Raw genomic sequence first — 57,671 nt, forward strand, 5'->3', positions numbered from 1 at the left:
AGGGGGATCGGTCGTCCCTCTAACGCTGCGGACGCTGCGTCATGGGCCTGTCCGACGGAAACGCGTTTCTCGATCAGCTTGTGACTATTTTCCGATTGGGCAGCACCGCGCCCATCTCGGTCGAGCACGAGGAGCTGGTCGGGCGAGTCCAGGCCCTTTACGCGTGCATCATTCGGGGAGACTTCGCGGCGTTGGGGGAGTTGATGACCGAGGACGTCTGCCTCGACATCGACGCGCCGTCGATGCCCGCCTTCCACGGGACGACCCACGGCCGGGCCGAGGTCCTTGCCGTCATCGAGCGGAACTTCGCTCAGGTCGGCGAGCAAGTTCCGAAGGTCCACGAGGTGGTTGTCCAGGGAGAGACCGTGGTCGTCCTCTGCCGGGAATCGGGCCAGGTGATGCCCGACGGCCAGCCCTATGTGCTGAGCTGGCTCCAATTCTTCACCTTCCGCGAGGGCCGGCTGAGTTTGATCCGCGAGAGGATCTCCTGACCGGCCTCGTCCGGGGTCGACTCGTTCGTGTCAGGGGGTCGGCAGCGGAGGGCGGATGGACGGGGTCGGCTCGACCGGAGTCTCGGGCTCGGGGGCCTGCCGAGGCTCGGAACGTCGCAGCGGTTCCAGACCTGGCTCGGCTCCGGGATTCGGCTGCGGCTCGGTGCGGGGCAGCGGTTCCAAGATCGGTTCGGAGCGCAGTTCCCCAAGGGGACGGTCGGTTGTGGAGCCGGGCAGAACGGTCGTGGTGGTCCCCTCCGGCGCAACCAGTTCGTTAAAGACCCGCGAGACACCGACGGTCGAAATGGCCAGCGCCGCGGCCCGATCCGCCGCCTCGGGGGTGGGCACGCTCCCCCGGAGAATCACCACTCCGCCGGGCCGGGCGTCGATGACGAACCGGCTGCCGGTCAACTCCTTCTCCCAGAGCAACCGGCTGTAGACGCGGGAGGTCACCTCCATCGACTCGACCGCGCCTCGGGTCCGGGAGAAGGCAGTTCGCAAGCTCCGCTCGACCGCCCGGCCCGCCGTGTCGAGCGCGCCACCGACGACCTGCCCGACCTGTTCCGCCGGCCCTTCGGGTCGAAGGATTTGAGCCTCGGCGGTCGACGCCGTCCCGATCAAGGCCAGAGCCGCCAGCCAGGCTCCCTGATGGTTGAGCATTTTCATGGGTGCATTCCTCCGTGATTGGCGATTCCTGATCGCTGCCTGCTCCTCCGATCGGTTGCGGACGAGCCTGTCGATCAAGTATGGCATCCCTTCGCCTGGCGTCGAGCCGAATTCTGGGAAGAGGGGGAGCCTGCATCCCCCCTTGGCGTCTCGGCGACAGGCGGATTGCTCTCTCAATGCGGCGAGCGGCCAGAACCGCGAGCCGGGAGGCCGCCCCCGGAAGGCATCCGTTCGTGGGACGACATCGGGAGGAACACGGTGCGCCGCGCCGCAAGGCTCCGGTGCGCTCTGAGCCGTCGTCGCTTCTGTCAGGGCAGAAACGGGTTGCGTGGATCGAGGCGGTTCGTTTCGTCACAGTGCGCCGCGATGCTGGCGGGGTTCGAGGCCAGGTGCCGGGCCGTTGCCGAGCGATCGGGGCCGCTCGGTCTGGATTGGGCGGAGGTGGGGGACGGTGCGCCTCGGGTGCGCGGCTCGGTGCGCCTGAGATGGTTGTTGATCGTCGTTGTGGCACTTGGGCTTACGGCGATCGAGGCCGTTCGTTTCGTCAGAGTGCACCCGTTGAATTGGCTTCGTTTCGCGCTGATCGGCCCGGAGTCGAGGTCGAGGGAGTATCGAGGGATTCGGGGATCGTATCGAATTGCCAAAGAGGGGGCCTGGCGTCGAACCGGATGGTCGTCGGCCCGGGAGGGGACGGCGGAGGGATCGACACGATGCCATGCCTTTTATCATCGGGAATTGGCGGGGCCTCAGTCACACAAATGATCGGTTACGACCGCGTCGCCGATCGGCAGGAGAGGGGCAACGGGGGAGGGATGTCGCGTAGAGGCGCAACGGCGCGGAGGAGAGGGAAACGAGCGCGAAGAAAAAACGGAACGAGAGGTCGCGATCGCACGCGCTGAGTTCGCGTCTCGGCGGCTCTGCGGCTTTGTGCGAGATCCCTGCCACATCTCGGTTGTCGAAATCCGTTGGTGCATCCTGAGGATTTCGATTGAAATTGCGATTGCGCGTATGTATGGTCGCGGGACAGATGCGACGGACGGATCGAGTCACCACGGAGGATCCAACCGATGAGAACCGTCTGCAAGACAGGGGATCGGCGCAAAGGCCTTTCGATGATCGAATTGCTGGTGGTCGTCGGGGTGATGGCCATTTTGGCCGCCCTGCTGCTGTCGGCGGTGATGTCGGCCCGGGAAGCGGCCCGGCGGGCGCAGTGCCAGAGTCAACTGAGGCAACTAGCCCTGGCCTTGCAGACCTATCACGGGACATTCGAGGCGTTCCCGCTGGGGATGACCCTTGGCCACGATCCGAGGTGGATGAACCCCGATGCGCCTCCGTTCCCGGACGAGAGCTTCCTCGTCGCCGTGCTCCCCTTCATCGAGCAGCAACCGGCCTACGACGCGATCAACCACGGGCTCTGGATCGTCTCGGCGGAGAACACGACGATCCACGCCTTCCGCCTGAGGACCTTTGCCTGCCCGAGCGATCCCGGCGCGGGCGAGGCGTTCCCAATCGGCACCTTCGGCGCGTCTCCCCCGTACACGACCCCGGAGTCGCGATCGTCGCGCTTCAGCTACGTCGGGAACCTCGGCGCTGTGGCCGTGGAGCTGCTGAATGCGCCGGATCCCGACCGTCCGGTCGATCGCCGGCTTCGGGAGCAGGTCAACGGGCTGATCACGTTCGATCCCGTGCGGATCGCCTCGATTACGGATGGCCTGAGCCAGACGATGCTTCTTTCCGAGCGCGCTGTCGGGCCGATCATGGAAGGCGACGACCCGTATTTCCACGGCTTCGCCCGCTGGTATCTGGGCTCGCGGTACCAGACCCTCTTCACCACAACCGCCCCGCCCAACGGGTCACTCGATGAGAATCCGCACATCGCCCTCGACTCGGCTTCAAGCCTTCACCGTGGGGGCGTGCTGGTGGCGATGACCGACGGATCGGTCCGCTTCGTCTCGGAAACGATCAACTCCTGGGCAATTGACCCGGCCTCGGGCCCCTCCGGCGCCGTCCTGGAACCGGGCGGCTGGTGGCGCGACCTCCCCACGCCCGGCGTCTGGCAGGCGCTTGCGACCCGAAGCGGTGGCGAGGTGATTACCGACAACTCGTATTGAACGCCTGGCTCGCAAGCGGATCACCTGACTCGCAAAAGCCCGAGCGGTGCCGATCGAGTATTGAAGCGAATTGCCTCGGTGAGCGGAAACGCCAGCGGATCATCCCGATCCAGACTTCTGTCGCCCAGCCACCGATTTCCGATCGTCTGGATGGGTTGCCAAGACAGAGGATGGCTCCGAAGGAATCCTCACGAGGATAGGGGATCAGCGTGCAGAGTCGTATAGTTCGAAATCGCGCCCGAACAGCTCCTTGATCTGCTGCATCGCCTTCGGCGAAACAATCGAGACGTCTTGACTTCGGTTCCGATTCGAGGCCCGTAGGTGTTCAAGCTGGATTTCGACGCTGGATTCGGCGATTGGCTGAAAAAAGCGTTCGACTCCCTCTTTCAGATGTTCCATCTTGATGAAATCGGTGACGAGCACGCGGCCATTGGGGTCGGTCACGTCATCCCAGACCGACGCCGAATGAGTGGCCACGTGGATGGACTTCCAGGGGTCGGTGCGCAGCTCGCGGATCGTTTCGAGGAAGCGTTCCAATCCTTGGACATGGTCAAAGGTCTTCGTTTTGCGAAGGAGTTTTCGGATGACCTTCGCGGGGAGCGACTCGGGAGTGGACCGCAGCGAATTGCCAAGCGCTTCGCGGTAGAGATACCAGTACATACTCAAACAACGATCGACCGGCTCTCTGACAACCACGAACGACTTGATGTCGTCAAAATTTTTGTACAGATACTGTTTTGCGTAATACATTTTTTTGAACATGAGATCCCCAAGCGGCGTTCGAAACCGATTGAGGACCGAGTTCCAGTAGATCGTCTCTACCTGCAAGAAGGAAGGAACATAAACGCCCTTCCACCCTTGAGGCTCGGGTGGGCTCCAGTAATGGTGCCCCAGCGCCCGGTGAAGCGACGTGCCCGCGGTCTTCTTGATATGCAACCAGAGGTAGGGTTGCCGGAATCCGGGTTGCACCAAAATCTCTCGTCGATCCGGCACCATGAAGCGGTTCCTACAATCTTATCCGAGACATGCTCATAGTTGTGACCGGTTTCATTCTACTTCGAAGGAACACATGCAAACGATTGTTCCGCATGAGAACCATTCGCGAGAAGAACCGGTTTTCCAGAACGTCCAACCGACTCCCCGGCGTGTCGACCTGGCTGGACATCGCCTGGAACCGACCAATCGCTTGGCCCTGGGTTGCGGCCACGACAGGTTGGAACCATGGAGGCGATCCGTCGGATCATGAATTCGACTCAACCGCCAGACAGGCCGGCACCAGGGCTCGACACGGGGACGGACGACTCCAGCCATGCCACCTCAGGCCACGATAAATCCAGGCTCACAAAAAATCAAAATTATCATGTGGCATTTCAGAACACTTCGCTGCCAGGAACCGCTTCCAGGGAGGGACATGATTGTTTGGATCAGGAGGGATTTTCTCGATTCGAGCGAGCGTTCTCACCTGGCCGCATCGTGCCGAATGGGGAGCTACAATAAGGTCGGTCCAGGTTGCCGCGCGATCGGCGAAGCGGACCTAACAAATCATTTATTTTTCTATATTTATCAGAGCATTTCGATTATATTCTGTTTGCCCTGCGTTTGATTTCTGAGGCAACCGGGGTGTGCCGACGAAGGAATGGAGAAGATTGGATGAGGGAGAAACGGGAGCCTTGTTCGGGCCGAGGGGGCAGGCTAAGGTGGGCTGCGATTCGACGGAGAGAGGCGCGAACCGAGGGAGCATCACGATCGATGAACGAACGATTTCGAATGAACATGATTTCCGAACGCCTCGCGTGTTTGGCGTTCGTGGCGGCGGCAACCGTGGTGCCGCTGGCGGGGGCGGTTGGCCAGGAGAAGATCGAGCCCGGCCAGGAGGCGGTGAAGGCGATCTGGCCGGGGATCAACCCGGACGGGGGCGTGCTGCTGCCAAACGGCTGGACCCTGAAGCCCGCGGGCGCTCAGGTGGCGCTGAACGGGGACTTCCCGGTTTTGATGGCGAGGCATCCGAGCGATCCGGTGCTGGCGGTGCTGTTTGCCGGCTACCGCGAGCACGAGGTGGTGACGATCGACACGGAGACGAACCGGGTGATCGGCCGGGTGGCGCTGCCGGCGTCGTTCTCGGGGTTGGTCTGGTCGCCGGACGGGAAAAGGCTGTTTGTCGGCGGTGGGTTCGACGACCTGATCTATCGCTTCGACCACGAAGATGGACTGCTCTCCGGTCGGGTTGCGTTCCGCTACCCTGGTCCGCTGGTGGCGGCCGACCCGCCTCCTGAGGATGAGCAGGACATCCGCCGGACCGGCCAGCGCGTGCCGGGAGGAATGGTTCTGTCGGGAGACGGCCGAACGCTCTGGGTGGCCAACGTCTGGGGAGACACGGTCGCACGGTTCGACGCCGAGACGGGGGAGTTCCTGGGCGAGACCTTCACCGGCGTGAAGACTTATCCGTATGGCCTGGCGATAGACGAGGCTCGGGGGCGCGTCTACGCGAGCCTCTGGGGGGCGTCGGCCGTGGTGGCGATCGCAACCGAGACGGGGGACCGGATCGCGCGCTGGCCGACCGAGGAGCACCCGAACGAGTTGGTGCTGGCGAGGGAAGGGAAGATCCTCTACGTCGCCAACGCGAACCGGAACACGGTGAGCGTGATCGACACCGACGAGGGACGATCGCTGGAGACAATCGGCACGGCGATCGCGCCGGACGCCCCCTCTGGTTCGACCCCAAACGCCCTGGCACTGTCGCCGGACGAGTCGGTGTTGTTCGTTTCGAACGCGAACACGAATCACGTGGCGGTCGTCAACGTAGAGCAGCCGGGCCTGAGCCGGCCGATGGGGTTCCTGCCCGTTGGCTGGTACCCGACCTGCGTGCGGCTCTCGGCAGACGGCAAGACGATTTACGTGAGCAACGGCAAGGGGGCGATGTCGCGGTCGAACCGCCAGGGACCGCAGCCGACCCCGGGCCCGAGGCCGGCGACGGCCGAGTACATCGGCGGATTGTTCGAGGGGACCCTGTCGGTCATCCCGATGCCCTCGCCCGATCGGATGGCCGAGCTGACCCGCACCGTCTACGAGTGCAGCCCACTCGATCGTGAGAACCCAGCGGCCGTCACCGCTGAACGGCCAGAGGGGAACCCGATTCCGGCGAAGGTGGGAGAGCCGTCGCCGATCAAGTACTGTATCTATATCGTGAAAGAAAATCGGACCTATGATCAAGTCTTCGGCGATATGCCCGAAGGCAACGGCGAGCCGGCGCTCTGCCTCTTTCCGGAGGAGGTGACGCCGAACCACCACGCGCTGGCGCGTGAGTTCGTCTTGCTGGACAACTTCTATGTTGAGAGCGAGGTCTCGGCCGACGGGCACGAGTGGTCGATGGCGGCCTACGCCACCGACTTCGTCGAGCGAACCTGGCCGCTCGGCTACCGGGGAGACCGACGCGTGCCGTACCCGTCGGAGGGGAACTTCGAGATCTCCCGGCCGGCCGGCGGCTACCTTTGGGATCGGGCCCGAGAGGCCGGGATCAGCTATCGCTCGTATGGCGAGTTCATCCGCAACGGCCCGACCCCCGACGCCCCGGGAGTCGCCACCGTCGAGGCGCTGGAGGGGCACTTCGACCCCTTCTTCCGCAGCTACGACCTGAACTACCCCGACGTGAAGCGGGCCGAGCGGTTCCTGGAGGAGCTGGCGCGGTTCGAGGCGGAGGGGGAGATGCCGCAACTGATCATCATCCGCTTGCCCAACGATCATACGTCCGGCACTCGGGTGGGCGCTCCCACGCCGAGGGCGATGGTTGCCGACAACGACCTGGCGCTAGGGATGCTCGTTGAGGGGGTGAGCAAGAGCCGGTTCTGGCCGGAGACGGCGATCTTTGTCGTTGAGGACGACGCGCAGAACGGCCCCGACCACGTCGATGCGCACCGGACCGTCGCCCTCTGCATCAGCCCGTATACGAAGGGGACGGGGAAGGACTCGACGATGTATTCCACCTCGTCGATGCTTCGGACGATGGAGCTGATCCTCGGCCTGGAGCCGATGAGCCAGTTCGACGCCGCCGCCCGCCCGATGTATGCCAGCTTCCGGCCCGAGCCGGACCTGCGACCTTATGATCATCGGCCCGCGCGCATTGATCTGAATGAGGTCAACCTTGCCACCGCCTGGGGTACCGAGCTGTCCGACCGGCTTGATCTGACTCAGGAAGACGCCGCCGACGACCTCTTGTTCAACGAGATCATCTGGCGGTCGGTCAAAGGTGCCGATTCCCCCATGCCCGCCCCCGTCCGCTCGGCGTTCGTCCTCCAGGTTGAGGGCGAAGACGACGACGACGACGAGGATGAAGACGGCGAATAATGCTCGCCCGGAGAATGGCCCCGGTGGGGTGGCGGGTTGAGCAGGGTCTCAGCCACCCCGCCCGAGGGGCTGATAAGTGATCAGGTCCCGATGAACTCGATGAAGAGTTGATTGTTCGAGCGATCGACCCAGATGCGGCGGAGCCCCTGGGAGTCGTCGAAGTAGACCTCGGGAAGGGCCTCGATGCGGTCGTGATCCCACCAGGAGGGGAAAGCGTAGCGAACGCTCGCGGGGCGATCGCCGGCCGGGGGCGTTTGGAGCCCCTTGGCGGCAATCAGGCGCTTGAGATAGGCGTTGTCGATCGGTTGCAGGACCCAGGCGAAGGACGGGTCCATGCCCCACGTCTCGCCGTGGTAATGCACGATCCTGACGGTTGCGGGCGTTGCCTCGCCGAACAGTCCCTCCAGCGGCTCGATCGCCTCGTCACGCGACGGGCCGCATCCCACAGAGGCCAGCACGGCGACCATTGCCCACCGCCCTGCTCTGCTGATGAGTCGTCCGGACTCGCCCGCGGTGCGCCGCATGGGCATGACGATTCCTCCTGACGCGGTTGTCGCAACTTCGGACCGTCGTCGGGTGATGGCATCACCCCGATGCTTACGTCTCGAAGTTGGGCAGGGTTCGGCGACAGGGTGGCCACACGATGGTGTTTCGTACGGGGCCTCCGGATCGCTCAGGCGGGGGGCGTGATCTTACCACGGGCCTCTGTCGAGGGGGTATCGTCGGCTCGGAGGGTTTCGATCTCGGAGACCTTGACGATGACCACGGCGATCGACTCGCCCAGGGTGTTGAAGACTTCGAGGATGGCACCCTCCTCCCCTCCGGAGGGATGAGGGATAACGTCCACGAGGGTGGCGACGTCGCCACGCTTCAGGCCGAGGTCGTCGCGGTCGCGGCAGAGGGCTACGCGATCGTAGAGGGAGGGTTTCATGGCGGGAGGCTCACGAGCATCGTGGGGGCATGGAATCTCGGGTGGCACGGGTGACCTCACCCGTGTGACCCCCATCGCAGGCGGAACCAAGGGGAACACCTCGATTCACCTGGCGTTCGGTTCCGGGACGGGCGGAGCCTGGAGACGTCGAAGAGGAACGAGGGCGGTCGCATTGGAAAGGTGGAGTGAACACTGGCGAGAACATCTATTCTACTCAGGCCATCACATATCGAAACCTATGGGACCATCAGTACCACCCGCTTGGAGTGGCGGCGAGGTGATCTCTGCCGGCTCATAGTGAAGGGCCAAGGGCCGCCGGGCTCAGGCGGTCGAGGGAGGGAGGAGCCGACGCCGGAGCAGGAACAACGCGACCATCGCCGGGAGGACGAGCGTCATGGTCGACGGCTCCGGGATTGCGGTGAGGCGGAACCGGCCGTCGGTGAGCGTGACCTGGGCCGTGCCGCTGCCGGTGGTGAATTCGAGGATGTTCCGCGCGGAGAGCGCGACCGACAGTTGGTACTGGCCCGGTCCCAGGAGGCCGGACAGGGAGACCCGCTGATCGAAGGTGTCGGTGAGGATCTGCAATTCGGCGAAATCGTCAATCGCGTAATCATAAATGCCGAAGGCGTATTCATTCTCGCCCATGCCTTCGGTGAAACCGGAGACGAGGGCCGACCAGGACCAGGACATGGTCTCGGTGAGGGTGAACGTGATGAAGGACCGCGTGGCGGCGAGCGTCTGGCTGAACAGGGCGTCGTCGGACTGGGTGATGACCTCGCTGTAGACGAGCGCATCCGCGACGTCGTAACCCCGGAAGGGGCCACCGAGTCCGGGATCACCCGGATCGAAGCCGCTCTCCAACCTGGAAGCGACGACGCCGTAATACCCGAGGCCGTTCGGCTGATTGGTCCCGGCCCCGCTCTCGGCCAGATAATCCTCCGTCCCGGGGGCCGTGTCGGTGTCGAGGAGGTTCAGGCGCGGGGTGAACGGCGGGCTGAACGACGCCTGATCCTGGATGAAGATCTGCGCGCTGGCCCGCCGGATGCTGTCGTTCAGGGTCCCGGCGTCGCACATCCCAGCCGCCGAGGTGACGACGATCGCCAGGGCCACGCCGCTCGTTCGGAACAGGGTCTTCATGCGGTATTCCTCCCAGTGTGCCTCCGACAAGCCGATTGAGAAAGTCACCCCAATCGGAGAAGATCGGGATTGTACACAAATGATCGGTTAGATTCTACCACGTTTCGTCCAATTGAATTGTACACGTCTGTCCGGAATGGTAGACAGTGATCCTCAGGACGACTGGGTGGTCGGGACAGGACGCAGCGTGCCCGGTCGGGTGGCACGGGTGACCTCACCCGTGTGACCCCAATCGCAGGCGGAACCAAGGGGGGCACTTCGGTTTGCCTGGCGTTCGGTCCCGGGACGGGCGAGGCCTGGAGACGTCGAACGAGAGGTGGAGGCGTTTGTGTCGGCAGATCGGGCTGAACACTGGTGAGGACACCAGTGCCACCCAGGTCATTATGTATTGAAACTTATGAGGCCACCAGTGCCACCCGCCGGCCAGTCGGGCACGGTTTCCTTCGGCACCGATCGGAAGGGTTTGTTGCCGGCCCACCAGAAGTGGACCCTCAGATTGAGTTCGTCGTCGGAGTTGGACGCGAGCCCGAGGGAGATCGCCTCGGCGAGGTCGTCCACGGTCGGGTGCTCGACCTGCTCGGCGGTGTCATCCGCGTCGGTGAGCTCCACCAGCACGCCACAGGTCGGATCGGGGAGGGCCGGCTCGGGCCCTCCCGTGTGTCGCTCGTCGATCCAGAAGAGGGTGCCGCAGCCCTTGCATCGCGTGAATCGGGGCACGTCGGGCATGTGCATCGCGATCATGGACCCGTCGGTGAAGGAGACGGCCCCGAAGGTATTGCCCGACAGCCAGGTGGGGACGCTCACCCGGGTTTCGCAGCTCGGGCATGCCAGGATTCGATTCGGTCCGAACATCATGAGTCGACCCTCCCGATCGATGATTCCCTTCCCTCAACGATCTCCGCCGCGCCGGACTCGGATCGGATCCCGCACGTCCGGTGTGCCTGGCCGACGACGTCGCGTCGTGACTCGCCCCGGGCCTCCGGTCACACGATCCGCAACGATCCATTCGGGTTGAGATCAGGGTTGTGACAGGGAGAATCCACACAAACGCATCCTTTTCTTCCCGAGACGACAGCATGGATGCTCTCGCCCGTGAAAACGAGGTTGCAGGAAGAACCAGGAGAAGAACGCCCCGGTTTGCCCGGCGATTGGTCCGGGGACGGGCGGGGCCTGGTGACGTCGATCGGGGGACGAGGGCGTTCGTGTCAGCAAGACGGGCTGAACACTAGCGAGGACACCAGTGCCACCCATGTCGTCACATATTGAAACTTATGAGGCCACCAGTGCCACCCGTCGACGAAGACGAGGACGAGGATGAGGACGGCGAGTGATTCTCACCTGGAGAATGGCCTTGGTGGGACGGAATTTCGGGTGGCACTGGTGGCCTCACCAGTGTGACCCCAATCGCAGGCGGAACCAAGGAGGAACACGCCGGTTTGCCCTGCGTCCGGCTCGGGGACGGGCGAGGCCTCGAGACGTCGAATGGGGGACCAGGGCGGTCGCGTCGGCGGGCTGAACACTGGTGAGGACACCAGTGCCACCCAGGTCATTATGTGTTTGCATTTTTGTGGCTACCAGTGCCACCCGCCCGAATCGCAGGCGGAACCAAGGGGGGCACCTCGGTTCGCCCGGCGATTAGCCGGGGACGGTCGGGGCCTGGAGACGCCGGACGGGGAACGAAGGCGATCGCGTCGCCAAGGCGGCTGAACACTGGTGAGGACACCAGTGCCACCCAGCCGGGGCCGAGCCCTCCTGCTGGCCCGTGCGCTCGACGAGCCGACACGCGTGCAGTACGAGCTGGAGCAACTGAGGGACACCCTGGCGACGACAGCGAAGCAGAATAAACGCAGGAAGCCCAGTACGTTCGAGCTCCTCAACGATCCGGAGCAGTTGGACTACTCCTTAACTTGATGGCTATGGGGCACGCTGCGCTTTGCCCCGGCCACCCGCCCGCACGCTATCCTATTCAGTCATCCGGCCAAGCATTATACTATTGCACTAGGGAGAGGGATTCATCCCGAACAAAAGGCCCTCAAAACATTAACTAGAGCAATTATTGCAATGACAGAACCCAAGAGGGAAAGCACCGAGATAATAGATTGCAACACCAATGACATCGGAGATGACTGGAGGGATTTTCTAGCAAATCGCCCCCCGTTAACTTGCGCCAAAATAGACAGAGTGGCAACCCAAAAAAGTCCACCTTCAATAATTATCAAAACTCCTGAACTTTTATTATATTGTGACGGAGAATGCCAATCATTTACTTATTGCAGTGGAAAAACAACAGCATCGGGCAGGCTATTCGGAGGAATCAATAGTGATCAAGGTCCAACTGCCACAAGAAATCCTGCTGACAATCCTCCTTATGACGTAATTCTAATTTACGAATGCGAAACATGCAAAAGAGTGGTCAAAAGTTACGCTATTCGATTCTGGAGCATTGCTCGCACAGACAGTGAAATCTCGCTTGTTAATGTAGAAAAAATAGCAGAGTTTCCTTCATTTTCGCCACGAACTCCAAGCAAATTGACCAAACTCGTTGGCCCCGATCGCGACTATTTCCTCAAAGGCAGAAGGGCAGAAGTCGAAGGATTAGGAATAGGTGCGTTTTCATATTATAGAAGAATTATAGAAAGTCAAAAAGATCGCTTATTAGATGAAGTAATTCGAGTATGCAGGCACACAAAAGCAAGCGACGACGTAATTGAAAGATTGGAAAATGCAAAACAGGAAATCCAGTTTAAAAAAGCAGTTGAGAATACAAAGGATGTCATTCCAGCGACGCTATACATCAAAGGACACAATCCGTTTACACTTCTTCACAACGCATTGAGCAGAGGTCTGCATGGCAGGTCTGATGAAGATTGCCTGGCCGACGCGAGTGCCATTAGAATCGTCTTATGTGAATTTTCAGAAAAACTATCTGAAGTAATGAAGGATGAGAAGCAGTTAAATGAAGCATTAAGTCGCCTATTAGAAAGCTGACAAGTCGACCCGCGGGGCTCGCGTGTGCGGATTCAGAGGGGGAGGGCGTGCGGGGCACGCTTGGGCGGGCCCCACGGGTCGTAGTGCGGGGGGGGTGAGGGAAGGGGAGGAGGACCCCCTCACCCGGCCTGCGGCCACCCTCTCCCCCGGGGACGGGGGAGAGGGAAGGGGAAGGAAGGGTCAGGAGCAGCCCATGGAGTTGCCGCAGTTGAAGCAGCGGTAGCAGGTGCCGCAGCGGACGGTGAGGGCACCGCAGTTGTCGCAGGAGGGGGCGTCGGACTGGAAGCGGGCGAATTCTTGTTGCTGGGCGCCGAGGCCGATCTCGTGGGAGGGGACGAGGGAGTCGGTGCGGGAGGAGGAGGAAGAAGAGTGGGAGGAGGCGGCCTCGGCGTCGTCGAGGTCGGCCATGGTGGCGGTGCGGTGGCCGTTGGTCTTGATGACGGGGGTGCTCGGCGCGGTGGGGGCGTCGAGGTCGGCGGAGGGGCCGGTTAACGCGGCGGCGGGAGCGGGGGAGACGGTGATGGGGCTCGTGGGCTCGACACCGTCGCGGCGAGGGGTGTTGGCCTCGCGGTAGCCGGGGATGAACTGGATGCCGAGCCAACGGAAGATGTAGTCGGTGACGCTCTTGGCGATCGGGATGTCGGGGTTCTTGGTGAACCCGGCCGGCTCGAACCGGCTGTGGGCGAACTTGTTGACGAAGACTTCGAGCGGGACCCCGTATTGCAGGCCCATCGAGACGAGCGTGCCGACGACGTCCATCAGGCCGCCGACGGTCGACCCTTCCTTGGCCATCGTGATGAACAGCTCGCCGGGGCGGCCGTCGTCGTAGAAGCCGACGTTGATGTACCCTTCATGACCCTGGATGTCGAACTTGTGGGTCATGCTGCGGCGGGTGTCGGGCAGGCGCTCGCGACGCGGGGGGCCGATCTCGGCGGGGCGACCGCCAACGGGGGCGGGAGCCTGCGCGGCGGCGGGCTTGAAGCCGGCGCGTTCGCGCTGAAGGCGTTCGTGCTCGGCATCGAGGGCGGCCTTGGCGGCGTTGACCTCGTTCCAGGCCTTTTCCAGATCGGTCTTGGCCTTGGCCAGCTCGGCAGCGATCTTCTGCTCCTCGCTGGAGGTGCTGACCGGCTGCGATTCCTTCGAACCGTCGCGGTAGATGGCCAACGCCTTCAAGCCGAGCCGCCAGCCTTCGAGGTAGGCGTCTCGGATGTCGGCGACGGTGGCGTCGCGAGGCATGTTGACGGTCTTCGAGATCGCTCCCGAGAGGAATGGCTGCGCGGCGGCCATCATGCGGACGTGCCCTTCCCAGGCAATCGTCCGGACCCCGTTGCGCGGCGGGAAGGCACAGTCGAAGACGGAGAGGTGATCGTCGTCGAGGCCGGGGGCCCCTTCGATCGTGTCGTGCTCGTCGATGTAGTCGAGGATGCCCCGGATCACCGGCTCGTCGTAGCCGAGGGTCTTGAGCGCCATCGGCACGGTGCGGTTGACGATCTTGAGCATGCCGCCGCCGGCGAGGCTCTTGTACTTGACCAGGGCGATGTCGGGCTCGATGCCGGTGGTGTCGCAGTCCATCATGAAGGCGATGGTGCCGGTCGGGGCGAGCACGGTGACCTGGCTGTTGCGGTAGCCGTTGGCCCGGCCCAGTTCGAGGCACTCGTCCCAGACCTTGCGGGCCTCGGCCAAGAGGGCCTCGGGGCAGGACGGGTCGATCGACTCGACGGCGTCGCGGTGCATTTCCATGACGCGGAGCATCGGCTCGCGGTTGATCCGGAAGCCCTCGAAGGGTCCGAGGCGGCCGGCGTGCTGGGCGCTGGTCCGGTAGGCCTCGCCGTGCATGATGGCGGTGATCGCCCCGGCCAGGGCTCGGCCTTCGGGAGAGTCATACGGCCGGCCGGTCGACATGATGAGCGCGCCGAGGTTCGCGTAGCCGAGCCCGAGCGGGCGGAAGGCGTGGCTGTTGGCGGCGATCGTGTCGGTCGGGTAGCTGACGTGATCGACGAGGATTTCCTGGGCCGTGATGAAGATGCGGCAGGCGGCGCGGAAGCCTTCGGCGTCGAAGCTGCCGTCCTCGCGGCGGAACTTCATCAGGTTGATCGACGAGAGATTGCAGGCGCTATCGTCGAGGAACATGTACTCGGAGCACGGGTTCGACGAGTTGATCGGCGCTGTGTTGGGGCAGGTGTGCCACTTCTGGATCGTGTCCTCGTACTGCATGCCGGGGTCGCCGCAGGTCCAGGTGCCTTCGGCGACCTTGTCGAGGAGATCCTTGGCGCGGTAGGTGTCCATCGGCCGGCCGGTGGTGACGGCCCGGGTGGTCCATTCCTCGTCGTTGATCGCGGCACGGAGGAAGGCGTCGGTGGCTCGGACCGAGAGATTGGCGTTTTGGAAGAGGACGGAGGAATAGGCCTCGCCGTTGAAGTTGGCGTCGTAGCCTTCTCGGATCAGGGCGTGGGCCTTTTGTTCCTCGTTCGTCTTGGCGGTGATGAATTCGAGGATGTCGGGGTGCCAGCACTTGAGGGTCTGCATCTTGGCGGCGCGTCGGGTCTTGCCGCCCGATTTGACGACGCTGGCGACCGCATCGTAGACCCTCATGAAGCTGACCGGGCCGGAGGGCCGACCGCCGCCGGAGAGCTTTTCGCGGCTGGAGCGGAGGGTCGAGAGGTCGGTGCCGGTCCCCGAGCCGTACTTGAAGAGCATGGCCTCGGCGTGGGCCAGCTTCATGATCCCTTCCATGTCGTCGGAGACGGACTGGATGAAGCAGGCCGAGCCTTGCGGGTACTTGTAGGCGTCGTCGACGGCGACGACCGCGCGGGTTTCCTCGTCCCAGCGGTAGTTGTTGGCGTCTCCGGAAACGCCTCGCTGGTGGTAGAGGCCGACGTTGAACCAAACGGGCGAGTTGAAGGCGCCGTACTGGTTGACGCAGAGGGCGGACAGCTCGTCGTAGAAGATTTCGGCGTCGGCATCGGAGGCGAAATAGCCGTCAGCCTTGCCCCAGTCGGTGATGGTCCGGGTGACGCGGTGGACAAGCTCGCGGACGCTGGTCTCACGTTCGGGGGTGTTGATCTCGCCGTAGAAGTACTTGCTGACGACGACGTTGGTGGCGAGCTGGCTCCAGGGGCGCGGCACCTCACACCCGGTCTGCTCGAAAATGACGCGGCCACGCTCATCCTTGATCGCCGCGGTGCGTTCATCCCACTCGACCTGATCGAACGGGCTCACCCCCTCGGTGCTGAAGACCCGAGGGACCACCATCCCCCGACCCGCCGTCCCGGCCCCCTGGCCCCGATCCTGTCCGAGCTCTTCCCGATGATCAACGGTCGCCATCGCCGGCCTCCGCCTCATGATCTGTAAGGATCTGATAGGTGTCGTTTTCCCAAAAGCCCATCGGCTGGTCAAGAACAAAAGTTCATCGTGATCGCACGACAACTACCATGATCCAGCCGTGATCTCGTCAAAGATGTGTCCAACCGGAATGAAGGGTTGGGAGGCCATTCGTCTGGAGCCGAGGAGTACGTCCCTGACCGACGAGCCTCGGACAACGCATCAGGGCGCCGCCGAAAGTGTATTATGCGCGATTTGTGAACGTCCAGGGCAGATTGGGGGGATGGGTATGCTGGTCAAGACCATTCTCGCGTTTACGTACTCTGCCCGTTCCGGAGATCGAGGAAATTTAGGTAAGACAGATATCGGCCGGTCCCCCTCCCAGCTTGACGCGCGCGAAAAAGCCGTTTCCGGCGGAAAAGCCCGCGAGAAACGGCTTGATCTGACACAAATGCCGCAAATCACTCAGGCGGTCTTGATGCTGACGATCTGGACCGTGGTGAAGGGCTGACGGTGACCGCGCTTGCGGCGGTACCCTTTGCGGCGGCGGAACTTGCGGATGACAATTTTCTTGTCGCGGAACTGGCGGACCACCTTGGCGACCACCTGGGCTCCTTCGACGACCGGGGTGCCGATCGTCGGCTCGCCGTCGGTGCCGGCGATGAGCAGGACCTTGTCGAAGGTCAATTCGTCGCCGTCGGCTCCGTCGCGGCGATCGACGGTCACGAGGTCGCCCTCGCTGACGCGGAACTGGTGGCTACCGTCCTCGAAGATGGCGTACATGGCGCTCGATTCGACTCTCTTGGGCCGGACGATCAGCGATCGCGACGTCCTCCGGCACGGGGTGACGTGCGGAGACTCTTGCCCGCGATGGCGGTCCTGACCGCTTGGGGGACGAACTCGCCGGTGGCCGGGACCGGGCCACTTGCCCGATGCTTTTGGAAGGTTCCGGTGTTCCTGGCGAAGCGAACGATCTTACCGCGCGAATCGTCCGGCGCGAAGTAGGGTCTCCGGCTGCGGGTCGAAGGGGGTCGAACGAGCAATCCTGGGCTCCGTGGCAATGCTCATGGGGCGAATTTCGCTCGTTCCGCGGCCAAGGACCGCGAGGGTTGCCCCGTGGAGGTTGATTTTTGGAAAAGTCTCTGGCGAGAGGACTGTGCCGATCGGGACTCGATTCTCTATACTAAGGCACATCGGGAGGGTGCGATCTCCCTCGGCCGAGCGGGAATGCGCGAAGAATCGGGATATGGCTGGTCCGGCCGTTGCGTTAGGATGGGAAACCAACGCGAGACATCGGGCCTCCCAACGACCCCCGCGCCGGCTCGCGAGGGATCGATCCGATGTCGTATTTTCGCCGCCTTCTGGGCAAGCAATCGGGGCCGGGCCGCGTCGTGCGCTGCCGCGCCAGTCGCGCCCGAAGATGAGACACGCTGCGATGAATCGCTCGACGGTCGCCAGTCGGTGGAACCAGGACCTGATCGAAGCGCATTACCTGCGGTGGCAGCAGGAGCCTGAGACGCTTGATGCGTCGTGGCGGCACTTCTTCGAGGGGTTTGAACTCGGTCGAGTGGATGGCGCCCCACCAGGAACCGAGCCGCCGGGAGAGGGCAGGCCCCCGGCCTCGACGGCGGTTGAGGTCGAGCCCGAGGCGCTGGAACAGGCCCGTGCCCAGGCCGCCGTCACCCGCCTGGTCGACACCTACCGCGAGGTCGGCCACTATCTTGCCGATCTCGACCCCTTGAAGCTCGCCGGCCGTCGCGAGACCTACGACCCGCTCGACCTGAGCGAGTTCGGCCTGGGTGAGCAGCATCTCGACCAGCCCTTTTTCACCCGGCTGTTCGACCCGCCGCAAGCCACGCTCCGCGAGCTGCTGGAGGTGCTGCGCCGCACCTACTGCGGCACGATCGGAGTCGAGTACATGCACATCCGCGACCGGAAGATCCGCACCTGGTTGCAGGATCGGATGGAGCCGGTGCGCAACCACCCGCGGTTCGACATCAAGAAGAAGCGGCGGATTCTCTGGAAGCTCAACGCCGCGAGCCTGTTTGAAACCTTCCTGCATTCCCGCTACGTGGGGCAAAAGCGCTTCTCGCTCGAAGGGGGCGAGATGCTCATTCCCTTGCTCGACGCGATCGTCGAGCGGTCGGCCAACTTCGGGGTCAAGGAGATCGTGCTGGGCATGCCCCACCGCGGGCGGCTGAACGTGCTGGCAAATATCCTGCACAAACCCTACAGCCTGATCTTCCACGAGTTCGAAGGGAACATGCCCAAGACCGTCGGCGGCGACGGCGACGTGAAGTACCACCTCGGCTTCTCGGCCGACCACGTCGGGGCCAACGGCCACTCGGTCCACCTCTCCTTGACGGCCAACCCGAGCCACCTGGAAGCCGTCAACCCAGTCGTTGAAGGGCGCATTCGGGCCAAGCAGCGTCTGTACAAGGATCGCGATCGGAAGCTCGGCCTGCCAATCCTGATCCACGGCGACGCCGCCTTCGCCGGCCAGGGCTTGGTGGCCGAAACCCTGAACCTGTCGCAACTGCCCGGCTACCGGACCGGCGGCACGATTCACATCGTCGTCAACAACCAGATTGGCTTCACCACCGCGCCGTTCGACGGCCGGTCGAGCCGATACGCGACCGACGTGGCCAAGATGATCGAGGTGCCGATCTTCCACGTCAACGGCGACGACCCCGAGGCGGTCGTCTACGTCGGCGAACTGGCGACCGAGTTCCGCGAGACGTTCGGCCTGGACGTCGTCATCGACATGGTCTGCTACCGCAAGCACGGCCATAACGAGAGCGACGAGCCGGCCTTCACTCAGCCGGTCATGTACGAGGCGATCCGTCAGCACCCCCCCGTGCTGGAGGTCTACACGAAGCAATTGATCGACTCGGGCGACCTGACTCAGGAAGAAGCCGAGACCCTCGAAGAAACCTTCCGCGAAAAGCTCGAATCCATTTACAAGGAAGTCCACGACGCCACCGAGGCCCCCGAGATCGCCCAGCCCGGCTTCAAAGGCCCCTGGGACGGCCTTCGTCCTGAGTACGACTGGAACCCGGTCGAGACCGGCGTGCCCGCCGATCGGCTCGCCCTGATTACCGAGCGCATGGCCGCCGTTCCCGAAGGCTTCACCCGCAACCGCAAGCTCGACCGCATCTTCGGCGCCCGGGTGCAGGCCATGACCGACGGCGGGCCGATTGACTGGGCCTTCGCCGAGCTTTTGGCCTTCGGCTCGTTGATGCTCGAAAAGACCCCGGTCCGCCTGAGCGGGCAAGACAGCCGCCGCGGTACCTTCAGCCAGCGGCACGCCTCGGTCGTCGACGTGCAGACGGGGGAACGCTATTACCCCCTGAACCACATCGACCCCGGCAACCAGGCCGAGTTCTGCGTCTTCGACAGCATGCTTTCCGAGGCCGCCGTCCTGGGCTTCGACTACGGCTACTCGCTCGACGCCCCTCATATGCTCATCTGCTGGGAAGCCCAGTTCGGCGACTTCGTCAACGGCGCCCAGGTCATCATCGACCAGTTCATCGTCTCGGGCGAGTCGAAGTGGGGCCGCTCCTCGGGCATCGTCCTGCTCTTGCCGCACGGCTACGAGGGCCAGGGGCCGGAACACTCCAGCGCCCGGCTCGAACGCTTCTTGCAACTCTGCGCCGAGGACAATATCCAGGTCGTCAACTGCACGACCCCCGCGCAGCACTTCCACCTGCTCCGCCGCCAGGTCCGCCGCAACTTCCGCAAGCCTTTGGTGGTGATGACCCCCAAGAGCCTCTTGCGGCACAAGCGGTGTGTGTCCGGGGTCGATCAGTTCACCTCGGGCCACTTCCGCGAGGTGCTCGACGACGCGACAACCACGCCCGAATCGGTCCGGCGGGTGGTGGTCTGCTCGGGCAAGGTCTATTACGACCTGCTCGCCCGCCGCGAGGCGATGGGCAAAGCCGCCGAGGTGGCCCTGATCCGCCTCGAACAATTCTATCCCTTCCCAGCCGCACTGCTGACCTCAGCCCTCGATCGCTACGCAAACGCGACCGAGTGGGTCTGGGCGCAGGAAGAGTCGCAAAACATGGGAGGCTGGTTCTTCGTGGCCCCTCGCCTTGAGGAACTGACCGGCCGGAAGTTCCAGTACGTCGGCCGAGACGCCAGCGCCAGCCCGGCCACCGGCTCGAACTCGGTTCACAACCGCGAGCAAGACGAGCTGGTCGAGGCCGCCATCGGCGCCCCCGTCCTGCCGCACCTCGTCACCGCCATGGCCGGCCGCAAGACTTCCGCCCCGGCGAGCGTCAACGGCCAGCGCTGACGCCTGGCCCGGCACCGGGGTCGACTCGGCCCCGGCCTACCCAGAACAATCATGGGAATTGCGAATGTCTTCAGGTGGCTGGGGGAGTCTCGAACCCAGCCATCCCGCCGATCGAAAGGCGCATCGCGTGGTCATGGCAGAGCTCGTAGGGGACAGCGTGACCTGGGTGCTGGAGCCGGGCGTCTTCCCCAGATCCTACGAGGCGATGCGCGACGCGGTTCTCGGGATCGGGGCCGGGGTCGTGATCTGGGAGGATGATTGGCTCCGGCAAGGGGGATGGCCCTCGCTCAGGGGCCGGGCCGTGATCTTCCACGGAAGCCTGGGCAATGCGGACGCGATCGCCCGCGGCTTGCCCTGGCAGCCGGGGGCGTTCTGCGACGCCGAGGCGTTCCGCTGCTCACGCTGGTATCCGAAGGCGAGCCGCTGGCTCTTGCATCGCCGGTGGGTCGTTGTCGCGTTGAATCAACTCGTCGACGATCCCGGTTCGGTCCTCGCCCCTCTCGGACATCCTGACGCGGTCTTCGTCCGCCCCGACAGCCCGCTGAAGCCGTTCAGCGGCCGGGTTGTGAGGCAAGACGGGCTCTCCCTGCGGGCGTTTGATCACGGCTTTTACTTCGATGACGAAACGCTGCCCGTCGTCGTCGCGCCGGTCCGGCAGGTCGAGCGGGAGTGGCGGTATGTGGTGGTCGGTCGCGACGTCGTGGCCGGGAACTCCTACGAGGCCGACGGCCGGATCGCAACCGCCGACGACCCGAACGGCGCCCCTCGACGCTTTGCGGGACAGATTGCCCGGGATCTGGAACTCCCGCAGGAGGTATCGGTGCTGGACGTTTGCGAGGCGGACGGCGATCTCCATCTCCTGGAACTCAATCCCTTCAGCGGCGCCGACCTTTACGCTTGCGATCGCCCGGCGGTCGTCGACGCGGTCTCCCGGGTCGCCCTCTCGATCGTCGGGACGACGGCCGATCCGGGCTCATCCTGATCGGGCTGTCTGAAATTTGCTCCGGAATTCCTTCCAAGATTCCCGGCCTTCGGATCGTTGAATGACAGGTGCCACCTCCGACCGCCCCGGGACGGGGACGGACGAATGCGGAGGCCGCGGATCGTCCGAGACGATGGTTGAGGAGCACGCTCATGCGGGATCGACGCCGGTTGATGGGCTGGGGAGGAGTGGTCGTGGGGGTGATCCTCGTCGGCATCGGGCACGAGGGCCGGGCGACGGGGACGGCGCTTCGGCTCGTTCAGTTCGACATTGCCCTCCACGGCAAGGTCGTGCTGAAGGCCAGTACCGGAGACAAGGGCACCCAGGGGCCGGATGTCGTCTGGCGATACCTCGATCACCTGGAACTGCGTCCCGAGAAGGGGTTTCGCGTCCAGCCCGACGCCGATGACCCGCTCCGGGCGACCCTGAGCGGGGCCATTCGCATCGAGGCGCGATACGGGGGGACGGTGACGGTCGAGTCCCTCGAACTCGTCCGGGAGCGGGCCGATCTGCCCTGGCGGGTCGCTCCGGCGGAGGTCGAGCGGACCTTCGACCTGAGGACGCGTCCCGGTTGATCGCTCGGCGGTTTCTCGAAACGGCCGGGGGGTGTCTCCCGCACGGGATCATTTCTGGTATGCTGGGTGTGGTACGCTCGACGAGGGCGGTCGATCGCCGCACGCGCCGGGTGTCTCGGCCGAGCCCTGCCAAAGCCGGCCGAAGCGATCGGATCGAGCCTCGCCCGATCGGATCGAACTGCTTGAACCAAAACACCTTGCAATCGAACCGCACCGGCCTCCCCCTCCGTGCGCCCCGGCCCGGCGATGGGATTCGGGAGGCCCTCGAACCGAGTCTTCCCGCGATGGCAGCAGTCGAGATCAAAGTGCCGAGCGCCGGCGAGTCCGTCACCGAGGGGATCCTGTCGCGCTGGCTGAAGCCGGACGGCGCGCAGATCAAGTCGGGCGAGCCCCTGTTCGAGGTCGAGACCGACAAGGCCAGCACCGAAGTGCCCGCCCCGGCCGACGGCGTCTTGAAGATCAGTGTTCCCGAAGGCGAGACCGTCGAGGTCGGCTCGACCGTCGGCACGATCGACCCCTCCGGCACCCCCACCGAGGCCCCGAAGGCCGCCAAGGCCCCCGAGGCCGTGAAGACCGCCGAGCCTGCGAAGGCCGAGGCGGCCCCCTCCCCCTCCCCTGCCCCGTCTTCGAGCGGCAACGGCCCGATGGCGGGCACGCCGTCCCCCTCGGCGCGCCGCCTGGCCGAGGAGGAGAAGGTGGACCTGGCCAGCGTCGAAGGGAGCGGCCGAGGGGGTCGGATCACCAAGGGAGACGTGATCGGCGCGGTTGAGTCGCGCGGATCGGCCCCTGCTCCGGCCGCCGCACCGTCCGCCCCTGCCCCGTCGGCCGCGCCGAGGACCGGCCGGCAAACGCGCCAGCGGCTGCCGCTCATCCGTCAGAAGATCGCCCAACGCCTGGTGCACGCCCAGCAGACAGCCGCGATCCTGACGACCTTCAACGAGGCCGACATGTCGGCCGTCATGGCCCTGAGAGGCAAATATAAAGACGCCTACAAGGAGAAGCACGGGGTCAACCTCGGCTTCATGTCCTTCTTCGTCAAGGCGACGGTCGAGGCGCTCAAGGCCTTTCCGGCGGTGAACGCTCAGATCGATGGAAACGAAATTGTTTACAACAATTACTATGACATCGGCGTGGCCGTCAGCACCGAGCGGGGCCTGATGGTGCCGGTGATCCGTGATTGCGACACCCTGTCGTTCGCCGGAATCGAACAGACGATCGCCGGGTTCGGCAAGAAGGCCCGCGAGAACAAGATCGCGGTGGACGACCTGCAAGGGGGCACCTTCACGATTACCAACGGCGGCGTTTTCGGCTCGTTGCTCTCGACGCCGATCCTCAACCCGCCGCAGAGCGGCATCCTCGGCATGCACTCGATCCAGAAGCGCCCGATTGCCGTCGGCGATCAGGTCGTCATCCGACCGATGATGTACCTCGCCCTCTCCTACGACCACCGAATCATCGACGGCCGAGAAGCCGTCAGCTTCCTCGTTCGCATCAAGGAATGCATCGAAAACCCGGAACGCATGATGCTTGAGATCTGAGGGCAGGAGGCAGGAGGCGGTAGGCAGTGGGAAGGGGACACGGAGCGCGGGAGACTCGGCGATCCAGATTGCCACGAACCCGCCACGTTCGATCGGCCAACCGTGTTCTCCCCTCCGTCTCCTGCCTTCCGCCTTTTCTGCCGACTGCCTACTGCCTACTGCCTACTGCCTACTGCCTACTGCCTACTGCCTACTGCCTACCGCCTACTTCGAGAAAGGACCAGCAGTGTCGGACCGTTACGACTTGGTTGTCATCGGCGCGGGACCGGGCGGCTATGTGGCCGCGATCCGGGCGGCGCAGCTCGGCATGAAGGTCGCCTGCATCGAGAAACGGCCGACGCTCGGCGGGACCTGCCTGAACGTCGGATGCATTCCGAGCAAGGCACTTCTCGATTCGAGCGAGCTATACGAGCTGGCCACTCACCGCTTTTCCCGGCACGGGATCAAGGTCGATGGCGTCGGCCTCGACCTCGGCGCAATGATGGGCCGCAAGGATCAGGTGGTGAAGGAGCTGACCCAGGGGGTCGGCGGTCTCTTTCGCAAAAACAAGATTGAACCTGTCTATGGGTTCGGCAAGGTCGCCGGCCCGAACGCAGTTCACGTCACATTGAATGACGGCGGCGAGCGGACCCTGGAAACCAACGCGATTCTGCTGGCGACCGGGAGCGAGCCGATCGAGTTGCCCTTCCTCAAGTTCGACGGCCAGACGATCGTCGGCTCGACCGAGGCGTTGGCCTTCGAGCAGGTGCCGGAGCATCTGGTCGTGGTTGGCGGCGGATACATCGGCCTGGAGCTGGGATCGGTCTGGAAGCGGCTCGGGGCGAAGGTCACGGTCATCGAGTTCTTGCCCCGAATCGTCCCGATCGTCGATCACGAGCTGGGCAATCAATTGTACAAGATCTTGCAAAAGCAAGGACTTGAGTTCCAGCTCGAAACGAAGGTGACCGGCGCCGAGGTCAAGAACGGCAAGGCCACTCTCTCGGCCGAGACCAAGGACGGCAAGACGCTGACGTTCGACTGCGACAAGGTACTTGTCTCGGTCGGCCGACGCGGCTATCTCGACGGGCTCGGCCTGGACGCGGTCGGGGTCGAGCACGACCCGAAGGCGGGCAAGGTGACGATCGACGCGCACTTCCGCACCACCGTCCCCTCGATCTACGCCCTGGGCGACATCGTCAGCGGGCCGATGCTCGCGCACAAGGCCGAGGAGGAAGGGGTCGCCTTTGCGGAACTCCTCGCCGGCAAGCCGGGGCACATCAATTACGAGACGATCCCGAGCGTCATCTACACCTGGCCCGAGATCGCCAGCGTCGGCCTGACCGAGGAACAGGTCAAGGAAAAGGGGATCGACTACCGCGTGGGCAAGGCCCCCTTCGTCGCCAACGGCAGGGCCAAGGCGATGGACGAGAAGGACGGCATCGTCAAGGTGCTGGCCGATGCCAAGACCGACCGCGTGCTCGGCGTGCATATCATCGGGCCGAGGGCCTCGGATATGATCGCCGAGGCGGTCGCCGTCATGGAGTTCGCCGGCAGCGCCGAGGACATCGCCCGCATCTGCCACGGCCACCCGACCCTCTCCGAGACGCTCAAGGAAGCCGCCCTGGCCGTGGACAAACGCACGATCAATTGCTGATTGATCGACACAGTTGACCCGCGCCCCGGACTCAATCACGGTGTCCGGGGTGCCCTTCCGTTGAAGACGACGCGAGACGGATCAAGGCGTGCCTTTTTGTTCCCCATCGATCAGAACCACCTGCCGCGCCTCGCGATTGGCCACGGGACGGCCTACGGTGATCACGATCGAGCCGTCCTTCGCCACCGCGTCGGCGACGTCGGGAACTCCGTTCGGATAGACAGCCGTCGCCCTCCGGAGCGGAGCCGGCCGGCCGTTGATCACGGGAGGCCCGAAGGTGACCGTCAACTCCGGGATCTCGGAGACGGGACGGAGAGGCCCGTAAATCTCGACGAAGTTGGCGATCGAAGGCTTCAGGACGAGGTTCTCTCCCGGCACACGCAAAGCACCGATGAAAATGTTCTCGTGACGCTCATGCGAGTAAACGAACGCCCCGACCCAGGTGAAGGGAGCGCCGTCGATCTCCTCGCGATCCATGCGGACGAGGCGATAGGTATACGTCCCTTTTGACCAGGCATGGGGGCGTCGGACGCTGATAAAATCACCCTCGTGCCCGGAACTCTGAAGCAGGCCCCCGGCAGAGGGTCGAATCGCGTCGAGCCTGCGCTCGCCCCACATCGAGAACAGGAAGCCGGGGCCAATGCGTCGGAGTCGCTGATCGTCTCGGGTGTAGCCGTCGGCCTGGGTCTGGATGCCGCCGTAAAAGGGGGTGTCTCCCAGGTGACCAAGTCCGATCGGAGCGATGTAAAGGTTGACCGAGGCGGGAACGTCGTCGCTGATCGCCACGTCCACCGCCAGGCTCTCAAAGGGCATGGGCGCATGAAGATCCCACCACATATCGACCAGATGCCAGGGCATCGGCGCGTACGATCCCTCGTCCCTCGCCTCCTGTCCAGGGACGATACCTGAGCCGACCGAGCCACTGACGGCAAGCATGGCAAACAGCGCCATGACAACGAATCGAGCATCTCGCATCGGTGCCGTTCCTCGAAGCGAAGCAGAACGTGAGGGAGGGCGATCACTCAGCGCAGCGCACGATCAATCCTCATCACCGCTGAGCAGGTGACGGCTCGACTGGAAGTAGCGGCGCTGGCGGGTCTGAGACGTCGGGGCATCGGCCGCGAACTGGCCGCGAAGGTCGTCGAGGTTCGCCCGGCAGAAGGGGCACTCGATGACATCGAGATGAAACGTGATGTAGTCGTGATAATCGGGATCAAGCGCCTCGATCAGGTAGCTGCCCAGGTCCTCTCGCGACGGGCAGGAAAGCCGAGCCCGCCGCCAGATGGCGCCCAGGGTGTGGATGGCGCTTTCGGGGCGGTCCTGGCGGACGTCTTCGAGGCGTTGCCGGAGCGAGGCCGAGCCGCGCAACGCCCGCTCGACGCGGGCCATCTCGGCACCCGAGAGGGATTCGGCCAGGTAGGCCCGGAGCGTCTCATCGTCGATGGCGGGGGGGGCGGGGTCGGCCATGAGGCTAGGGTTCCGTTCCGGTCCGTTCAATCAATCAGTCCAGACCGCCAAGGCTCATGCCGGCGCGGCGGGCCATTTCTTTCAGGCGGCTGATGGTCTGGAACTTGTAGCTGGCGACGGCCTGTTCGGTCAGGTCAAGATGGGTGGCGACGTCCTTGTTGGCCCACCCCTTGACGATCAAGAGTTCCAGGCAGCGCAAGCGGTTGAAATCCCCCTTGGCTTGCCAGTCCGCGATGATCTGCCCTAGGGCTTCGGTCAACAGGCGTTCCTCGGCGTCTCGGCGTTCAGAGCTTCGGGCGATGCTGCTGGCCGCTCGGGCGGGGCCGGCGACTTCTTCGAGGGGTCGGCCGTGGTCGTCGGAGCCGAACTGGTCGATCGGCCGACGCCCCTGGCGACGGAGCTGGTCGGTCAGCTTGTGGGCGGCGATCGAGAAGAGGTAGGCCTCCAGATCGCGGCGGTCGTCGAAGTTTGGCAGGCTGGTCAGGAAGCCGATGAAGGTCTCCTGCACCACGTCCTCGCTGGTCGCCCGGTCGTGCAATCGGCTATCGACAAAGGCGAGCAACCGCCCCTCGTAGCGCTCGATGAGCACCTGCCAGGCGCGCATATCGCCCTCACGAATCTGGGCGATCAACAGCATGTCGGCTTCGGAAGCGGCCATCAGACCTCGGTCGGCGTCAAGCCCTGGTGTATCGCCACCCTACGGATCAGGTCGTGACGTGTTCCCGATCATGATACGACGTGGCGGGGGGATCGAGCCAACGAATTCTCTCGGACGATGCCCGATTCTCTCCATTTTTTCCAGTCGACGGGTCGGGGTCGATCGGCCGCGAGCCGAGCCGGTTGGGATCAATCGCGAGAGAATCGTTGCGCGGCGAAGGTCATGACGTTGATGTACCGGTATCCCCCTCCGGTCGCATTGGCCAGGGTGCGCAACGGGACCGACAGCCCGGAGTCGGGGCCGATGCCGAACTCAATGGCCTGCACGCGGATCGGGCCGGCGGCTCGGATGAGCAGCTCGGCCTCGCGGTCGGTCATGTCGTCGGCGTCGGTCAGAAAAAAGATGACCTCGGGCTGCATGGCGTAGGCGGCCATCAGGGCGTCGACGTGATTCGTGCCGCCGTCGGCGGGAATGTCGGAAAGTCTCGACTCGAACCGGGCCTTGTTCGCCGAATCGGCCGGCATCATCCGGGGGCGTCCGGTCGCGTCGAGAAACGGCGTGGCCCGTTCGTTGTAGAAGACAACGCCGAATCGGGCGTCGTCGGGCAATCGGCGAAGGCTGGCGAGCAGTTCGCGCTTGGCCATGTCGATCGAGCTGCGGTTAGTCATGCTGGCCGATCGGTCGATGACGTAGACGAACGATGTGGCCCGTTCCTTCGCACCGAAGAACTCGGTCCCGGCACCAATGCCCTGCCCCTGGCCTCCTCCGGAGCCGCCGCCGTCTCCGCCGCCGCCGCCGGTGCCCGGGCCGGGCAAGACCCCGACGCCGGGCATCGTGGGCAAGGGCAAGGGCTCGGCACCGTCATTCGGAGACGCCGCGGTCGGCACGGCCAGAATCTCGTCGATCAGGGAATCGGCCACGGCGTCGGGATCGGTCATGGTCGTCGCCTGCACGTCGACCATCGCGCCGAGCCGTTCCATCTGCTCGGGGGTCAGGGTGCCTCCCAGGTCCCCCGGCCCTCCTCCGGGAGCGACCCCCGAGGCTCGGTTGTCGACCGGCCCGATTTCGCCGACCAGGCCGGGCGGTTCCTCGTCCGAGGCGCCTCGGGGCAAAACGGCCTGCAAGACGAACAGCGAGCAGACAATCAGGATGGCCCCGTGAAAGGCCGCCGAGCCGAGCAAGGCCCGCAAATCGGTCAGGGGGGATCGGCCGAGTTCAAGAGGCATGGCGCGGTCCTCCTCGGTCGGGGTCCGATCGTCGGCCGTCCGATCCCGTTGGGGACTCCAGGTGAGGACCCGAATCGGCTTCAGCCGGGCCGTCGAGGAACTCCGGAGGCGGGCCGTCGATCGCGTCTCGGAGCCGTCGCCGCGGTCGAGGACGCGTGAGGAACTGACGGACGATCACCGAAATCACGGCCGCAGCCACGATCAGGCCGACCAGCCAGTCGATCTCTCGGAACGGGCCGATCGGCTGCCAGCGGCCCCGGGCGGGGCCTCGGATCACTTCCGGAGGCTCCGGACCGACGAGCAACGGGGCCAGCCTCGGTTCGTCGGCCGCCTCGTAGCGTACTCGCTTGTGATAGGTCCCGGTAAAGCGAACGGTTCCGCCGAGAGGGGTCGGGTCGCCCCCCTCGGGCTCGGCGTAGACGAGACAGGTCGGGTTGCCGGTCTTCGAGGCGATCCAGAGCTCGACCAGCGGCGGATACTCGCCAATCGCCCCCTGTCGGAAACGTCGGGCGGCGCGACCTTCAATGATGACCCGGCGGCCGAGCCAGTCGTCGGGACGCTCCCAAAGGTCGGCGAAGGTCACGGGCATCGGGTCGGCCGCGCCCGGCTCGACGGGTTGCAGGGCCTTGCGGTAGGCGTCGAGGTCGGCCAGCGTGAGCGGATCGTCCCCAACCTGATTCGGAGCGGCCGCGAGGGGCGATCCGGCCAGGCCGATTACCAGCAACAGCAGCAGCAACCGCACCCCCCCGCAGGCGAAGCCGAGCGATCGCCGAAGCGCGGAGCGGCGCGCGATCATGGCAAGCCCCCCCCTGCCGGATCGGCGGCCGGACCGGCCAGGCGGACCGAGTCGACCCCTGCGGCCGAGCAGGAGCCGATGATCCGCGCCGCCTCCTCGTAGCGGAGGCGGTCGTCGGCTTCGAGCCGGACCTTCACCGGCTCGCCGGCCAGTTGCTCGCGATAGCGGCGGAGCCGGTCGCGGAGGGCCGCCGGATCGGGAACGGGAGCCCCCTGGAGGGTCAACGAGACGAGGTCGCCCAGCTCGTCGGCCTCGGCCCGGACGAGCAGGTCGGTCTCCAGGTCGGGCATCGAGGCGGCCGATCCGGGACGCGGGCTTCCTTCTGATGCGTCGGGAGCGGCCACCAACGCCGCCGGGGTCGCGGGCAGGTACAGGTCAATCCGCGTCTCACCGCTCGGGGCCTGGAAGGTGAGGATGAAGAAGGCGAGGAGCTGGAAGGACATGTCGAGCATCGGCGCGACCGGAAACTCGACGATGTGCTCGGGAGACTTCTTCCATCTCGTGTGGGGGGCGGTGTCGGGTCCGAGCATGGTCATGGCCGCGCCTCCTCCATCATGACGACCAGGCTGAACCGGGCGAACCCGGAGCGCTGGGCCGTGGCCAGGCTCGACCGAACCGCGCCGAACGGGGCGTCGCGATCGGCCCGAATAATGACCTGGGTGGTCAGCTCATCGAGCGATTCCCCGAGCAGCGAGGCCCCCCGGAAGCGTCGGGCGGCCTGCTCGGTCCACCACTCCTGGGCCTCGGCACCGCTGCGCTCGCGGTTGCCGGCGATCAGGCGTCCGGCAGCGTCGATGACGACCACCAGGCGATCATCGCTGGCCAATGCTCCCGGCAAGGCGGCCGGGGCGACGGGCAAGCGGACCTCGCGATCAGCCGTTTCAATCTGTGTGCCGAAGTGGACGAGCATCATGAAGAACGTGATGAGCTGCAAGACGACGTCGAGCAGCGGCGTCAGGTTCATTTCCAGGCGGTACGGGTCGCCTTCGGGGTCGCGTCTCGGCATGGGGCTTGACCGGCCTGATCACGAAAAAAAAAGAGCGCCGCGCGTGAACAATAGAACCGCGTGAATCAGTCGTCTCGCGAGGGCGAAGGCCCGCCGAGCGGGGTCCGAGGCGGGTTCGTCGGGCTACTCGGCGGAGGCATCGGCATGGCTCCGGTGCTGGGCGCGACGGCCAGAGGATGGGGCGATCGAACCCCCGATGCAAACTGCTCCAGAAGGGACTCGGCCGCCAGCTCGACCTCAAGCGAGAGCCGGGCAATCCGATTGCGAAAGATGGCGTAGAAGGTGATCGCCGGAATGGCCACGCCGATGCCGAGCAGGGTGGCGAAGAGGGCCGTCGAGATGCCGCCGGCCAGCAGGCTGGCCTCGGGCTGCCCCTCGGCTGACATGGCCCGGAAGGCGATGATCATGCCGTAGACCGTGCCAAACAGGCCGATCAGCGGGCCAAGCGTGCCGACGGTGGCCAGATAGGCCGTGCGGTGCTCCATCTCCATCGTCACGTCGTCGTTGACCATCTGCATCGACCGCAAGGCCGCCGGCTGGCCGTTGGGCAGCTTGCGGACGCCGGCCGAAAGCACCCGACCCAGGAACGACCGATCGCTGTTGACGATCTCGAAGGCCGTCGAGTACTGCCGTTGCATCAGTTGTGTGTTCAGGTCGCGGGTCAGACGCTCGGGAATCGCCACCCCCCGGCGGTACTCGAAGTACATCCAGACGACCAGCGCCACCAGATAGAACGACATCAAGAGCAAGACCACGCCGATCGGCCCGGTCGAGGTGATCATCAGCTTCAGAAACGACGTGTCGAAGCCTCCGGTCGATTCCTCGGCAGCGGCAGCAGGCATTTCCTCGGCCTGGCCGAACACGACCAGGGGAGCCAACAGCACGGCCAAAAGGATAACCGGGGCCGCGATCACACGCCGTCGGCCGATTCGGGGGCACAGCATCCTGGGCACGGATCGGGTCCACCTGGGGTCGGGCGCGGCGTCTCGACCGGCAGCCGATGACCCGAACGGGCCGATCGAGCTGCACGAAGACATTCATCTTAGTCCAATTCTTAACTTGCGACAACGCCTGCCGATTGGGCCAAACCCGAGTGCCGACTTCTGGAGCAATGCCGGTTCCGAAAGGGTTCGCCGGACCCGTCGAGTCACCCTATTGAAGAGCGCTCCATGCGATCCGGAAGGGAAACGGGTGCGACTTCGCGTTTCGTGCGGGGTCGTCGCGCCCCAGCCGGATGGCACAGGTTTTCGGGTGGCACGGGTTCCGTCCCCGTGTTCGGTGCAGGGACATGGGTGACACCTGCAAAGGACGGGGGGGTCGAGTCTTCAAAAGAGAGACTCGCTCCAACCAACAACGCCAGGACGCCCCAGCCACTCCCGGCCGCCTTTTCCGCAACGATCCCGCAACCCCGAAACTTTAGCGATCGTTCCGGCCGCTCGTTGGAAAAAAAGCGGCCGCGGCTGTGGCGAGCCGGGCGGGTCGATCGGACTGTTCGGGTTTGTCGGTAGGTCAAGTGGGCGATGACCTTGCACAAAGGCCCCTCGACGGGGGATGATGGTGGCGTGACTGATCCAGACCCGTCAAGGTCGTCTCTTTTTGAGGCGATCGAACCGAAGTCCGGCCTCGGTCGTAGAAGCCGCAAACTCCTCCCGCTCCGATCGCTCTGCGCTCCGATCTCGGGGCGAGCGCAATCGCTTCGGTCATTCGGCCGGAAGGGTCAACGCGGGAACGTCTGATCGGATTCTTCCGTGATCGCAATCGCATCGATCCGTCGTCTGCTTTTGAAGTCGCAACGCCCTTGACCCCGTTTCACTCGGGTCGGGCTGAGCCCTTCGCTCGCATTTTCTTTTCGTTTTTTCGAACTCATCCAGCATGCAGGGCGCCTGGCGATGAACTCCGACGTCATCATCGAGACCCGGAACCTGACCAAGGTCTACCGCGATTTCTGGGGGCGCCCGAAGGTGCTGGCCCTCAAGGCCCTGGACCTGAAGGTTCACCGAGGGGAAATCTTTGGCCTGCTCGGCCCCAACGGCTCGGGCAAAACCACGACAATCAAGCTCTTGCTTGGCCTCCTCTTCCCGACCGAAGGAGAGGCCTTCCTCTTCGGCGAGTCGGCCACCAATGTCGCCAAGAACGAGCGGCTTGGCTACCTGCCCGAAGAGTCGTACCTCTACAAGTTCCTCAACGCCGAAGAAACGCTCCACTTCTACGGCCGCTTGTTCAAAATCAGCCCGAGCGAGCGAAAAAAGCGGGTCGATCAACTGATCGACATGGTCGGCCTGACCGCCGCCAAGCACCGGCAGATTCGCGAATACTCCAAGGGCATGCAGCGCCGGATCGGTCTGGCCCAGGCACTCATCAACGACCCGGAGATGATCCTGCTCGACGAGCCGACCTCGGGCCTCGACCCGATCGGCACCTCCGAGATCAAGGACCGCATCCGAGAGCTTCGCGAGCGCGGCAAGACGATCATCCTCTCCGGCCACTTGCTGGCCGACATGCAGGACATCTGCGACCGGATCGCCATTTTGCACCGCGGCGAGCTGAAGGAGCTGGGCGAGGTCCGCGACCTCTTGACCGTGCAGGACGTCACCCAGATCAAGACCAAGGACCTGCCCCCGGCCGCACTGCCCGAAATCGAGGCGATCATCAAGCGACACGGCGGCGAGGTTCTGGCCGTCGATCACCCGACGACCACGCTCGAAGAGCTCTTCCTGCGGATCGTCCGCGAGAGTGACCTGCACCCTGGCCGCCGACGGGTGGGCGACCGCCCCGGCATGCCCGCCTCGGCCGCGGGAGACGGCGCCCCCGCCGCTCCGGAGACTGCGGCCAAGGGGTCCTGAGTCGATCGTCGTGGTCGTCCACCGAGGTGGACGACCACGACACGCTCCCTCAAGGGCTCATCACGGGCCTCGCGGCGATTGTTTCCCTTCATTCCCGTCCTTTATCCGCTTCTGGAGTCTCCCCGAGCGATGTCTGCGCTGAGTTTTCTCCTGATGCTTTGCTGGGCACAGGCCGGCGGCGATCAGGCCGCCCCCGACGCCCCGCCGGGTTCGTCCACCCTGCCGGCCCAGGCGATTGTCACCGACGAGGCCTCTGGTGCCCCCGCCCCAGCCCCCGCCGCTCCCGGAGCCGGTGGCGACGGTGCCCCGATGGTGGCTCCCGCGGTCGCCGTAGCCGACCAGATGGCCCCCTGGCAATACTGGATTCTCTTGATCGGCGACCCTCGGGCCACGGTGCCGGTCTGGTGGGGTCCGCTGCTGAGCTGGGCCAAGGTAATCTCGCTGGCTGGTTTGCTCGGCTGGATCGGGGCCTGGGTCCTCTCATCGTTACGCGGTCGGCGGCGGCCGAAGGTGACGATCGGCGGCGCCCGGCCCATCGACCTGGCCTTGCTGCTTGCCATCCTCGTTGGCATCGGCAGTATCTTTGTCCGGGTGGCTCAGGGCTCGGGACAGTTGCCCGACATCCAGTTGGCTGGCGTCTCGGTCTCGTCGCTGGTGGGCCTGATCTGCCTCGGCGTCGGGTTGCTTTGGCTTGAGGTGGTGCTCTGGTCCGGCATTCTCCGGCAGCGAAGCGTGGGAGACATGCTGGTGCTGGCCGGGATTCACCTGGCCCTGTTCTTCGCCGTGGCCGTGGCCCTGAGCTTGCCGAAAAGCTCGGTGCAGCTCTTCGGGCCAGGGCTGGGCATGGCTCCCAACACGGCGATGGTCGATGCCCAGGGAGCCCTGACCCCCTCCGGCGTGGTGGCCCTGACCTTGCTGGCCGTGCAGATGGCCCTGACCTACATGGGTTTCGTCGTCCTGCTGCGGATCACCCTGCTGGTCATCGGCGAGGTCGCCCGGGTGCGCCCCCGACGACTCTTTGCAATGGGCAAATTCAGCTGGGTCGAGTCGTTCCGCAAGACGCGCATCCCCTGGGCCGTGCTGGTGATCTTCCTCTTGATCCTCGCCTTCACCCACTGGTTCCTCCAGCCTCCCGATGCACTCCGGCAGGCCGAGCTGAGCCGCCTCTACGTCGGCACCTTGATGCTTTTGTCGTCAATCTTGCTGACGATCATGGTGGCGATTCTTACCCCCATCTCGCTGCCCAACGACATCCGCTTTCAGACGATTTACACGATCGTCACCAAGCCGGTCCGCCGTCTGGAAGTCGTCTGGGGCCGGATGTTCGGCTTCATGGCGGTCGTCACGGTGTTGATCCTCGCCCTCGGTGGCATCAGCCTGATCTACCTCGACCGTAACGTCGGAGGCCGGATCGAGGAGCTTCGGGCCGAGATCGCCGAGGCTCGCGAAGTGGGTCTGACGAACCGGGCCACGCAGCTGTCCTCGCAGCTCGATCAGTTGGAGACCCGCATGTCGGCCCGGCTGCCGATCGACGGGTCGTTGACCTTCATCGACTCGGTCGGCGAGCCGAGGATCAAGGGGATTGACGTCGGCCAGGAGCTGGAAATCCGCAGCTTCGTCGAAGGAGCCACCCAGGCCGAGGCCTCCTGGCTCTTTGGCGAGAACCTCCCGCACCCGGTCGACCGCCTCTTCCCGAACCGGCCCGGCTTGCCCTTCCCGACCCAGTCGAAACCCGTTCCCCTGAACCTCCTGCTCGTCTCCGGAACGGTGGAAGACCTCGCCAACCGCATCTACGACCTGGCCTACGAGCGCATGGAGCTGGAGGGGCAAAAGCAAGGGGCCGAGCCGAGCGAACTCTCACGCATCAACGCTCGTATTACTCGCAACGAGGAACAGCGCGGGAGCCTCAATCAGCAGTACCAGGAACTCGTCGGCCGCTACGTCGAGCTGATGGACCAGGCTCAGGCCGCCACAGACGATGCCGAGGCCGATCGGCTCCTCGAAGAGGCCGCGGCCCTGCGATCGCCCGATGTTCCCGTGCAGATGACCTTCACCGTTTATCGGACCACCAAGGGACGCCCCGGCGAGCCGGTCTATGCGTCGATTCAGGTCGTCCACCCGTTCTCCAGCGAGGCCCCGATGTTCCCGGGCGATCCTCAGCCAACCCCGTTGATCTTCGACCCCCTGGCTCAGGAATTCGCCGGACGGGCCAACCCCTTGATTCCGGAACTGGTTTACAGCGACACCTTCGACGTCCGGGAGTACTACACCAACAAGTGGTCCTTCCCGGCCTCGATGCTCGTCGGCAGCCGGGGTTACCTGACGATCCAGGTCCAGTGCCTGAGCCCGACCCAGTACCTCGGCATGGCCGAAAACGACCTGTTCATCGTCGCCAGCCAGGGCTCGTTCCTGGTCAACTACCTGAAGGGACTGGCCGGGATCTGGCTGCAAGCCATGGTCCTGACCGCCATCGGCGTCTGGGCCGGCACCTTCCTCAGCTGGCCGGTCGCCCTCTTGATTACCGTCTTCTTCTTCGTCGCCGGCGAAGTTTTCTTCCCGATCCTCAGTCAACTGGCCAGCGGCCAGATGACCGGCGGTGGGCCGTTCGAGTCCTTGATCCGCATGATCTCGCACCAAAACCAGATGGCGGATCTTGATGCAACCCTCGGCGTGATCCTGGCCAAGTCGCTCGACGCGATCGTCGTGCCGATCATGTCGTTGTTGATCTTCATCGTGCCGAACTTCTCGGCCATGGACCTCTCGAACCTCGTGGCCGACGGCTTCGCCATCCAGTGGCAAACCCTGGGGGCGAACATCCTGCTGGCCCTGGCCTACGCCCTTCCCTTCTCGATCGCCGGCTATTTCATCCTGAAAAATCGCGAGGTGGCCGCATGAGTACGCTCTCCATCCGGGCCAAACAAATTCTCTATGGCTCGTTGATCATCGGACTCTTCGCCGTCATGGTCCCCTACGGCCAGTGGCTGCAAGGCGAGAAAAGTCGGCGGGACCTGGGCGAGGCCACCCTCGGCGAGGTCAACGCCGGAAGCTTCATGCTCAAGCTGGCCATGATCGGCGGCTTCCGAGGCGTCGTCGCCAACGCCCTCTGGATGCAGGCCCAGGAACTCCAGCGCCTGCAGGAGTGGGACCAGCTCAAAACCCGAGTCGACCTGATCACCAAGCTCCAGCCCCACTTCCTCTCCATCTGGACCTTCCAGGGCTGGAACCTCGCCTACAACGTCTCGGTCGAGTGGGACGACCCAGCGGATAAATACATCTGGATCAAAAACGGCATCAACTTCCTCCGCGAAGGCGTGACCAACAACCCCAAGAGCCCCGACCTCGTCTGGGACACCGCCTGGACCTACTACCACAAGGTCGGCTTCGCTGACGAGTCGATCATCCTCCGCCAGCTCTTCCATGAAGATGTGGACGAGGACTTCCGCACCGACCCCGTCGACAACCGCATCTACGACGATAACTTCAAGGTCTCCCGCGGCTGGTTCGAGCTGGCCGTCGACCGCGCCGACGACTTCCAGCGCCTCGCCACCGAGCTGGAAACCCCCGTCGAGTTCGTCGACCCCGTCGAAAACCGCAAAGGACGTCCCGGCGACCTGGCCTTCCGCACCATGGCCGCCCACGCCCAGACCCGCTACGCCGCGGCCCTGGAGAAGCGCAGCAAGGTCAACGTCCCCGCCCAGTTCGGCGAACGGGCCCGAGGCGAGTGGGACCTGGCCGAAACGGAATGGCTGAAGTTCGGAGACTACGAGTTCCGCTCTCCCAACGCCCTCCGCATTCAGGGCGAACTCGTCGCCCAGCCGATCCGCATCGGCGACGTGCTCGAACCCGCCTTGATCGAACAGTACCGGACCGACACCGATTACTGGGCCGATCTGCTCAGCCGATACGAGGACAAGGACATCCGCGAGGTCACGCTCGACGAGGCCGAGCGCCTGACCGACAACAAGATGGCCTGGACCGACCGCTGGGCCAACCAGAACAACTTCCGCTACTGGATCGAGCGCTGCCGAGCCGAGCGAGAGCCCGAAGGCGTCCGCGCCCGACAGCTTTTCTACGAAGGCTACCTCGCCTACCTCAACGCCGACTTCCCGACGGCGGCCGACACCTACCGCGAGGGGCTCGACCTCTGGAAGTCGGTCCTCGACAACTTCCCGACCTACCGCGATGACGACCTGAACCGCAAGGACACCGGCCAGGCGGTCCTCCGCTACGTCGAGGCCCTCCGCCAGGCCGGCCGCGAGGTCCCCGAGGACATGCCCTTCGCCGAACTGCTCGAAGGCGCCGAGCTCGACCCGATGCTCGACCCGTTCGACGCCCTCGACATGCTCGGCCCGATCGGCGACGCGGGCGAGGAAGGCTGATCGCCTCCTTCGCCCGGCCTCCCGATGCTTCGGCCCCCCGTTGATCCGCTCGGCCGCCGCTCCGATCCCCTGGTGCCCAGGTGGACCGGAGCGGCGGCCTTGCCTATTCTAAACGTGAGATCGGATTCCGACACACCCTGCGAACGGGGCCAGGACCTTTGCAACGTCGCTTGCGTAGGACCGTGTCCACCCTTCAATGGTGTGTCGCCCTGTGACCCTGGGTGGCCCCGGTTGCTCGCCAACCGGGGTTGCGGAGCGACGAGAGGCTGCGGTGCGGCCCCCCGCGGCCTCATGCGGCTTCGCCGCCCCGATTGCTTGCCAATCGGGGCCACCCAAAACGCATCAATTGAGAATGGAAACGGTCGTAGGGTGCGTCGAGTCTTCGATAACGCACCGATCCGCCTTCGCGGTGCGTCTTCGAAGACTCGAAGCACCCTACGAAACCACGAAACTCGTCTCGCCCACCGATGGCCCCTCACCCGGCCTTCGGCCACCCTCCCCCCCGTTTACCGGGGCGAGGGTTGAGATGGCACAATCTCCTTCTCCCCCGGTTGCGGGGAGAAGGCCGGGGTGAGGGAGTTTCGCCTGATCGACCGCGTTCATGGTTCGGTCGAGCATTACGGCCGCCTCTCCAGGAAAACCGACCCAGACGCGACCGCCTCCCTTGCCCGTGTCATCACAACCTGCCGTTCTGTTGATTGATCCCTCACCCCGCCCCGAGGCTTCCACGATCCCATGAGTACCGACGGCCGGCGCACCATTCGAGTTGGACATTCCCCCGACTCCGACGACGCCTTCATGTTCTACGCCCTGGCTCACGACAAACTCGACACGGGCGACCTGCACTTTGTCCACCAGCTCGAAGACATCGAGACCCTGAACCGACGCGCCCTCAACGGCGAGCTGGAAGTCTCGGCCGTCAGCATCCACGCCTACGCCCACCTGGCCGACACCTACGCCCTGCTCGCCTCCGGCTCCAGCATGGGCGACCGCTACGGCCCGAAGCTCATCGCCCGCGAGCCGATGACCCTCGACGACCTCCGCGCCCGCAAGCCCACCATCGCCGTCCCCGGCACCCTCACGACCGCCTACCTCACCCTCCAGCTCTGCCTGGGCAAGGACGTGCCGGTCACGGTCGTCCCCTTCGACCAGATCATCCCGACCGTCCTCGAAGGCAAGGCCGACGTCGGCCTGATCATCCACGAAGGGCAGCTCTACTACCCCGACCAGGGCCTGCACCAGATCGTCGACCTGGGCGAGTGGTGGTTCCAGGAGACCGGCCTGCCGCTCCCCCTCGGCGGCAACGTCGTCCGCCGCGACCTCGGCCAGGAGACCGTCGAGCGCATCGCCCGCCTGCTCAAGCAGAGCATCCAGTACGCCCTCGACCATCGCCAGGAGGCGCTCGACTACGCCCTGACCTACGCCCGAGGGCTCGACCCGAACCTCGCCGACCGCTTCGTCGGCATGTACGTCAACGACTGGACCGTCGACTACGGCGACCGCGGCCGCGAGGCCGTCCGCACCCTCCTCCGCCGCGCCGAGGCCGCCCAGCTCCTCCCCGGCCCCGTCGATGTCCAGTTCGTCGGCTGACGGAACGTTTTCCCATTGAAGCAAAAGCTGGGGTCAGGATGACCCCAGCCACCCCGCCGATTGCCCGCGAAGATGTGGATGGAGCACTAGACGCAGTGACTTAGTGAGCTACCTATGTGATATTGTCAAGGAATTTCTTCTCCGATCGGCCTCTCGCGAGACATCTCGAAGAACACGAACTACCTCGGTAAATCGAGTGCAGAAGAAGCTCTCGCTTTCTTCGACAGAGACGACCCCACCGAATAAGGCAGGCAACTGCAAGTACACGGACCGCTCAACTTCGAGTTGTCTATTCGCTCGAAGGAGTAATATTCGAAAATCTGCGGGAAGAGCATCCGGAAACAAGTGGATTAATCGATCGAAACGCTCCTGGACTGCACGTATTCCTTCGTCGAAGAGGTGCTTGAATCGTTGATAATTCGCTTCCGAATATTTTGGTATCCAATGTTCGCTCATCCGATCCCAGATATCCAAGGCATCGTCTGCATTTCCTTGAGGCAGATTATTAGGGCCCGCCATGAAAATGAACCTGATTTTCCAGTTATGACAATCTAAACTAGCCTCCAATAATGCTTCAGACACAAGCTCTAGTTTGGACGCATCTTCAACTTCTATTTTAGATGAATTTTCAACAGATGCATGTAGTCTTAGAGCAACAATATCCCTCCAACTTGAATTGTACAGTTTGATCAGTTCTGGAGTTAAGTTTCTTACAAAGGCCCCTATGGTGTGTGCGTCACTGTGGCAGTGCAAGCAAATCACTGCCAGATTATCAAAAGAGTTATTGGACGGGTTTTCATCGATATGATGGATCTGAACCTTATGTTTCTCCAGGCGGCAGACGCAACACGTACGATCAGAGGCAAACAAGACTCGTGCTGCCAAGTCATCAGGAATCTGAACGCGTTGCTTTGCCATCCTCAAAAACCTCAATTTTCTCCGAGCCCCGGCGGGGTGGCTGGGGTCGTGTCGACGCCAGCTCCCCTGACCTGAGCAAGAGCGGACCGAGGTCATCCTGACCCCAACCACCCCGCCGCCGGGACGATCGATCAGTCGCCGGCCGCCTCGGCGGCGGCTTCGAGGCGGCGGAGGCGCTCGCCGAGGGTGGGCTTGCCCTCGATCAGCTCGTTGGGCTGGCCGTCCTGCTTGACGAGTTCGAAGGCGTCGTAGAGGGCGCCGAGGGGGGTGCGGGCCTCGTAGGTGAGGCGGTCGCCGTGGAGGTGGATGATCTGATAAAGCTGGGTGTCCTCGGCCTTCCGCTTCATCCAGTCGCCGGCCTGGGTCAGGTCGTACATCTTCGGGCCGCTGACGGAGACGACGTAGACCGTGCCGGAGTCATCCCGGGCGGCGGCGCCGGTGGGGACGTTCTGATCGCCCACGACCAGGCCGCTGCGGCCGTAGGCGTGGTCGTGCCCCTGGAGCACGAGGTCGACGGCGTACTTGTCGAAGATCGGCTGCCAGAGGTCGCGGAGCGCCGGGTTGTCGCGGTTCCTGGCCGCCGAGTAGATCGGGTGGTGGAAGGTGACGATCGTCCAGCGGTTCGGGTTCTCGGCCAGAACCTGCTCCAGCCAGGGGACCTGCTCCTCCTGCTTCTCGCTGGAGTTCAGGGAGATGATGCGCACCCCCTGATAGTCGATGAAATACACACTTTCTTCAAGACCTTCCGGCCCGTGCTCGGGCAGCGCGAAGCTCGGCCGCCAGTGGCCGGAAAGGCTGCGTTGCCCGTCCTCGGTACGCTCGTACTCGTGGTTGCCGGGGGTCGGCAGGCTCGGGACCATCGCGTTGACCCAGCCGGCCGAGTAGAACCACTCGCCCCACTCGGCGTCTCGGTTGGCCCGGTTGATCAGGTCGCCGGCATGAACGATGAAGCGGGCCTTCGGCGCGTCGGAGTACGCCCCCCGGATCACCCGAGACCAGAGCGACTTGACGTTGTTCTGCGCGTCGCCGAAATAAATGAACGAGAACGGCTCGGCCTCGTCGCTCGCCGTGGTGAAGTGGGCCCACTCGCTCCAGTTCACCCCATCGCCGACGCGGTACGCATAGGTCGTCTTCGGCTCCAGCCCTTCGAAGACAACCGAGTGGAACTTCGCCTCGTTCAGGTCGGTGGTCAGGGGGGTCGAGGTGGCCTCGACCGTCTCGGCGCGGTCCACGAACTGCGGGCCGTGGTCGGCCAGGGCGATCTCGGCAATCGCCGTCTCCACCGTCGCGTCGGTCCGCCAGGTCACCGCCTGCGAGGTCGCCGGGTCGCCGGTGAAGGTGAGGATGATCCGATCCGGCATGGCGGTCGGCCGGTAAACCTCGGCCTCGGCCACCGGCTTCGGCAGGTGGGAGTGGTCGTCCCCCTCGTCGTGGGCGAAGGCGGGGCATGCTGTCAGGACGATCAGGCCGCCAAGGGCCAGCGGCCGGGCTCGGTGGAACAGAGATGTCGAGAAGGTCGTCATGGGGTAGCCTTTTGTGAAAGGGTCCGCAGCTTGATTCGATGGTTCTGGGCAGGGTACTCGGTCTTCGGCATCGTGATCATACCGCGTTGATCGCCGGGACGAACAGAGACATGATCAGTGTTAATATACTGAGAAATTCGCATTAATATTTCGCGGATGAGCGACGGCACACCCTCTCCGCTCACCAGCCGCGTCGCCATCGTCACCTCTCCTCCAGGGCTCGTCTCCGACCAGGAGCACCCGCAGGCGGCACGATCTCAGCCACCCAACGCATTCGTTCCATGACAAGGCATCTCAACCGACATGAACAATCACAGGTGAACCGACTCTCCCAGCCCCTGGCCGGCGGCCTCCATCACGGCCTCGGAGAAGGTCGGGTGCGGGTGCATGGCATGGAGAATCTCCTCCTGCGTCGCTTCGAGCTTGCGAGCCATGACAAGTTCCGCGATCATCTCGGTCGCATTGGCGCCGATGATGTGGGCGCCGAGCAGCTCGCCCAGCTTCTTGTCGAAGATCAGCTTGACGAACCCCTCCGGCTCTCCCGCCGCGACGGCCCGGCCCGAAGCGATGAACGGGAACTTGCCGATCCGGATCTCTCGGCCCAGCTCGCGCGCCTTCTTCTCGGTCAGGCCGACGCTGGCCACCCCCGGCTCGGTGTAGGTGCAGCCGGGCACGTTGTCGTAATCGACCGTGCGGTCGGCATGGCCGCACAGACGCTCGATGCAGCAGATCGCCTCGTGGTGCGCCACGTGGGCCAGCCAGGGGGGGCCGATCACGTCGCCGACGGCGTAAATTGAGGGAACGCTCGTGACGTATCCCTTCTTCGGGTCGGCCTTGATGTGCCCCTTGAAGGTCTCAATCTTGACCTTCTTTTCATCCCAGAGATCCTGGATGTTCCCCTCGACGCCGATGGCCACCAGCATCACCTCGGCCTCGATCGTCTGCGGACCTTTCGGCGTCTCGACCGTCACCTTCACGCCGCCGTCGGTCTTCTCGACCTTCGTCGTTTTCGAGCCGGTCAACACCGTCATCCCGCGCTTCTCGAAGCTCTTGCGGAGGGTCTGCGAAACCTCCTCGTCCTCGATCGGCAACAGATGGTCGACCATCTCGACAATCGTCACCTTCGTACCGATTGCATTATAGAAGTAGGCAAATTCACACCCAATCGCCCCGGCGCCGACCACCAGCATCGACTTCGGCTGCGTCGGCAGGTTCATCGCCTCCTTGTACGAGATGATCGTCTTGCCGTCGAACTCGGCCCCGGGCAAGGCCCGAGCATGCACGCCGGTGGCAATCACAATCGACCCGGCCGAAAGCGTCTTGTCCCCCACCTTCACCTGATTCGGGCCGACGATCTTCGCCGTCCCTTGCTGGTGCTGCACCTTGTACTTGCGGAACAGACCCTCGATCCCCTTGTTCATCTTGGTCGTGACGTCCCGGCTTCGCTTGATCATCTGGGAGAAATCCCAGCGCGAGTCGCCGGTGTAGCCGAACTCCTTGCCGTTGTGATTCAACAGTTCAACGACATGAGCATTCGTCAACAAGGCCTTGGTGGGAATGCAGCCCCAGTTCAGGCAGATGCCGCCGAGCTTGTCCTGCTCGACACAAAGCACCTTCTTGCCGAGCTGGGCGGCTCGGATCGCGCCGGCGTATCCGGCGGGTCCGCCGCCGATGACAATCAGGTCGTAGTCGTGGGCCATGAGTAGAGATATCTCTTTGCGTGAAACGACTTCAAGAAACGCAACAAACGGCGAGGACGGGGACCGATCGCCCGCAACCGGTCCCGACGGGGCGGGATGCTCCGGATCGCGTGCCGGGACACGGCAAAACGGCGGCGCGGGGCCGGGAACACAAGCCGAGCCTCGGCTTCGAGGGGCTCCCCTTCCTCGTCCAGGGGATTCGCCCGAGGAATGGCCTCGCCATCACCTGGCAACACCGTCCCGTCCCCGGCCAATCGGTTGATCCCTTTTATTGTGACGTTCCGGCCCCCCCCCGTACAGACGACGTCTCTGGCCAACTTGACAACGCAACCTCCGGAGGATGGTACACTGGCACCCCGTCACGCCCCGGGAGGGGTCGTGTGCCGGCACCCCTCGACCCGTTCACGAAGGAACGCTCGACCATGCCCGACCCATTCCGGTATCGACGCCTCGACAAGGCCAACGCCGCCGTCCTGCTCATCGACCACCAGTCCGGCCTCTGCAATCTCGTTCACGACTTCTCCCCCGACGAGTTCAAGAACAACGTCCTGGCCCTGGCCGACGCGGCCAAATACTTCAACCTCCCGACCATCCTGACCACCAGCTTCGAGAACGGCCCCAACGGCCCCCTCGTCCCCGAGCTGAAGGACCTCTTCCCCGACGCCCCGTACATCGCCCGCCCCGGCCAGATCAACGCCTGGGATAATGACGAGTTCGTCAAGGCGGTCGAGGCGACCGGCAAGAAACAACTGATCCTCGCCGGGGTCGTCACCGAAGTCTGCGTCGCCTTCCCCGCCCTCTCGGCCATCGAGGCCGGTTACGAGGTCTTCGTCGTCACCGACGCCTCGGGCACCTTCAACCTGACCACCCGAGAGGCCGCCTGGTCCCGCATGGAAGCCGCCGGGGCCCAGCTCATGAACTGGTTCGGCGTCGCCTGCGAGCTGCACCGCGACTGGCGCAACGACGTCGAGGGGCTCGGCGCCCTGTTGTCCAACCACCTCCCGGCCTACCGGAACCTCATCACCAGCCACAACGCGAAGTAACGGACACGCGGCACACGTGGAGCATCCTTCATGAAGCGCCTTCGACGCATCCTCCGCAACGTCCCCCAGCACTGGGTCGGTGACGGCTTCCCCGTGCGAAGCCTCTTCTCGTACGGCGGCGGGAACGCCTTCGATCCCTTCCTGCTCCTCGACTACGCCGGGCCGCACCCTTTTGAACCCGCCTCGGCCCCCCGAGGCGTCGAGGAACATCCGCACCGCGGCTTCGAAACCGTCACCATCGTCTACCAGGGGGAGCTGGCCCACCGCGACTCCTCGGGCAGTCACGGCACCATCGGCGCCGGCGACGTGCAATGGATGACGGCGGCCTCGGGCGTCGTTCACGAGGAATTCCACAGCGAGCGCTTCACCCGCGACGGCGGCACCCTGGAAATGGTCCAGCTCTGGGTGAACCTGCCCGCCCGAGACAAGCGGGCGGCCCCCGGCTACCAGAGCCTGCTCGATGCCGACATCCCCCGCGTCCCGCTCGCCGACGGCTCGGGGACGGTCCGGGTCATCGCCGGCGAGTTCCAGGGAACTCCCGGAGCGGCCAAAACCTTCACCCCGATCAACGTCTGGGACATCCAGCTTGATGCCTCCCGAAGCGTCGAACTCCCGCTCCCCGAGGGCCACACCAGCCTGATCGTCGTCCAGACCGGTTCGGTGCAGCTCGACGGCACACGAGTCTCCGCTGTCGAGGTCGCCGATCTGTCTCGCGAGGGAAACCTCGTTCGCGTGCTCGCCGAATCCCCGACTCGGCTTCTCGTCCTGACCGGCGAGCCCATCGGCGAGCCGATCGCCGGTCACGGCCCCTTCGTCATGAACACCCCGGACGAAATCCAGCAGGCCATTCATGATTATCGGCAGGGCCTCCTCGGTCGGCTCTCCTAGCGGTCTGCCCGCTCGGGCCTTGGCCGGTCTGCCGGCGGAACGAAGCGACCGGCTCCGAAACCGCGAGGTGCCGGTCCCTCAATTTCCGCAGAAACGCCTTGAAGGAGTGAAAACTGCAAAATCGCTCAGGTCCAGGTTTCTGCTACCCCCTTCCGCTCTCCCTGACTACAATCGGGGCGCTCGTCGCCTCAGGAGACGCCTAGGCGTCTTCAACCCGTCTTCAGCACCTCGCAACCACTCACTTCAAAACACAAGAACCCATCGATCGCTTCTGGTCGACCGGGATCCCCTCAGAGAGGGAGCAAGCCCCATGAGCTACGAGTTCACTCCCGAGCAGAACACCCTGATCGGCAACCTCGCGCACAAGATGGGCGTGGTGGGCCTGCTGGCGATGATTGTGGGTATCCTAAACCTGATCTCGGCGTTGATGCTTCTGGTCTTCGTCTTTCAGGACCAGATTCCGGCCGAGGTCGTCCAGCAGATCCCCGAGGAGATCCGAGGCGAGCTGCCGCCCACGAATTTCCTCTGGGGCCTTGCCATCCAGAGCGCCACGTCCGGCCTGATCTTCACCCTGCTCGGCGTCTGGACGCGCGCCGCGGCAGGTTCGTTCCGCGAGATCGTCGCGACAACCGGCCGAGACGTCGGACACCTGATGAACGCCCTCGGATCGGTTTATAAAATGTACTCGCTTCTGTATGCGCTGGTCGTCATCGCCTTGATCTTCTTTGTTGTTGGCCTGGCGCTGCAGTTGTATCTGAGATTCACCTCCTGACCTTCACGAATCCTCGAGACGCGCCCTGCATCATCTCGGGCGCGTCTCGTCATGTCGGAACGCCTGAGAGGAATGGGCCCGTCCCCATTCCTGGCAGGACGTCCTACCCAGATCGACCCCAAGGAGAAACTCAAGGAGTCGCTCGGTGAAATTGCACCCTCTCGGAGCGAGCATCGTCTTTCTGAGCCTGGCCGCCTGGCTGGCGATCATGCCCCGGCCGGTCCTGGCCCAGGACGAAGAAGCACCCGCCCCGGAGGCCCCCGCTGAGGAGGCCCCCGAGCCGCAAACCACCGCAGACCCGGAAATCCCCGTCGACCAGCTTGGGCTCTTGCTCCAGCCGCTGACCAAGGACGAACTCGTCGTCGAGGCCGACGCCTGGCGCGACCTGCTCAAGCAAAAAGTCTCGCAAATCAGCTCCGCCGAGATCGCCGTCAAGCGGCAGAACAAGCAGGTGGAGGAGTCCGAAGAGCAAACCGAAACGGCCAAGGCCAAAACCGAGGCGGTTCAGAACGACGTCGCCGCGGTGAAGCAGAAAACCGACCAGGTCGCCAAGGACGCGGCCGAGGCCGGCCCCGACGAGGCTGACGAGGTCTCCTCCGAGGCCAGCGCCGTCGCCGCCGAGGCCGACGCCGTCAACACCGAGGCCGCCGCCCTCAAGGCCGAGGCCGAGCAGGACGCCGAGGCGGCCCAGCAACAGAAGGAAGCGCTCCTCGAAGACCTCCCCGTCCTCCGCGAGCAGAAGACCGCGCTGATCGACCGGGTCAACGCCGTCCTCGACGCGCTGGAAACCAAGGGCGGCGACGTCGAGGAGTACCGCACCTACGTCTCGGCCGTCAGTGGCATCAACATCGACACCTCCGACGCCTCGGCCACCTGGACGGCCATCACCGGCTGGCTGACCTCCGAGCAGGGTGGCCTGCGTTGGGTCTACAACATTCTGAAATTCCTCGGCATCCTTCTGGTCGCCTACTTCGTCTCGAAGATCCTCTACTTCGTGACCTACCGGGCGACCGGGGCCTGGCCGCAGGCCTCGAACCTGCTCCGCGACTTCCTTAGCCGGTTCGTCCAGCAAGCGGTCCTCTTCCTCGGGCTGATCGCCGGCCTGGCCGCCCTGGAGGTCAACATCGGGCCGATGCTGGCCGCCATCGGCGCCGCCGGGCTGGTCGTCGGCCTCGCGTTGCAGGACACGCTGAGCAACTTCGCCAGCGGCCTGCTGATGCTCGCCTATCGCCCGTTCGACGTCGGCGAGGTTATCGAGGCCGCCGGGGTGATGGGCAAGGTTGAGTCGATGAACATGGTCTCCACCCACATCAAGACCTTCGACAACCGCCACATGGTCGTGCCCAACAGCCAGATCTGGGGCGGCATCATCACCAACGCCAGCACCAGCAACATCCGCCGCGTCGACCTGACCTTCTCGGTCGGATACGATGACGACCTCGCCAAGGCCCAGGAGATCCTCGAGCGTCTGGTGCGCGAGCACCCGAAGGTCCTCGACGACCCCGAGCCGATGGTCAAGCTCAACGAGCTGGGCGAGTCCTCCATCGACTTCATCTGCTGGCCCTGGTGCCAGGCCGCCGACTATGGCGAGGTGAAGTGGGGCCTGCTCCGCGCAGTCAAGGACGAGTTCGACCGCAACGGAATCAGCATCCCGTTCCCCCAACGCGACATCCACGTCTACCAGGCGTCGCCGGCCGCCGAGGCCTCCGTCTCCTGAGCAAACCTTGCGGCCGGGCTGTTTTTTTCGGCCCGGTCGCGTTCCCTGTCTCATCTCCCCGGCGGTTCTCCGCCCCGTTTCTCACTGCGAAGGTGCATTCATGAGCGATTTCATCTCCCAGCTCCAGTCCCAGACCGGACTCGATGGCGACCTTGTCAAGAAAGGCGTCGGCGCGATCCTGAACTTCATGAAAGAGCATCTGCCCGAAGACCTCTTCACGAAGGTCGAGAGCGAGGTGCCCCAGGCGGCCGATGCCGTCTCGTCGTTCCTCCACGGCCAGCAGGCATCCGGGATGCTTGAGAAAGTCGGCGACCTCGTCGGCGGCCTTCTCGGCGGCAAGGCCGGCGCGCTGCCCGACCTCCTCCAGATGCTCTCCAAAACCGGTCTGTCGCTCGACCAGGCCAAGACCTTCTTGCCCATCGTGATTGAAAAGCTCAAGGACCTCCTGCCCGACGACGTTCTCAATCAGATCATGGAACGCCTACCCGCCTTCGGCGAAGTCCTCAAAAAGGCCGACGGCTGAGCCGCACCTTCCTGGTACGTCCAGGATCGCGACCCAGCGAATACCATCGACAAGCGCTTGAAGTTCGCGGATGCGAGGGGTAGAATCCAGAGATGTTGATCCACCCTTGCTGGGTGGCAACAACCGGTCACGACGGCCCGCTTCTCCCGGCTGACCTGCCAGGGGAACGGGCTTTTTGTTTTTTGAGAAAGGTATGCCTCAGTTTGCATTGAAGAATAGGCAACCAGAACGAAAAGGAGCGTGACATGCTTGGTCAATTCTCCGTGTTGTTCGCCCTTGCCTCCGCCCTCCTGCTCCCAGACGTGGTGGCTGGACAGGAGCGTTCGTGTGCCTGCGATGCGGGCCCGACGGCCGTTGATCGTCCGCTGGGCGAGGAACAGGATGGCTTCCCTGAAATCGGCCTGTTCCAAACCCTCCCGAAGGAAATCCCCTATCGCCTGACGGTGGAACCGCCGATCGCCGTCTACCCGCCCGAGGGACACATTCCCACCCTGATTCGGGGCGACGGCTCGATCACCCTGCAGTACAACCGCTCGCAAGAGCCAGAAACGCTCGCTGTCCGCATCACGGACCTCGACCTGCGGCTGCTCCCCTTCTCGTTCCCGATCGACCTCGACGGCGACGGCCAGCGAGAAGCCCTTGAGCTGCCGAGCCTGCGTATCGGATCAGAGTTCCTGGACCTCGAAGCCTCGACCGGCACCCTCGATCTGAAGTCCGGGAACATGGACCTCGACTTCGTCTTCGCAATCTCGGCGAAGAACCTCCCGATGATCGAGACGTTGGGCCTCGACGAGGTCCGGTTCACGGTCGAGGACCAGGGCGTCTTCGACCTCAGCACCGGGTCGTTCACCATTCACTGCGGAGTCGTGGACATCCGCGAGGGTCCGCTCGCCGGATACACGATCCGGGCCGGGGGCGACGGCGATCCAGAGCGGCCGGCATCGACGGTGGAGCTCAAGGCGGGGGTCGCCGCCTCGCCGGACATCCGTTGCCGCGACATCCCGGCGGGTCAGAACCGCGTGATCATCTGCCCCGGCGACCGGGTCCTCCTCTGCTGGAGTTCGAGCCAGGACGTGGTCTCGGTCGACATCTCCCCGAGCGTCGGGACGACGCTACCGCCAACCGGCGAGATCATCGTCACCCCGCCCACCCCCGGGCCGGGCGACCCGGGAGAGATCGTCTATCGCGTCACGACCAACGGCGGGAATACCCCGGGCGTGGAGGACACCGTCACTGTCGTCTTCTACCAGGGACAGGTGCTCGGCCCCTACCAGGCAAACCCCGATCGGGTCAACAACCGCTGGTCACTGAATATTCCCTTGACGAGCCTCAGCGGCCGGATCTATGTCCAGCAGGTCCAGATCGGTCGGGGCCCTGGCTGCCTTGACTGGGTGCGCTTCTTCTTCGAACACCAGAGCCCGTACCTGCCCGGCGGCATCGACTACGGCGGCGACATCGGTAGCCCAATCGCCGTGCCCTTCCGCGCTGCCGGCACCTGGTACTTCCACGCCCGAGTCGACCCACCCCGATCGACGCCCGATCCCCGCGATACCCAGTTGCCCGTCTGCTTCCGGTTCTCGGGCCGATGCCAATAGCGAAGGCCCATCACCGGCGTCGTCCAGGCGTTCGAAACGCGAAGATCGACCCCTGATCGGCCTCCGGCGGTCCGAAGGGATCGCCGGAGGCCTCTTGAAAGGATCGCTCAGAGCAACATTGCGGCCGGTTCTTCGAGGAACGCCTTGAGCGTTCGCATGAACTCGGCGGCGGTCGCACCATCGACGGCGCGGTGGTCGGCCGTGAGGGTCACGGTCATCACCTGGCCGACCACCAGCTCGCCGTTCTCGACCACCGGCCGGGCCTCGGTCGTGCCGACGGCGAGAATCCCGACCTCCGGCATGTTCAAGATCGCATCAAACTGCTTGACGCCGTACATGCCAAGGTTCGAGATGGTGAACGTCCCGCCCATCATCTGCTTCGGGTTGAGCGTGTTGGTCCGGGCAGCCTCGGCCAGGGCGAGCGTCCCCTGGCGGATCTCAACCAGGCCAAGCTGATCGGCATGCGGCAAGACGGGAACAATCAGGCCGCCGTCGAGCGCCACGGCAATGCCGATGTTCACATCCCCATGCAAGACCATCGCGTCCTCTTCATACGAAGCGTTCAGGTCCGGGTGCTTTCGCAACGCCATCGCAACCGCCTTGGTCACGAAGTCGCCCACCGAAAGCTTGATCTTCTGCTTCGAGAGCTGCGCGTTGAGCTGCTCGCGAAGGGCGACGATCCGATCCATCCGGATGTCGCTCGTGACGTGGATTTCCGGGGCCGCCTGCTTGGCCTGAAGCATCCGAGCGGCGATCGTCTTGCGCATCCGGCTGTGCGGCACGCGCTGCGTCTCGCGAATCGGGCCGCGGGCAACCGGCATGGCCGGGGCGGGGGCAGCGGCGGCCGCTTCTTTCCCCTTGCTCGGGGCGGCGGCGCCACGGTGCTGAAGAAATTCTTCGACATCGCGGCGGACGATCCGGCCGTTGGGCCCCGAGCCTTCCACCTGGCCGAGGTCGATTCCCTCGGACGCGGCGATCTTGCGGGCGAGCGGGCTGGAGCGGACCCGTCCGCCCGGCTCTCGCGCTTCGGCCCCGGCGTGCTGACCGTTCGCGTCGGTCGAGTGACCATAATCCGGAGCGGACGATGCGCCCTGCGCCCCGGCTCCCGCCGGAACGGCTTCCTTCTTCGACTCCGCCTTCGAGGCCGAGCCGCCCTTGAGCTTCTCAGCCACCTGCGCCGGGTCTTCCCCCTTGCTCGCCATCACCAGCACGCGCTGACCGAGGGCGACGTCATCCCCTTCCTGCACATCGAGCAGGGCGACCGTTCCCTCGTCGAACGCCTCCATCGGCATGACGGCCTTGTCGGTCTGAATCTCGGCCAGGACGTCCCCTTCCTTGACCGCGTCGCCGACCTTCACGTTCCACTTCACCAGTTGCCCGCTCTCCATCGTCGGGCTGAGTTTGGCCATCGTCACTTCAATGGGCATTTGCGGGCTCCTTGGGGCAGTAGGCAGTAGGCAGCGGGCAGTAGGCAGTGAGGACGGGGAAAGAAAATCGAAGGTCAGCGGTGGCAGGTGGAGGATAAAGAACGGCAGTCGAACGCAGGGGGATTGGTCAGGGAGTCGGGACGTCGAACGAGCGAGCCAGAGAGTTCATCAGGCCGTTGAGCAGTCGGCCGACCTCGGAGCAGCGGGAAAGAAGTTCAGAGGTCGCGGGATCATCGAGGTAGCGAAGTCGATCGGCAATGAGCAGTTGCGTCTCGACCTCTCGGAGAGAGCCGTGGGCGATGGAGAGAAAACGATGGAACTCCCTGTTGCCACCCCGACCTTGACCCTCTGCAATGTTCGAGGGGATTGCCACCGCCGAACGACGAAGCTGGTTCGTCAGGCCAAAGCGTTCCTCGTTCGGAAACCTCGCCGTGTCCTGATAGACCTGCTCCACCAGGTCCATCGCCCTCTGCCAGGCGATCAGGTCCCTGTAATTCTGACTCGCCATGCCCGAAGCCCCGCCTTTCCCATCTGCCCGGCGGGGCTCCCCTCCCCTCCACTCTCTCCTCTCTCCTCTTCGCTTTTCCCCTTCTGCCTACCGCCTACTGCCTACTGCCTACCTGTACAACACCCCATTGACCGCCTCGACCACCCGCTCGACGCTGGGCAGCATGTCCAGCTCCAGGCGACGGTTATACGGCAACGGGGCGTCCTTGGCGGTGACCCGCTCGATCGGCGCGTCCAGCTCGTCGAAGGCGGCGCGGTAGATGCGGTCGGCCACGCCGGCGCCGATGCCGCAGTACGGCCAGTTTTCCTCGACGATGATCGCGCGGTGGGTCTTCGTCACCGAGTTCAGAATGGCGTCGAGGTCCAGCGGCCGGATGGTCCTCATGTCAAGCACCTCGGCGCTGATCCCGTCCTCCTCCAGTTTCTCGGCCGCCTTCAGGCTGGTGATCACCGACCGCGAGTAGGTGATGATCGTCACGTCCGAGCCTTCGCGCTTCACGTCGGCCTTGCCGATCGGCACGACGAAGTCGGGGTCTTCCGACACCTCTCCCTTGTCGCCGAGCAGGTTTTCATGCTCGATGAAGATCACCGGGTCGTCGTCTCGGATCGCGGCTTTGAGCATCCCCTTCGCGTCGCTCGGGGTGCTGGGCATCATCACCTTCAGGCCCGGGAAGTGGGCGTACAGCGCCTCCGGCCGGTGCGAGTGGGTCGCCCCCAGGTTGCCGGCGATCCCCGAGTTGCCCCGGAAAACGATCGGCACGCTGAACTGGCCGCCCGACATGTAGCGCATGTTCGCGGCGTTGTTCACCAGCTGGTCGAACGCGACGTAGCTGAAGCTGAAGGTCATGAACTCGACGATCGGCCGCAGGCCGACCATCGCCGCGCCGATGCCGATCCCGGCAAAGCCGTTCTCGGAGATCGGCGTATCGACGATCCGGCGATCGCCGAAGCGGTCGAGCATTCCCTGGCTGACCTTGTATGCGCCGTTGTACTCGGCGACTTCTTCACCCATGAGGAAGACGCGGTCGTCCCGCTCCATCTCCTCGGTCATGGCCAGATTCAGGGCCTCTCGGTACTGCATGATGGCCATGGACGCGGTCACTCCTGAGGAATGTGAGGGGAGACGGTAATGTCGGTGTAGACCTCGTCAAGCTCCGGCTCGGGAGCTTCCTCGGCGAAGCGGATGGCCTCGTCGATCAGTTCCTTGACCTCGGCTTGCATCAGTTCGAGCGATTCATCATCGACCCAGCCGCGCTCGCGGAGGACGACCTCGTAGAGCGAGATCGGGTCCCGTTCGCGGGCCTTTTCCAGCTCTTCCTTGGTCCGGTACTTCATCGGGTCCGACATCGAGTGGCCGCGGTAGCGATACGTCTTGGCCTCGATGAACGTCGGCCCTTCGCCGGCCCGGGCGCGATTGGCGGCTTCGAGCGTCGCCTCGGCCATCGCCTCCACGTCGTTGGCATCCACCGCAAGACTGGCCGAGAAGCCATACGGCGGCCCGCCTCGCTGGGTCAGGTCGAGCACGGCCGAGTGCCGGTGCAGATGCGTGCCCATCGACATCATGTTGTTTTCAACAACGTAGATGACCGGCAGCTTCCAGAGGCCGGCCATGTTGAAGGCCTCGTGCAGGGCCCCCTGGTCCATCGCGCCGTCGCCAAAGAAGCAGAGCGTCACCTTGTCGTCGCCGCGGTACTTGCTGGCGAACGCGAACCCGGCGGCCAGCGGAATGTGGCTGCCGACAATCGCGTGACCGCCCATGAAGTTGCGATCGACCTGGAAGAAGTGCATCGAGCCGCCCTTGCCCTTCGAGCAACCGGCGGCCTTGCCCAGCATCTCCGCCATGCCCGCCCTCGGCTCCATCCCCCGGGCGATCGCGTGCCCGTGGTCTCGGTAGGCGGTGATCACGTAATCGTCGTCTCTCAAGACGCCGATCGAACCCACGGCACAGGCTTCCTGTCCGCTATACAGGTGACAGAAGCCGCCGATCTTTTGCCGCTGATAAAGCATCGCGGAACGTTCTTCGAACCGGCGAATCACCAGCATTTGTCGGAGCCAGTCGAGGGCCTGCTCCCGTTCGACGATGGGCTTGGCTTCAGTCTGCGCGTGGGCCATATCTTCCAGCTCCTGCTCGGTCGCGGGTCCGGAGTTCGGTCGGGGCGAGGCCGGGGGGGGCGGTGGGAACTCGTACCGTTTCGGCTCGGAATCAGATTCGGATTCGGACGCGGAATCAATCGCGACAGCGGTTCCGGGCGGGGAATCGGTCCGGCTGGGAAACGTCCGGGCCAATCTCGGCCAGAGGCTCACCAGTCGCTGCCAGAGAGAAGGCATTCTATACAAACCGGGGGCTTCCCTGCCAGTCGGGGCGGATCGGACGCGAAAGGGCTGGTTCCTGATCGTTGAGCCGGGGGAATCGAACCACCCTCGGGAGGATCGGGCTGCCTTGCCCACCCGTGCTTCGGTCTCGCCACGAGAGAGGATCGGTCACCCGAAATTCCCGTGTGCGGATCGAAACGATCCGGTCCTGACCTGATCAGACTCGCCAACCGATCCGCGATCGACAATCGGCCGAGGGCCGAACACCCATTGCCCGCGACCACCGTGGATTTCCCTGCCAGCAGGCCGGCCACCCTGCTTCCGACTCGGGAAGCAAAAGAAGCCAGGCCGGCCGGAAATCCCGGTCGGTGCGGTGCGGGCGATCAGCCCGTCGGGAGGGCATCGGGACGTGCGTTTTGGAAAAACACGTCCCGAAGGATCAGCTCTGCCGCGCTTTCAAAAGCTGGCGGAGCACGAAGGAGAGGATCCCTCCGTGCTCATAGTACTTGATTTCCTGCGGCGTGTCGATCCGAACGGTCGCCGGGAATCGCAAGGTCGAGCCGTCGGCCTTCGTGGCCACCACCTGCACCTCGCGCCCCTCGGCGAATTTCGCGTCGAGCACTGTCCGCAAGCCTTCAATCGCATAGGTTTCCTCGCCCGTCAAGCCGAGCGCCTGCGCATTGTCTCCTGCGCCGAACTGCAACGGGAGGATTCCCATGCCCACAAGGTTCGATCGGTGAATCCGCTCGAAGCTCTCGGCAATCACCGCCCGAACCCCCAGCAACCGCGGCCCCTTGGCCGCCCAGTCGCGCGACGACCCCGAGCCGTACTCCTTGCCCGCCAAGATTATGAGCGGCACCCCCCGACGCCGGTATTCCTCCGACGCATCGAAGATCGTCGTCACCTCCCCATCAGGCAAGAGCCGGGTAAAGCCCCCTTCGGTCCCCGGAGCCAGCTGGTTCCGCAGGCGAACATTGGCAAACGTGCCGCGGACCATCACCTCATGGTTCCCTCGCCGAGAGCCGTACGAGTTGAAGTCCTTCGCCTCAACCCCGTGCTCCCTCAGATACGAGCCCGCCGGGCTCTGCGCCTTGATCGCCCCGGCCGGCGAAATATGGTCGGTCGTAATGCTGTCTCCCAGCACCGCCAGCACCCGAGCTCCGCTGATCTCCTGCACCGGGTCGGGCTCCACCCCCATCCCCTGGAAGTAGGGCGGATTCTTCACATAGGTCGAGGCGTCGTCCCAGGCGTACAGATCCCCCTCGGGGGTCGGCAAACCTTTCCATCGCTCGTCGCCTTCAAAAACATCAGCATATTTGCGCTGATACATCTCGGCCCGGACCGACTTGAGGATCGTGTCCTGCACTTCCTTCTGGGTCGGCCAGATGTCTCTCAGATACACGGCTTTGCCGTTCGTGTCGGTCCCGATCGGCTCGCTCGTCAGGTCAATGTCGATCGTCCCGGCCAATGCGTACGCCACCACCAGGGGGGGCGACGCCAGGTAATTGGCCTTCACGTCCGAGTTGATCCGACCCTCGAAGTTCCGGTTCCCCGAGAGGACCGAGACGGCCACCAGATCATCCTCCTGGATCGCCTGGGTGATCTCCTTCGACAGCGGCCCCGAGTTGCCGATGCAGGTCGTGCATCCGTAGCCGACGGTGTTGAACCCCAACGCATCGAGCGACGCGGTCAGGCCCGAGTCGTCGAGATAGTCCGTCACCACCTTCGAACCGGGCGCCAGGCTCGCCTTGACCCACGGCTTCGGCTTCAGGCCGCGCTCGACCGCTTTTTTCGCCACCAGACCCGCGCCGATCATCACCGAAGGGTTCGAGGTGTTCGTGCAGCTCGTGATCGCCGCGATCACCACCGAGCCGTGCGTTAGGTGGCCGTTGCCGTTGCTCAGCGGGTGCGTCTGAGCCGCCGGGGCCTTCGGGTCCTCAGCACCTGCGGCGACCCCGCCCCCTCCTTCGGTTTCGAGCCGATTCTCGCCGTTCGAGTCCGTCGAGGCCGCGCCGCTGGCCTTCCTCGCCTTCTCCACCGCGGCCAGCGCCGTCGGCGAGTCCTTGATCATCTGCGAGAGGACCTGAGCGAACCCCCCTTTCACCTCTCCCAGCGTCACCCGGTCTTGCGGACGCTTCGGCCCGGCCAGGCTCGGCACGACGGTCGAGAGGTCCAGTTCCAGGACGTCGGTGAAGTGCGGCTCCGGAGCGCCGGTCGTGCGGAACATCCCCTGTTCCTTGCTGTAGGCCTCGACCAGGCGGATCAATTCGCTCGGCCGTCCTGAAAGTTCCAGATAGCGGAGCGTCTCGGCGTCGATCGGGAAGATACCGCAGGTCGCGCCGTATTCGGGGGCCATGTTGGCGATCGTCGCCCGGTCGGCCAGCGGCAGGTGATCGAGCCCGTCGCCGAAGAACTCGACGAACTTGCCGACCACCCCCCGACGCCGGAGCATCTGCGTGACGGTCAACACCAGGTCGGTCGCCGTCGCCCCTTCCGGCAGCTTCCCGGCCAGCTTGAAGCCGATGACCTGCGGCACGAGCATCGACACCGGCTGACCCAGCATCGCCGCCTCGGCCTCGATCCCGCCGACCCCCCAGCCCAGCACCCCCAGGCCGTTGATCATCGTCGTGTGCGAGTCCGTCCCGACCAGCGTGTCGGGATAGGCGATCGTCTCTCCGTTCTCTTCCTTCGTGAAGACGACCCGCGCCAGGTATTCCAGGTTCACCTGGTGGACGATCCCCGTCTCCGGCGGCACGACCTTGAAGTTCTCGAACGCCTTCTGACCCCAACGCAGAAACGCGTACCGCTCCGTATTCCGCTGATATTCGAGTTCCGTGTTGTGCAAGAGGGCCAGCTTCGTGCCCGCCTCGTCCACCTGCACCGAGTGGTCGATCACCAGCTCGGCCGGCTGCAACGGGTTGATCTGCTTCGGATCGCCGCCGAGCCGGCTCATCGCGTCCCGCATCGCCGCCAGGTCCACGACCGCCGGCACGCCCGTGAAGTCCTGCATCAACACCCGAGCCGGCCGAAAGGCGATCTCATCCTTCGGCTCGGCCTTCGGGTCCCACTTCGCCAGCGCCAGCACATCGTCTGCGGTGACGGTCAGGTCGTCCTCGCACCGCAGCAGGTTTTCCAGCAAGATTTTCAACGAAAACGGCAATCGGGCCAGGTCCACCCCCTGCCCGCTCAGGGCATCGAGGCGGTAGATCTGATACGGTCGGCCATCAACCTGAATGGTCGCTCGACTCTGAAAACTGTCGGCCATCGGAGGCAGCCCTCGGGCAAGATCGGTTCGTTCGGAGATCGTTCGTTCACGTCAACCCATCGCGGACTCGAAAGCCCCATCATAACGACCCCGACGATTCCCTCCCAGATTGCAGCCCCGTTCGGTGCCCCTGGCCCGCCTCGCAACAGACTCAGGGCGTGGGCACCACGCGCGGAGCCGCAAAGGCACAATGACGCCGGAGAGCCGGGCGTTCTCCCGGGCCTTCTCCACGAACACCGCCGCCATTGCTCCCCGTCAGGAGCCCTTCCCCCCATACTACGGCCCGTCCAAGGTGCGCCCTTGACCTCAGAGGCGAGGAAAGCGAGGCTCCTAGAGTTGAGCAAGAAGCTGGTCATACGCCGCGTGAGAGCCGATCCAGAACCATACGACCGTCTCGCCGTCACGCACGCAGACCGCCCGATAGCTGATACCGACGCGAGCCGAGTAGAGCGGCGGGTCGGCGTGGACTTGCTTGAAGTGCAGGCCCGGATGCGCCGGGTTCTG

At 64.4% G+C, this 57,671-nt stretch carries 45 protein-coding genes and 1 pseudogene (1 of these 46 cut by a window edge); 20 read left to right on the forward strand and 26 right to left on the reverse strand.

All coding sequences use genetic code 11. The features are described from left to right. Positions 1-41 precede the first annotated feature (41 nt). Positions 42-491 (forward strand): nuclear transport factor 2 family protein, encoded by a 450-nt coding sequence (locus HG800_RS19020; protein ID WP_169978380.1) that lies wholly within the window; start codon positions 42-44, stop codon positions 489-491. Between the two features lie 30 nt (positions 492-521). On the opposite strand, the gene HG800_RS19025 is transcribed toward HG800_RS19020, so the two are convergent. Then, positions 522-1,157 carry a BON domain-containing protein gene (locus HG800_RS19025; protein ID WP_169978382.1) on the reverse strand — a complete coding sequence of 212 codons (636 nt, stop codon included), beginning with the start codon at positions 1,155-1,157 and terminating at the stop codon, positions 522-524. Positions 1,158-2,224: 1,067 nt separating this feature from the next. Between HG800_RS19025 and HG800_RS19030 the strand changes: the two genes are divergently transcribed. Then, complete coding sequence (locus tag HG800_RS19030; protein WP_169978384.1) at positions 2,225-3,268, forward strand: DUF1559 family PulG-like putative transporter; 1,044 nt, start codon at positions 2,225-2,227, stop codon at positions 3,266-3,268. A gap of 204 nt (positions 3,269-3,472) precedes the next feature. Here HG800_RS19030 and HG800_RS19035 read toward each other — a convergent pair whose 3' ends face one another. Further along, complete coding sequence (locus tag HG800_RS19035; protein ID WP_169978386.1) at positions 3,473-4,237, reverse strand: sulfotransferase family 2 domain-containing protein; 765 nt, start codon at positions 4,235-4,237, stop codon at positions 3,473-3,475. A gap of 780 nt (positions 4,238-5,017) precedes the next feature. On the opposite strand from HG800_RS19035, the gene HG800_RS19040 reads away from it, so the two are divergent. Next, positions 5,018-7,609, forward strand: a complete 2,592-nt coding sequence (locus HG800_RS19040; RefSeq protein WP_235963801.1) for a bifunctional YncE family protein/alkaline phosphatase family protein — start codon at positions 5,018-5,020, stop codon at positions 7,607-7,609. An 80-nt stretch (positions 7,610-7,689) separates the two neighbouring features. Here the strand turns inward: HG800_RS19040 and HG800_RS19045 are convergent, their stop codons facing one another. The 4 genes from HG800_RS19045 to HG800_RS19060 all read right to left on the reverse strand — a co-directional run bounded on the left by HG800_RS19045 (position 7,690) and on the right by HG800_RS19060 (position 10,532). Beyond that, positions 7,690-8,139: a hypothetical protein gene (locus HG800_RS19045; protein ID WP_169978388.1), complete on the reverse strand. Its 450-nt coding sequence runs from the start codon at positions 8,137-8,139 to the stop codon at positions 7,690-7,692. A 143-nt stretch (positions 8,140-8,282) separates the two neighbouring features. Continuing rightward, a complete protein-coding gene (locus tag HG800_RS19050) occupies positions 8,283-8,540 on the reverse strand; it encodes a DUF4926 domain-containing protein (protein ID WP_169978389.1) in 258 nt (85 codons plus the stop codon). Between the two features lie 321 nt (positions 8,541-8,861). Continuing rightward, on the reverse strand, positions 8,862-9,677 hold the full coding sequence (locus tag HG800_RS19055; protein ID WP_169978391.1) for a hypothetical protein: 816 nt from the start codon (positions 9,675-9,677) through the stop codon (positions 8,862-8,864). A 381-nt stretch (positions 9,678-10,058) separates the two neighbouring features. Then, entirely contained in the window at positions 10,059-10,532 is a 474-nt protein-coding gene (locus HG800_RS19060; RefSeq protein ID WP_169978393.1) for a hypothetical protein, read from the reverse strand. A gap of 870 nt (positions 10,533-11,402) precedes the next feature. Here HG800_RS19060 and HG800_RS19065 point away from each other — a divergent pair. Together HG800_RS19065 and HG800_RS19070 are read left to right on the forward strand one after the other, a co-directional pair. Further along, positions 11,403-11,588 carry a hypothetical protein gene (locus HG800_RS19065; RefSeq protein ID WP_169978395.1) on the forward strand — a complete coding sequence of 62 codons (186 nt, stop codon included), beginning with the start codon at positions 11,403-11,405 and terminating at the stop codon, positions 11,586-11,588. Positions 11,589-11,738: 150 nt separating this feature from the next. Beyond that, complete coding sequence (locus tag HG800_RS19070) at positions 11,739-12,665, forward strand: hypothetical protein (protein WP_169978397.1); 927 nt, start codon at positions 11,739-11,741, stop codon at positions 12,663-12,665. Positions 12,666-12,908: 243 nt separating this feature from the next. On the opposite strand, the pseudogene HG800_RS19075 reads toward HG800_RS19070, so the two are convergent. Both HG800_RS19075 and rplU read right to left on the reverse strand, forming a co-directional pair. Beyond that, positions 12,909-16,007: pseudogene (locus HG800_RS19075) on the reverse strand (vitamin B12-dependent ribonucleotide reductase); the annotation flags it as partial. A gap of 444 nt (positions 16,008-16,451) precedes the next feature. After that, a complete protein-coding gene (gene rplU, locus HG800_RS19080; RefSeq protein ID WP_169978401.1) occupies positions 16,452-16,769 on the reverse strand; it encodes a 50S ribosomal protein L21 in 318 nt (105 codons plus the stop codon). 652 nt (positions 16,770-17,421) lie between these two features. On the opposite strand from rplU, the gene HG800_RS19085 reads away from it, so the two are divergent. From HG800_RS19085 to lpdA (HG800_RS19105), 5 genes are all read left to right on the forward strand, one after another. Further along, positions 17,422-20,283, forward strand: coding sequence for a 2-oxoglutarate dehydrogenase E1 component (locus tag HG800_RS19085; RefSeq protein ID WP_169978403.1), 2,862 nt, complete (start codon positions 17,422-17,424; stop codon positions 20,281-20,283). A gap of 133 nt (positions 20,284-20,416) precedes the next feature. Beyond that, a complete protein-coding gene (locus tag HG800_RS19090; protein ID WP_169978405.1) occupies positions 20,417-21,265 on the forward strand; it encodes an ATP-grasp domain-containing protein in 849 nt (282 codons plus the stop codon). A 152-nt stretch (positions 21,266-21,417) separates the two neighbouring features. Further along, complete coding sequence (locus HG800_RS19095) at positions 21,418-21,840, forward strand: hypothetical protein (protein ID WP_169978407.1); 423 nt, start codon at positions 21,418-21,420, stop codon at positions 21,838-21,840. 284 nt (positions 21,841-22,124) lie between these two features. After that, on the forward strand, positions 22,125-23,378 hold the full coding sequence (gene odhB, locus HG800_RS19100; protein ID WP_169978409.1) for a 2-oxoglutarate dehydrogenase complex dihydrolipoyllysine-residue succinyltransferase: 1,254 nt from the start codon (positions 22,125-22,127) through the stop codon (positions 23,376-23,378). A 226-nt stretch (positions 23,379-23,604) separates the two neighbouring features. Further along, complete coding sequence (gene lpdA / locus HG800_RS19105; protein ID WP_169978411.1) at positions 23,605-25,011, forward strand: dihydrolipoyl dehydrogenase; 1,407 nt, start codon at positions 23,605-23,607, stop codon at positions 25,009-25,011. Positions 25,012-25,092: 81 nt separating this feature from the next. On the opposite strand, the gene HG800_RS19110 is transcribed toward lpdA (HG800_RS19105), so the two are convergent. The 8 genes from HG800_RS19110 to HG800_RS19145 form a co-directional block, all read right to left on the reverse strand. Beyond that, positions 25,093-25,986: a DUF3472 domain-containing protein gene (locus HG800_RS19110; protein WP_169978413.1), complete on the reverse strand. Its 894-nt coding sequence runs from the start codon at positions 25,984-25,986 to the stop codon at positions 25,093-25,095. Between the two features lie 63 nt (positions 25,987-26,049). Beyond that, on the reverse strand, positions 26,050-26,478 hold the full coding sequence (locus tag HG800_RS19115) for a hypothetical protein (protein ID WP_169978415.1): 429 nt from the start codon (positions 26,476-26,478) through the stop codon (positions 26,050-26,052). Positions 26,479-26,512: 34 nt separating this feature from the next. Next, positions 26,513-27,136: an RNA polymerase sigma factor gene (locus tag HG800_RS19120; RefSeq protein ID WP_169978417.1), complete on the reverse strand. Its 624-nt coding sequence runs from the start codon at positions 27,134-27,136 to the stop codon at positions 26,513-26,515. Between the two features lie 188 nt (positions 27,137-27,324). Further along, a complete protein-coding gene (locus tag HG800_RS19125) occupies positions 27,325-28,362 on the reverse strand; it encodes a vWA domain-containing protein (RefSeq protein ID WP_169978419.1) in 1,038 nt (345 codons plus the stop codon). Continuing rightward, positions 28,352-29,158 carry a hypothetical protein gene (locus tag HG800_RS19130; RefSeq protein ID WP_169978420.1) on the reverse strand — a complete coding sequence of 269 codons (807 nt, stop codon included), beginning with the start codon at positions 29,156-29,158 and terminating at the stop codon, positions 28,352-28,354. Before HG800_RS19130 ends, HG800_RS19125 begins: the two co-directional genes overlap by 11 nt. Continuing rightward, a complete protein-coding gene (locus tag HG800_RS19135) occupies positions 29,155-29,694 on the reverse strand; it encodes an ExbD/TolR family protein (RefSeq protein WP_235963802.1) in 540 nt (179 codons plus the stop codon). Before HG800_RS19135 ends, HG800_RS19130 begins: the two co-directional genes overlap by 4 nt. Further along, positions 29,691-30,164 (reverse strand): ExbD/TolR family protein, encoded by a 474-nt coding sequence (locus HG800_RS19140; RefSeq protein ID WP_169978422.1) that lies wholly within the window; start codon positions 30,162-30,164, stop codon positions 29,691-29,693. Before HG800_RS19140 ends, HG800_RS19135 begins: the two co-directional genes overlap by 4 nt. 65 nt (positions 30,165-30,229) lie before the next feature. Continuing rightward, positions 30,230-31,108 carry a MotA/TolQ/ExbB proton channel family protein gene (locus HG800_RS19145; RefSeq protein WP_235963814.1) on the reverse strand — a complete coding sequence of 293 codons (879 nt, stop codon included), beginning with the start codon at positions 31,106-31,108 and terminating at the stop codon, positions 30,230-30,232. A 945-nt stretch (positions 31,109-32,053) separates the two neighbouring features. Here HG800_RS19145 and HG800_RS19150 point away from each other — a divergent pair. The 4 genes from HG800_RS19150 to HG800_RS19165 all read left to right on the forward strand — a co-directional run bounded on the left by HG800_RS19150 (position 32,054) and on the right by HG800_RS19165 (position 38,976). Beyond that, positions 32,054-33,007: an ABC transporter ATP-binding protein gene (locus HG800_RS19150; protein WP_169978424.1), complete on the forward strand. Its 954-nt coding sequence runs from the start codon at positions 32,054-32,056 to the stop codon at positions 33,005-33,007. Positions 33,008-33,136: 129 nt separating this feature from the next. Next, on the forward strand, positions 33,137-35,902 hold the full coding sequence (locus tag HG800_RS19155; RefSeq protein WP_169978427.1) for an ABC transporter permease: 2,766 nt from the start codon (positions 33,137-33,139) through the stop codon (positions 35,900-35,902). Further along, positions 35,899-37,386 carry a hypothetical protein gene (locus HG800_RS19160; RefSeq protein ID WP_169978430.1) on the forward strand — a complete coding sequence of 496 codons (1,488 nt, stop codon included), beginning with the start codon at positions 35,899-35,901 and terminating at the stop codon, positions 37,384-37,386. Before HG800_RS19155 ends, HG800_RS19160 begins: the two co-directional genes overlap by 4 nt. 735 nt (positions 37,387-38,121) lie before the next feature. Further along, positions 38,122-38,976 (forward strand): menaquinone biosynthesis family protein, encoded by an 855-nt coding sequence (locus HG800_RS19165; protein ID WP_169978433.1) that lies wholly within the window; start codon positions 38,122-38,124, stop codon positions 38,974-38,976. A 108-nt stretch (positions 38,977-39,084) separates the two neighbouring features. Here the strand turns inward: HG800_RS19165 and HG800_RS19170 are convergent, their stop codons facing one another. The 4 genes from HG800_RS19170 to lpdA (HG800_RS19185) all read right to left on the reverse strand — a co-directional run bounded on the left by HG800_RS19170 (position 39,085) and on the right by lpdA (HG800_RS19185) (position 43,117). Beyond that, on the reverse strand, positions 39,085-39,894 hold the full coding sequence (locus HG800_RS19170; protein WP_169978435.1) for an HNH endonuclease signature motif containing protein: 810 nt from the start codon (positions 39,892-39,894) through the stop codon (positions 39,085-39,087). Between the two features lie 131 nt (positions 39,895-40,025). After that, positions 40,026-41,417 carry a purple acid phosphatase family protein gene (locus HG800_RS19175; RefSeq protein ID WP_169978438.1) on the reverse strand — a complete coding sequence of 464 codons (1,392 nt, stop codon included), beginning with the start codon at positions 41,415-41,417 and terminating at the stop codon, positions 40,026-40,028. Continuing rightward, a complete protein-coding gene (locus tag HG800_RS19180; protein WP_169978441.1) occupies positions 41,414-41,617 on the reverse strand; it encodes a hypothetical protein in 204 nt (67 codons plus the stop codon). Before HG800_RS19180 ends, HG800_RS19175 begins: the two co-directional genes overlap by 4 nt. A gap of 111 nt (positions 41,618-41,728) precedes the next feature. Further along, a complete protein-coding gene (lpdA, locus tag HG800_RS19185; RefSeq protein WP_169978443.1) occupies positions 41,729-43,117 on the reverse strand; it encodes a dihydrolipoyl dehydrogenase in 1,389 nt (462 codons plus the stop codon). Positions 43,118-43,539: 422 nt separating this feature from the next. Between lpdA (HG800_RS19185) and ycaC the strand changes: the two genes are divergently transcribed. From ycaC to HG800_RS19215, 6 genes are all read left to right on the forward strand, one after another. Beyond that, complete coding sequence (ycaC, locus tag HG800_RS19190) at positions 43,540-44,160, forward strand: isochorismate family cysteine hydrolase YcaC (RefSeq protein WP_169978446.1); 621 nt, start codon at positions 43,540-43,542, stop codon at positions 44,158-44,160. Between the two features lie 30 nt (positions 44,161-44,190). Further along, positions 44,191-45,048 carry a pirin family protein gene (locus HG800_RS19195; RefSeq protein ID WP_169978449.1) on the forward strand — a complete coding sequence of 286 codons (858 nt, stop codon included), beginning with the start codon at positions 44,191-44,193 and terminating at the stop codon, positions 45,046-45,048. Positions 45,049-45,358: 310 nt separating this feature from the next. Beyond that, a complete protein-coding gene (locus HG800_RS19200; protein ID WP_169978452.1) occupies positions 45,359-45,820 on the forward strand; it encodes a hypothetical protein in 462 nt (153 codons plus the stop codon). A gap of 145 nt (positions 45,821-45,965) precedes the next feature. Further along, complete coding sequence (locus HG800_RS19205; protein ID WP_169978454.1) at positions 45,966-47,537, forward strand: mechanosensitive ion channel family protein; 1,572 nt, start codon at positions 45,966-45,968, stop codon at positions 47,535-47,537. 100 nt (positions 47,538-47,637) lie between these two features. Further along, a complete protein-coding gene (locus HG800_RS19210) occupies positions 47,638-48,060 on the forward strand; it encodes a DUF2780 domain-containing protein (protein WP_169978457.1) in 423 nt (140 codons plus the stop codon). A 245-nt stretch (positions 48,061-48,305) separates the two neighbouring features. Continuing rightward, complete coding sequence (locus tag HG800_RS19215; protein WP_169978459.1) at positions 48,306-49,655, forward strand: hypothetical protein; 1,350 nt, start codon at positions 48,306-48,308, stop codon at positions 49,653-49,655. Between the two features lie 107 nt (positions 49,656-49,762). On the opposite strand, the gene HG800_RS19220 is transcribed toward HG800_RS19215, so the two are convergent. The 6 genes from HG800_RS19220 to HG800_RS19245 all read right to left on the reverse strand — a co-directional run. Beyond that, the gene (locus tag HG800_RS19220) at positions 49,763-51,082 is read right to left on the reverse strand and encodes a dihydrolipoamide acetyltransferase family protein (protein WP_169978462.1); all 1,320 of its coding nucleotides are present in this window, start codon (positions 51,080-51,082) and stop codon (positions 49,763-49,765) included. A 127-nt stretch (positions 51,083-51,209) separates the two neighbouring features. Continuing rightward, positions 51,210-51,590 carry a four helix bundle protein gene (locus HG800_RS19225; RefSeq protein WP_169978464.1) on the reverse strand — a complete coding sequence of 127 codons (381 nt, stop codon included), beginning with the start codon at positions 51,588-51,590 and terminating at the stop codon, positions 51,210-51,212. 108 nt (positions 51,591-51,698) lie between these two features. Continuing rightward, positions 51,699-52,679 carry a pyruvate dehydrogenase complex E1 component subunit beta gene (locus HG800_RS19230; RefSeq protein ID WP_169978466.1) on the reverse strand — a complete coding sequence of 327 codons (981 nt, stop codon included), beginning with the start codon at positions 52,677-52,679 and terminating at the stop codon, positions 51,699-51,701. A gap of 8 nt (positions 52,680-52,687) precedes the next feature. Further along, positions 52,688-53,701 (reverse strand): pyruvate dehydrogenase (acetyl-transferring) E1 component subunit alpha, encoded by a 1,014-nt coding sequence (gene pdhA, locus HG800_RS19235; RefSeq protein WP_169978468.1) that lies wholly within the window; start codon positions 53,699-53,701, stop codon positions 52,688-52,690. Between the two features lie 640 nt (positions 53,702-54,341). Next, the gene (gene acnA / locus HG800_RS19240) at positions 54,342-57,167 is read right to left on the reverse strand and encodes an aconitate hydratase (RefSeq protein WP_169978470.1); all 2,826 of its coding nucleotides are present in this window, start codon (positions 57,165-57,167) and stop codon (positions 54,342-54,344) included. Positions 57,168-57,497: 330 nt separating this feature from the next. Then, positions 57,498-57,671, reverse strand: partial view of a ParE family toxin-like protein gene (locus tag HG800_RS19245; protein ID WP_169978472.1) — the 3' portion only. Its footprint extends 96 nt past the window's final position; the window shows 174 of its 270 coding nt (coding positions 97-270); the start codon falls outside the window, past its right edge; the stop codon is at positions 57,498-57,500.

This window comes from Tautonia rosea, from assembly GCF_012958305.1.
Classification (GTDB): domain Bacteria; phylum Planctomycetota; class Planctomycetia; order Isosphaerales; family Isosphaeraceae; genus Tautonia; species Tautonia rosea.

Coding starts and splice junctions, on each gene's coding strand:
- HG800_RS19020 (WP_169978380.1), top strand. CDS start 42: ATGGGCCTGTCCGACGGAAACGCGTTTCTCGATCAGCTTGTGACTATT.
- HG800_RS19025 (WP_169978382.1), bottom strand. CDS start 1,157: ATGAAAATGCTCAACCATCAGGGAGCCTGGCTGGCGGCTCTGGCCTTG.
- HG800_RS19030 (WP_169978384.1), top strand. CDS start 2,225: ATGAGAACCGTCTGCAAGACAGGGGATCGGCGCAAAGGCCTTTCGATG.
- HG800_RS19040 (WP_235963801.1), top strand. CDS start 5,018: ATGAACGAACGATTTCGAATGAACATGATTTCCGAACGCCTCGCGTGT.
- HG800_RS19045 (WP_169978388.1), bottom strand. CDS start 8,139: ATGCCCATGCGGCGCACCGCGGGCGAGTCCGGACGACTCATCAGCAGA.
- HG800_RS19050 (WP_169978389.1), bottom strand. CDS start 8,540: ATGAAACCCTCCCTCTACGATCGCGTAGCCCTCTGCCGCGACCGCGAC.
- HG800_RS19055 (WP_169978391.1), bottom strand. CDS start 9,677: ATGAAGACCCTGTTCCGAACGAGCGGCGTGGCCCTGGCGATCGTCGTC.
- HG800_RS19060 (WP_169978393.1), bottom strand. CDS start 10,532: ATGATGTTCGGACCGAATCGAATCCTGGCATGCCCGAGCTGCGAAACC.
- HG800_RS19070 (WP_169978397.1), top strand. CDS start 11,739: ATGACAGAACCCAAGAGGGAAAGCACCGAGATAATAGATTGCAACACC.
- rplU (WP_169978401.1), bottom strand. CDS start 16,769: ATGTACGCCATCTTCGAGGACGGTAGCCACCAGTTCCGCGTCAGCGAG.
- HG800_RS19085 (WP_169978403.1), top strand. CDS start 17,422: ATGAATCGCTCGACGGTCGCCAGTCGGTGGAACCAGGACCTGATCGAA.
- HG800_RS19090 (WP_169978405.1), top strand. CDS start 20,417: ATGGCAGAGCTCGTAGGGGACAGCGTGACCTGGGTGCTGGAGCCGGGC.
- HG800_RS19095 (WP_169978407.1), top strand. CDS start 21,418: ATGCGGGATCGACGCCGGTTGATGGGCTGGGGAGGAGTGGTCGTGGGG.
- odhB (WP_169978409.1), top strand. CDS start 22,125: ATGGCAGCAGTCGAGATCAAAGTGCCGAGCGCCGGCGAGTCCGTCACC.
- HG800_RS19110 (WP_169978413.1), bottom strand. CDS start 25,986: ATGCGAGATGCTCGATTCGTTGTCATGGCGCTGTTTGCCATGCTTGCC.
- HG800_RS19115 (WP_169978415.1), bottom strand. CDS start 26,478: ATGGCCGACCCCGCCCCCCCCGCCATCGACGATGAGACGCTCCGGGCC.
- HG800_RS19120 (WP_169978417.1), bottom strand. CDS start 27,136: ATGGCCGCTTCCGAAGCCGACATGCTGTTGATCGCCCAGATTCGTGAG.
- HG800_RS19125 (WP_169978419.1), bottom strand. CDS start 28,362: ATGCCTCTTGAACTCGGCCGATCCCCCCTGACCGATTTGCGGGCCTTG.
- HG800_RS19130 (WP_169978420.1), bottom strand. CDS start 29,158: ATGATCGCGCGCCGCTCCGCGCTTCGGCGATCGCTCGGCTTCGCCTGC.
- HG800_RS19135 (WP_235963802.1), bottom strand. CDS start 29,694: ATGACCATGCTCGGACCCGACACCGCCCCCCACACGAGATGGAAGAAG.
- HG800_RS19140 (WP_169978422.1), bottom strand. CDS start 30,164: ATGCCGAGACGCGACCCCGAAGGCGACCCGTACCGCCTGGAAATGAAC.
- HG800_RS19145 (WP_235963814.1), bottom strand. CDS start 31,108: ATGCTGTGCCCCCGAATCGGCCGACGGCGTGTGATCGCGGCCCCGGTT.
- HG800_RS19150 (WP_169978424.1), top strand. CDS start 32,054: ATGAACTCCGACGTCATCATCGAGACCCGGAACCTGACCAAGGTCTAC.
- HG800_RS19155 (WP_169978427.1), top strand. CDS start 33,137: ATGTCTGCGCTGAGTTTTCTCCTGATGCTTTGCTGGGCACAGGCCGGC.
- HG800_RS19160 (WP_169978430.1), top strand. CDS start 35,899: ATGAGTACGCTCTCCATCCGGGCCAAACAAATTCTCTATGGCTCGTTG.
- HG800_RS19165 (WP_169978433.1), top strand. CDS start 38,122: ATGAGTACCGACGGCCGGCGCACCATTCGAGTTGGACATTCCCCCGAC.
- HG800_RS19170 (WP_169978435.1), bottom strand. CDS start 39,894: ATGGCAAAGCAACGCGTTCAGATTCCTGATGACTTGGCAGCACGAGTC.
- HG800_RS19175 (WP_169978438.1), bottom strand. CDS start 41,417: ATGACGACCTTCTCGACATCTCTGTTCCACCGAGCCCGGCCGCTGGCC.
- HG800_RS19180 (WP_169978441.1), bottom strand. CDS start 41,617: ATGGCGACGCGGCTGGTGAGCGGAGAGGGTGTGCCGTCGCTCATCCGC.
- lpdA (WP_169978443.1), bottom strand. CDS start 43,117: ATGGCCCACGACTACGACCTGATTGTCATCGGCGGCGGACCCGCCGGA.
- ycaC (WP_169978446.1), top strand. CDS start 43,540: ATGCCCGACCCATTCCGGTATCGACGCCTCGACAAGGCCAACGCCGCC.
- HG800_RS19195 (WP_169978449.1), top strand. CDS start 44,191: ATGAAGCGCCTTCGACGCATCCTCCGCAACGTCCCCCAGCACTGGGTC.
- HG800_RS19200 (WP_169978452.1), top strand. CDS start 45,359: ATGAGCTACGAGTTCACTCCCGAGCAGAACACCCTGATCGGCAACCTC.
- HG800_RS19210 (WP_169978457.1), top strand. CDS start 47,638: ATGAGCGATTTCATCTCCCAGCTCCAGTCCCAGACCGGACTCGATGGC.
- HG800_RS19215 (WP_169978459.1), top strand. CDS start 48,306: ATGCTTGGTCAATTCTCCGTGTTGTTCGCCCTTGCCTCCGCCCTCCTG.
- HG800_RS19220 (WP_169978462.1), bottom strand. CDS start 51,082: ATGCCCATTGAAGTGACGATGGCCAAACTCAGCCCGACGATGGAGAGC.
- HG800_RS19225 (WP_169978464.1), bottom strand. CDS start 51,590: ATGGCGAGTCAGAATTACAGGGACCTGATCGCCTGGCAGAGGGCGATG.
- HG800_RS19230 (WP_169978466.1), bottom strand. CDS start 52,679: ATGGCCATCATGCAGTACCGAGAGGCCCTGAATCTGGCCATGACCGAG.
- pdhA (WP_169978468.1), bottom strand. CDS start 53,701: ATGGCCCACGCGCAGACTGAAGCCAAGCCCATCGTCGAACGGGAGCAG.
- acnA (WP_169978470.1), bottom strand. CDS start 57,167: ATGGCCGACAGTTTTCAGAGTCGAGCGACCATTCAGGTTGATGGCCGA.